The organism is Candidatus Nitronauta litoralis (assembly GCA_015698285.1).
Taxonomy (GTDB): Bacteria; Nitrospinota; Nitrospinia; order Nitrospinales; family Nitrospinaceae; genus Nitronauta; species Nitronauta litoralis.
This window is the reverse complement of sequence record CP048685.1, coordinates 1,268,774-1,326,444: the sequence shown is the minus strand read 5'-3', so window position 1 is coordinate 1,326,444 and position 57,671 is coordinate 1,268,774. Positions and strand designations below refer to the sequence as shown.

The window sequence follows — 57,671 nt, the reverse complement described above, 5'->3', positions numbered from 1 at the left end:
TTTGGCTGGTTTGTCTGATGGCCCTCCTGTTGAGTGCCTGTCAGGATTCCAAAGTAGAAAAACTTCTCAACCAGGCCAATGAAGAGTGGGTGGGGGGTCGCAACCACAGCGCAGTTGAGCAGTTTAAATCAGTTCTTGAGATTGCTCCCACCGGCGTATATGCAGAAGAAGCGTTGTTTCGCCTGGGGGAGATCAACCTGTACGGGTTGAACGACCACATCCAGGCTATCAACTATTTTAAAGAGGTGGTGCAGGAGAATCCGCGCGGCCCTTTCCGCTATGATGCGCAGAAATACATCGCGGAAATTGTGGAAACCAATTTCAAGGATTACGATCAGGCCATCATCGAATACCAGAACCTGATCGATCGCAACCAGGTCCCTGAAGATAATCCTGAACATCAGTTCAAAATTGCCACGCTGTTCATCAAGAAGCAAAGTTACGATCAGGCAGTAGTGGAGTTTGAATTGCTGCTCGAAAAATATCCTGAATCCGACTGGTCGGCTCAGGCCCAATATAAAATTGTTGAGTTGTATTACACCCTGGGTAAATGCGAGGTTGCCCGGGAGCGCTACCAGCAGTTTGTAAAAAAGAAGCCCAAAAACCCCTTCAAAGGCGAGATGGATTTTGTGATGGCCTCCTGCCTTGAAGATGAGGGCAAGCTGCAGGTTGCCTATAAAAGTTTTAAAGCCCTGGAGGGTAAATATAAATACCCGGCCATGGTGAAAATGAAACTGGAAGGACTTGAAGGGCGCATCAAAAAAAGCAAGCAGCCCAAGTCGAGAAAATCACGGAAGAAAAGAAAGTCACGGAGACAACGTTAATGCTGGATATAAAAAAAATCAGGGAAAACCCGGAAGAGTTCCGCGATCTGCTCAAAAAACGCGGGACTGGGGTTGCTGAAGAAATTGAACTGCTTCTCGAAAAAGACCGGAAGCGTCGTGAAGGGATCCAGCATGCGGAGCAGTTAAAAAACAAGAAAAAGACACTTTCACAAGAGGTAGGAAAGCTCAAACAAAAAGGCGAAGACGCGACTTCTCTTATGGAAGAGGTCAAGCAGATCAACGAAGAGATCAAACGCTACGATGATACCGCCGAGGAGAATGAGCAGGCACTGCAGGAGCATCTACTGGCGATCCCCAACACGCCACATGATTCTGTTCCCAAGGGGGAAAACGAAGACGCAAATGAACTGGTGCGGGAATGGGGAACCCCGGGGAAATTTGATTTTGAAGTACGCAACCATGTCGAGCTGGGTGAAGCCCTCGACATTCTGGATCAAAAACGTGCGGTAAAAATTTCTGCTTCGAGGTTTGCAGTTTTCAAAAAGGAAGGTGCCAGACTGCTTCGTGCATTGATCCAGTTCATGCTGGATGTGCAGACGGAGGAGAACGGTTATGGTGAAATATCTCCTCCCTTTCTGGTCAATCGGGAATCCATGATAGGGACCGGTCAGTTTCCAAAGTTCGAGGAGGATCAGTTCAGGCTGGCCGACGACCCGCTGTTTCTTATTCCAACAGCAGAAGTCCCGTTGACCAACCTGCACCGCGATGAAATTCTGGAAGAAGACAGCCTGCCCCTTTGTTACGCGGCTTATACAGCCTGCTTCCGGCGTGAGGCCGGTTCATATGGAAAGGACACACAGGGGATCATCCGGCAACACCAGTTCGATAAGGTCGAACTCGTAAAATTTTGCAAACCGGAAAACTCTTTTGAAGAACTTGAAAAACTGGTTAAGGATGCTGAGTCAATTTTACAAAAACTGGACCTGCCCTACCGCGTGATGAACCTGTGCACGGGCGACCTGGGGTTTTCATCCACCAAGACCTATGATCTCGAAGTCTGGCTGCCGAGCCAGAAGATGTATCGGGAAATATCGTCCTGCAGCAATTTTGTGGATTACCAGGCGAGACGTGCGAAAATCCGGTTCCGGCGTGGTGGCGCCAAAGGCAAGCCAGAGCTGGTTCACACTCTTAATGGATCGGGTCTTGCGGCAGGCCGATTATGGGTCGCTGTGCTGGAAAATTACCAGCAGGAAGATGGATCGATCCAGATCCCTGCCCCTTTGCAGAGCTATATGGGCGGTCGCGAAAAGATTGGACCAGCCTGATAACTTTATGAGGCAAAACAGGGTGAAATCCTGCACACAGCATCTTGACAATCGGTTAGTTACAGGACACTATTAGGAAATCGAATACAGGCAGGTATATTAAGGTTTCGGCTTAGAAAACAAACAGAGATTCAAAAATTTAGAAGTTCAATTTAAATCGGAGGGATGGCCGAGTGGTTGAAGGCGACGGTCTTGAAAACCGTTGAGCGTGAGAGCGTTCCGTGGGTTCGAATCCCACTCCCTCCTCCACTTCTCGCCGGAGGGGCAACTAAACGTTGGCGGGAAAAGCTTCCAGTCGGGGTTTAGAAAGTTTTCTCCAGACCTTCGCACTATAGGGATGCGATTGATAGAGGCTGGTCACAGTTTCCCGGTAGGGTTCCCACTTTTTTGAACCCCCGCTGAAAATTTAAAGGAAAACAATAAGGAGAGGTGGCCGAGTTGGCTGAAGGCGCACGCCTGCTAAGTGTGTGTAGGTCAAAAGCCTACCGAGGGTTCGAATCCCTCCCTCTCCGCCATTTTATACCGGAGCCCTGAAGGAGATATCAGGAGCCGTTTTGTTGATCTTTTTCCATCAGGAAATCATCCTTTCAGAAACGCCTCCTTAAGTATTCTTATTGAATAAAGTTTAGTCCTGGAGGAGTTGAACCCTCCAGGAGGGCACCAAAATGAGGGTGGAATTGGCAGAAAAGCCGGCGAGTAGGAATTGACTTTACCCACGGCTTGAGGCAATGTATCCTTGATAGCTCGGATAGAGAACAGGAAGACTGACTGGCAGGGTGCCATTGGCAAAAGCTCTGTAAGTCCTTAAAAAATAAAACGTTCCGATGGCCCATTGTCATCGTTAAAAATTTGGGCAGTTTTGTTGGGCCTCACGCAACGTGGCCTTGTGAACCCCGCCAGGTCCGGAAGGAAGCAACGGTAGCAAGTTTCTACGGGTGCTGTGAGATCCCCAACAATTCTGCCTTTTTAATTCCCCCCGTTTCCAACACACCATGAAATTTCAAGCCTCTGCACGGAAATGGCGACCGCAGAAATTTTCCCAGCTCATCGGGCAGGAACATATTGTCCGCACGCTGAAGAATGCGATCGAACTCGACCGCATTGCACAGGCCTATCTTTTTTCGGGAACGCGTGGAGTGGGCAAAACAACGTCCGCCCGCCTCCTCGCCAAAGCCCTCAACTGTGAACAGGGTCCAACACCGGAACCCTGCGATATCTGCACCCATTGCGTGGAAATCCGGGACGGCCACAGTGTCGATGTTCTTGAAATCGACGGCGCTTCCAACAATGGTGTAGCCGAAGCGCGTGAATTGATCGATAACGTTCAATACAGCACATCGTCCTGCCGCTACAAGGTTTACATCATCGATGAAGTGCACATGCTGTCGAAGAGTGCGTTCAATGCCCTGCTCAAAACTCTGGAGGAACCGCCGCCGGGTGTGGTGTTTATTTTCGCGACCACCGAGATGAACAAGATTCCGGAAACGATTTTGAGCCGCTGCCAGCATTTCGAATTTAAGCCACTGTCGCATCAGCAGATCATGGACCAGTTGCAATTGATCTGTGACCAGGAAGAAATAAAAATCGATCCCGGCAGCCTGGAAGAGGTTGCCAAAAACGGGGCCGGCAGTATGCGCGATGCGCAAAGCCTGCTCGATCAGGTGATCGCCTTCAGTGGTAAGTCCATCGATGCGGGTTCCGTGCAACAGGTGCTCGGGATTGTCGGACAGGACGCGCTGATTCAATTTTTCGATATGATTTTGTCCAAGGATGGCCCGGCGCTGATGCAAACGGTGCATAACACCACGCTGGAGGGGAAAGATCTCGGTCTGCTCTGTCGAGATCTTCTGGAGTACCTGCGAAATCTAATGATCGTCAAGGTGGCGAAAGAGTCGAGTGCATTACTGGATCAGAAAAGTTGCGACATCGAAGCGTTGACCCGGCAGGCGGAAGCGATTCATCTGGATGAGTTGCAGCAGATGTTCCAGGCGCTGTCGCGTGCGGAAATGGACATGAAACGCAGCTCTCTACCCCGTACGGTTTTTGAAATGGCACTGATTAGAATGCTGGACGTAAGGCCTTTTCAAAATATCGACGCCATGATTGATCAGATCAATACGATGCAGCCGACAGCGCCAGCAAGTAACCACCCGGTACCTGCTGCCAGCCCGGGACCCACGGCCGCTCCGGCATCGGCACCTGCCGCATCATCTAATACAGCATCCAATACCGCATCGAGCCCAGCGCCTGCAAGCCCCGCATCAGCACCAGTAGCAGGTGGTGGCCAAAATAAGTGGGAGCAGATCAAGGCGCGCGCGGGTGAAGCCAAGCGCATCTTCGCCACCTATCTTGCGCAGGCTGAGGTCCTGGAGCTCAGTGACGAATGTCTGCATCTGGCGTTTCCGGATCCGTTCACGCAGGGACAGGCGGATAAAGATGAGAACAAGGCCTTGCTGAAAGAAATTGCGGAAGCGGTTATGGGCAGCCCTTCTGTTAAAATCAAACTGGACTGTAGACCCGCGTCTACTCCAACACCGGCTCAGTCAGATCCAGCCAGTGGAAAAGGCAGTGGATCAGATAAAAAAAAAGAAAGTCCGACTGAACAACAGATTTTACAGGACGCCGTTGAAATTCTGGGAGGCACCATCATCGGTTAAGGCTTTCGCGGACGGCGGACCGGTAGTGTAAAACGGTTTGGGTGGCAAAGTAGTCTTTCTTGTGAAGGAGTTCTTTGCAGAGGTCCTTAAAAATTTGGGAAATTACCATCGCCTTGTCCCCTTCCTTAAATAAGGAGGGGGTACGGGGGAGGTTGAATTAAAAACCCCACCCGCACCTTCCCCTTTCAAGGGGAGGGAAAATAAAAGAGCTTTCTGAAATATTTAATGCCAATAAAAAAGGGCAACTCCAATAGAGGTTAAATAAAACCATGTTCGATAAATTCGGTGGAATGTTACAGCAGTTTAAAGACATGCAGTCCAAGTTTGGAGAGGTCCAGGACAAACTGCGGGAAAAGCGGATAGAAGCCTCTACCGGCGGAGGAATGGTGAAAGTGACAGCCAATGGACTCAATGAAATTCTGTCGGTGCAGATCGACGAGGAACTGATCAACATGCAGGACCGTGCCATCCTGGAAGAACTGACCGCCGGCGCAATGAATGAAGTCACCAGACAGGCGAAAGCGCTCTTTGCCGAAGAGGTTTCGCAACTGACAGGCGGCATCAAAATCCCCGGTCTGTTCGGTTAACTCCTCGCCGGAGGGGCAAAGTAGAACCATCTTACGGTAGGGTGATGTACAACCTGTTGGCTATACAACGGGTGTTTGGAAACATCTTTTTAGCCTTCCACTTTCCGCTGAGGAAATAGTTTTGTGTGATTACAATATTCCCTCTTTATAAAGAGGGAAGCGAAGCAGGGTGATTTGCCTCTCCCCTTGCCGGACATCTTCCTATTTAAAATTAATGGACAACAATTGAAACGTCCTAGTGCACTAACCGATTTAATTCAGGAACTCAAGCGCCTGCCCGGCATAGGTCAGAAGACCGCCGAGCGGTTGTCGTTCTTCATCCTGCGCGGGGAAAAAATGCGCGCCGATAAATTGTCGACCGCCATCACCAATGTAAAAGAAAAAATTGTGCTGTGTACCGAGTGCCACGGCATCACCGAGCGCAATCCGTGTGACATATGCACCGATGACAAACGCGACCGCAGTCTCATTTGCGTCGTTGAAGAGCCGTACGATGTTTACGTTCTGGAAAACGTTGGCGAGTTCAAAGGGGTGTACCACGTGCTGATGGGAGTGATATCGCCACTGGATGGCATCGGACCAGGAGAGCTGACACTCGATGCCCTGAAAACACGGGTCGATACCGGTGCCGTGAAAGAAATTATTCTGGCGACCAATCCGGATCTGGAAGGCGAGGCCACCGCGATTTATATCGCCAAAATGTTCAAGGAAAACGCCGTAAAACTGAGCAGGATCGCGCGCGGTGTCCCGGTCGGAGGCGATATTGAATACGCTGACACCGTCACCCTGCAAAAAGCCCTGGAAGGTCGCACGGATATGGGGTAGTTTGAGCCCAAATGGTTAAAATTGGGTCGATTTATGCGCTTGACCCAGCCGCAAGACCTGATAAAATTACTTCTTTGCCGCAGCAGCCCACCAAACAAGACACCATTCCGGAGTGGCGCAATGGTAGCGCAGACGGCTGTTAACCGTAAGGTTACAGGTTCGAATCCTGTCTCCGGAGCCAAATATTAAAAGCCGCCCTTTTTAAGGGCGGCTTTTTTGTTTTTGGGATTTTCGAATTGTTTATTGGAAACCTTTTTATATGAATGCATCAATTATGAAGCGATATTTTGGAATTAATTGCAGAAATGACATTAGGGAATATCCTGAACCTTTTTTTTGGTGGCAGATTGAAGAAAAGGATTTTAATTTTCGAATAAGCCGCACTGCTGTATTACGATCTAATTTATGTAATTTATCAAAATAGTATTCGTCAAAATGCGACCATTCTGTCAAGGATCTAAACATTTTTTGAAATTGGTTACACCCCCCATCATCCCTTTTTGAAAGAGCAGAGAAAACCAAGTCGACCATTTTTCTTCTGGATATAGATTGATCCTTAAAACTTTTTATGAGTTTCAACTCTTTTGAGGTGCATGAATGGTCTTGAAAAAAATCATAAATTTCTTGACGATTCCAAAGTATTGCCAAGATACAATCTTTCATACAGGTTTTAATGTCAGTTCTAAATGTCATAAAATTTCTAATTTTTCCCAGCTTTATTCCATCAGACAGACCAAAAAGCTTCCTGCTCCTCGTCTTCATCCCGCGCTTGGTTTTTTTGATGCCTCAAGATATTTATCATCCTCTCAGCCCAAAAACGAACCTCTTTCCTTGGGTGGTCCTTTAGTTCTTTAAATGGAATTAAATAAAGCTGGAAATAGGTAGTCCTTGAACCACTCCAACCATAAGTGAAAATATTTCTTTCTATACCTTCCAATACTTCTTTCTGATCTCCAAATTCATCTAAGAGCTTTCTCATGACTGGATGAACTTCGATATCTGTTTCCTTAGGGTTTTGGGTTGTAAGGACTGGGACAATTGCGGCAACAAGGCTCGGTGCTGTTTTTTTGTTTGCTTGGCACCAGGAAAAAAGAGTTTCTTCTGGGAGACTTAAGATTGGAGGGTTCTTACTTTCTCGAAATGAATATTTATCCCCTAGCAGGTGTTCAAATTTCCACGCCACTCTTATATCTGAAGTTATGGCCGGGCCAATAATTTGCCACGAAATTTCAGGAAAATCTGAGAGCAGCAAAGGCACCAATGGTTTGATCAACCTTTCATTTCCATTATTTACCAAATTAACAAGCTGATTCGACAGAATGGACGCAATTGATCTAGCATCCACATTTCCCCTACCTTTTCGCAATATCCATTTCATAATATCCTGGAAATGGTGCTCGTCCATTTGAGACCTATGTCCATCTTTTGATTTTAATCCAGAATTTTCTGCGGCCAGTTTGATCTGCGGGATAAACTCTTCTAAAATTTCAGGCCTACCGTAGGCATACATTCCCAGGAGATCCATTGCGACACAAAATCCCTCTTCACTTATTGTGATTAACAGATCAAATAGGGGTGACACATCCGCAGGCGATAATTCTGCCAAAACGCCCCCGCAGCTCCATTGCATTAGATGCCAAGGGGTAATCAACTCAGCTTTCAAAGCGCCAGAAACCATAGGAATATCTTCCGCTTGAATTCCAATTCTCAAACAAATAGACGGCAAAGCGGGGGCAAAATCTGCGGAACCCGATGCATTCAGTTTAAATTCTTCAACGGCTTGAGGATTTTTCTGGTATAGCCCCCGTAAATAGCCTGCTAATAGATCAAAATCTCTGTCCTCAGCTTTAATATCGAGCAAACTTTTAGTGATCAAATTAAGCCACTTTTCAGGGTTTTCAGACTTTCTGGAAATTTGATAGCCAAAAACCCAAGCCATTCGTAATTGGCCTCGGCGTTTTTCTTTTGGCAGACAATTGATCTTTGCTAATGCTTTTTTCAAATCTTCGGGGGTCTTGAGATAATCGCCTACAAGATCTTCAACAGCCTCTTTTTGCTTTTTTTCCCTTTGTTCAAAGCTAAGCTTTTCATCGCAAGGGTAATCCCATGGCATTTCTATTACTAGGATACGAAGGCGGTCTTCTAAAGATTTGGGGGTGAAAGTTTTTAGGATAGCTTGTATTTCCTTAATATATTCGGCTGAATGCCCTTCGATATCGTGAACAAGAACATCTCCCAAGCTCTCATATGCTTCAGGCCAGTATGCCCCATGAACCGAAACAACTTCCTCTACAGCCCTTTTCACTACTTTAAGGAACTGCTTATTTGCTAAATATCGAAATTTATTTCCCAATCCTTGTTTTGCAGCGGCTCCAACTTCATCTTTTCTTTTAGATAAATCAATGAGCCGGTTACAACAGCCTTCAATATAATTTACAAATTCTTCCCCTGTATTTGGACGCCAAGGCTCTTTCACAGGACGGGTCCCATGTGTTTCCGCTCCAACTCCCCTAGAAAAAAAATCCGTTTCAGAACCTGAAATAAGTGCTTCCACAACCATGAGAAGCTGGCTTTCATTATCTGTGTTAAGCGCATCATCAATGACGCGAAAACGCATTTCAGCATTTCCCTCCGTATTTCCTAAATGAACAGGGAAAAAGGACTTAAAATTTCCTGTAGCATAATTGTCCCAACTTTCACTTTCATTTATTGCCAAGTCCAACATAATCTTGGCACCTCTTTCAAAAACTTCTGTGCAGAAACTAATTTTTTGGAGAGCCCACACAATATGTCTTCGGGCATCCCCATCTAAAATTTTGATTTTTTGAGGAGACACTCTTCCTAAAGATCTTTCAAGGAGTGAAACTGCAGCTTCAGCATCTACCTCTGCCAAACATGAAAAGATTTCCGCTGCTCCAGTTTTAGATAGATTTTCTATGGAATCTAAGGGCCCACCCGCCCTTAACAAATACTTTCCAATCTGTATACCCAGATCCGTTGTGTTCAGAAGAGCCAATTGGCTAAATGCCCTTTTTTTTAATTCTTCAGATAATGGCCCAGCTATCATGTCTTCCCATTCGTCTCTCCCCCACTCAGACCACTTCAATTCAGCAAGACACAATGCAACAGGGCGGGGTTGAATCAATAAAGCTTTGCCTTTTTTTTGAACAATACCACGCGCCTCTAATTTATAAATTGCAGAACGAAGACCTTCGGCATCCAAACGTGAACTTAAATCAGCCACAACCTCAATTTCACTTTCATATAACACACCAAAAATACTCAGAAGTTGAGCGCCATACAAAAGGAGATCGGGCTCAAATTTTTCCCGGCCTATAATAATTATTTTCGCAATTTCACTAAATGCATCTAAAATTGGCTTCTCATTTGTCCAAGACTCCCCCAGTAAAGTTGCGACTCTGGGGAAACCCTGAGAAAACTTTACAAACCTTCTTTGGTCTTCGTCCCGTAAATTTGGAGCTACCGTTTTTAGAATTTTATCAATTACTAACTTATCTGCCGGGCCCACAAGGACCGTATCATCCTTCTCTATAAAAGGAGGTTCATCATCAATGGTGATGAGGGATAGTTTGCTTTCTTCTCTTTGAATCAGGTTTAACAAATGACGATGGGTCTGCACATCGCAACTATCTACAACAACTATGGCTCGTGTAGATGAATCAGCAAGGTTCTGTATTGCGTGTTTAATTGAATGTGTACCTGCTGATTGCTCATCTACATAAAGGGCTAAATCTTTTATTGAAGTTGAGCTAGTGCCGTCAATTATTACTTCGCCTCTTAAAGCCTCCAATATAAGTCGCGATTTTCCAGTTCCCGAAGGGCCATGAACCCTCATTCCATTTTTTGGTTTTATTATTGATGGAAGGAGCTTACTTTGTACCTCTTTCAGCCTTGAGTCCTCGAAAAATTCAATACTATGTTCTGGACTATTACTCCAATACTCCAAGGACCGAAAATTTCCAATAGAACTGATTTCCGTTTTCTCCAGTAGCCATATGGCTACAGAAGGATGTGTATTTACCCAATCAGCAATCATGCTGGAATCAAAAAATCGAACTTGGTGATCTTTAAATGACAAACCAGCCTCAGTTAGAGTCTTTCTAATTGCAGTTTCTTTTTTTTGAGTTTCCTGGTGGACATACCCATGCGCGCAAAGCAGAGTGTAGGTTCCGCCCGCCTCCAAAACAGAACGAACCATCTCTTTGATTTGGCCTTTTTTATTTATTACCTCTTTGCCTGCCTTTTTGTTTTCTATTTTCCCTGACTTCATTTGAAATTGATTTAAACGGCAGGAGAGGTATAGAGTTTTTTCTGGGCTTCCTTCCCATTTAATCCGTGCGTCTTCCCCTCCATCTGGGGCGTTTATATTTTCCGGTACATGAATAGTTGGTGAAGGAAGAGAATAGGAAAAGGCCTCCGCCGCCAATAATCGTCTTGTCAAATTTACCAATTGGTCAGCAGATAACTCTTCAACATGCTTACCCTTAACTTCGAAGGGAGATCGTCCACTTATTTTCTTTGGTTTGGTTTCATTGCCAGTTAAGGTTTCCAAGGCTTTTGGATTGACCTCTAGAATCTTCAAAAGATTAATAACGGCAGCAGCGGGCTTAATAGAACCTGCCTCATACTTTGTGAAAGCTCTGGGGCCTCCACCAAGAATTTCTCCAGCTACATCTTGAGAAAGACCGAGGGATTCACGAATTGCCCGGATTCGCTCTGGAGATAATTCGTCGTTCGATTTTTGAGCCCCACCCCTTTTAATCATATGACCTTAATGGGTAAAATTATAATGATATGACCATTATGGTCACAAGTGATATTTGTGTCAACTTTAAATGTGAAAAAAAGGATATTTCTATCTAAAGACAAAAGGCGGGGTTATTTTCTCACTCGCAAATACCTCACCATATAAAAACATCCCACGGCGGCGGGGAGGTTTTTGTCTGTGGCCGCTGACTAGGTTTCAGGTCTCGGGTACCGGCTTGTTCGGTGAAATACCAGAAAAAAAGCATCCCCTTTCCGCAAAGCGCCCACACCGGTAGCAGTTTTAAACCCCATGTGTCCTTCATACGCCCTATTCAGGATTCGTTAATGCCTGGGAAACTTGTCTTTGTTTGAATACGATAATTATAAAGTTTTATATCAGGAATGATTGTTTATGAGTCAAAATATGGGAAATGTTACCGTTCGCCTTTCCAGGGAAACCCAGAAAAAACTGGATCATATTGCTTCCAGTTTTGACCGTTCCCGCAACTGGCTTATTACGGAAGCTGTTGATAACTATCTTGAAGTGTTTGAATGGCAGGAACAACGCATCAAAGAACGCCTGAAGAAAGCGGATAAGGGCGGTAAGTTTCTGGATAGCGGCAATGAGGTTATTTCCTCATTCTGGATGGGCTGCGGGTGGGCTAATTAGACCAGGCACCGGCGGTGGCGTCTTTTTTTCTTTAGAAGTTTTCTGATTTTTTTGATCAGTTTCCGGTCCAACTTCTTGGCTTTTGGATTGGTCGATTGAACACTCCCCGGTTTATTTGTTCCCGTGGAACTCACAGGAAAATAAGCGAGGTCTAATGCGCTGCTCCGTTCAATTTTCTCCGATTGATTCTCAGGAGTGTTATCTGGTATCGGGTGTGTGCTTTTCGAAAGGGCGGGACTGGCCAGGAAGAAAACCAGGAAGGTGATGACAATTGATATCGCGGTTCTGTTCATTTTCAAGAGAAGTTTTCCTCAAGTAGTAATTGTGTAGTATCACCGGTAAATTTTTGCCGGAGAATTATTCAAACGACACAATAAATACTAGCAAACTTCTCTTTTGGATCAGGTTTGTTTTCTGTTAGTAAATTCGGACAGATTTTCGCGAGGAAAAGAAAATACCAAGGGGGGGATGGCAGTTGGATTATGGATTTTTACCTCCCCTGGCCCTTTCCAATTAAAATTGAAAAAGCCAGGGGAAGTCTAAAAAGATGGGTTCCTTTTTAATCCCAGTAATCAATGCTGTCTTCTTCAGCATCGTGAGCAAGGTAAGTGATCGGCGCTTCCACTTTTCCCTGGTTTTTTGAAACCTTCATATGATGCGAGGCGGTGCTGCAGCCGGTTATAAAAAGGCCAATCACAAGGATTCCCAATAACTGCTTCAGGGTTTTTCTATACATAATCCACCTCCGAAATATTTTGCGGGAAATTCACTACATTCAGTATATGAAAATGCGCCTGGATTTCAAACCAAATTCTAACAATTCGGATATTCAAGATTTGGCTTAAAAAAACTTATAACGGAATTGGGCGGTTTTTGGCGAGCAAACCGTTGAATTTGAGGGTTCAGCTCTTTAAGGAAGGTAAAAGGAATAACATCCGGGTATCGTTCAAGTCACCCGGCCGGAGCCGAGGATCTGGCGGACGAGGAAGTCGATGCTGTTGTCGGCCAGGAATTTGTGTCCGGTGGCGTTGAAGTGGTTGTCGTGTTCAAAAGTATTCGCTGCCAGTGCTTTGCGATCGAGTGCGTTAAACGCCGGGTACATGTTCAAATGGGGAATTCCTTCCTGCATCAGGAAGGTATCGAACTCTCGTAACGATAGTGGCGGGTAGTTGTAGTATTGTTCAACATCCATAAAATGGATCACGATCAACTGGCTTCCGGATTTCAGCACTTCGTCGTTTAATTTCCGAATCAACCTGCGGGTCAGGTGCCAGCCTTCCGAGTCGAAGAAAAATTTATCGTCTACGGTGGACTCAAGATCCTCGCCCAGAGGTGGAGGTTTGAACGCCATGCCCTGCCGGGCAAATTCAAAAGCCTGGGGCTGGGCTTCATATTCTTTTTGAATGCGCACTGTCCGCTGACCATTATCTGAAAAAAGGTTTTTTACATGCGTTTCAACCTCGTTGTATCCCTTGCGGGTCAGGTGGTACACGGCACTGTGATTCCATAACCACTTATTAAAATCTTTACGCGCAAGATTTATCTTCCGTATCAAAGGAATTTCATACTGACCGCGCAATGGATTGGGTTGCGCTTCCAACTGTGCCTGCAAATTGTTTTCGATATCGTTGCCCCAGTAAAAACCGAGCACAGTGTAATCGGGCTGAAATTGTTTTGCTTTGAGATGATACATCTGCAGCGATTCCCAGGTGCCAAACCCGCGCACGCCGAAATTGAGTACTTCAACATCCCGGCCCAGCCGTTTGGGCAACGCCCGCTCCCAGATTTCGTGATAGCGCTGAGTGTTTTTTACTTCTTCCCCTGCAGTCATGGAATCGCCCAGCACCGCAATTCGCAAAGCGCCTGGAGTTTTGGGTTTTGGATAGTTCTGGTCCAGCATCCCGTGACGGTTTACTTTGATGACATTTTCATATTTAAGACTGCCCTCCGTATTGGCACAATATTCTCTTTCATATATAGGGTGGAAACAGACCACACGTACGGGCAAAAGCTGATCACTGAGTCGGAGTCCTATCTCTGCTAAAAATAAAAAAACCAAAAACGGCAGACAGGAAAACAATATCTTTTTACTGAGGGGAGTTTTCATCGTCCTATTCTCTTTGTCGTATGTCTTTGAGCTTAACATTATTCAAAATATTGTTAGAACTGGATGCGGCGGAAATATGAAAACCATTTGCTCCACTAAACCGGGCAAGGGTCGCATCAGGGAGCTCCGCCATAACGACTATTTGTAGCCGCTTACGGGTCCCTCTATAGTAGTCGGGGGGATCAGCATTCAGCTTACACAACAATCGCTTCTTTTCCAAATAGTTATTGCCATCATGTCACCCCCCGGCTAAAATAGCGATTAGTATGACGGAACGCGGCAAGGGCAGACTTTTTGTAGTCAGTACTCCTATTGGCAATCTCAAGGATTTTACTTTTCGGGGTGTCGAAACCCTGGGGGAAGTCGATTGTATCGCGGCCGAAGACACCCGCCGGACCCGGATTCTGCTGAGTCATTACAACCTCAAAACCCCCCTGTCGAGTTACAACTCATACAACAAAATTCCGAAAGGACGTGAATTTGTCCGCCGAATGGAAAACGGGGAAAATATTGCCCTGGTTTCGGATGCTGGCACCCCGGGAGTATCCGATCCCCTATACCACCTGGTAAAAGCAGCCCTCGAAGAGGGAATCGAGGTGGAATCCATTCCGGGAGCCTCGGCCTTGTTGTCGGGACTTGTGGTCTCGGGGTTGCCAACCGACCGGTTTCTTTTCGAAGGGTTTCTTCCGCGGAAAAAGGGTCGGTCAACACGGCTGACCTGGCTGGCAACACAACCCTGCACCGTTGTGTTTTTTGAATCGCCCCACCGGATTGGAAAAACACTGGCAGATATTCTGGGAGTGTTCGGTAACAGGGAAGCGGCTATTGCGCGCGAAATGACCAAGCTGCATGAAGAAATAAACCGCGGGACTCTCGAGGAACTGATCGAGACGCATGCGGAGCGTAAGTGGAAAGGCGAAATCACCCTGATTGTTGCCGGGGCAAATTCGAAAAAGGGAGAGTAAAGAAGTATGGGGATTGTCTCGGTTATCGGGCCCAAGGGGGGAATCGGCAAAACCACCTTGTCGATCAACACCACTGCGGCTTTGACAAAGGCCTTGAAGAAAAGTGGGAACGGTCGCGGGGTGTGCCTGATCGATCTGGATCTTCGTCTTCCAACCATCTCCAGTCTGCTCGACAGCCATCCGCCGAAAACATTTTTTGATCTGTTCAGTACTTTGGCCAATCAAACTTACCAAGTGGATTTTCTGCGGTCGCTGTATCAGGTGTTAACCCGTTTCCAGGCGCATATTGCAGGAGAATGTGAACTGGACGATGAACGCCTTGCACGTAGTTTTGCTCTTTATAAAAGCTTGAATGCCGATCTGTTCCGCTTCAGCGAATTTGAATTTGGCGATCTTCTTCATGAACTGTTCCTGATGCGGGGAGAAATTCATTCGCTCGCAGACATTTCCAAACTGGATTTAATTTTGAACAAGCTGGACAGCGGAAAATTCCGTTCGGTCTTGCACGAGTTGGAGCAGGACTCCCAACCCCTACCAGACGAATACATTAATTTCATTGAAGAATACGGGTTCAGTATTATCGGCGGGGAAGTGCCGATCCTCGGCAAGCGGGTGCACAGAAAACGGATCAATGAACCGGCCTTCCTGTTGATGTTTCTTGAGTTTTTGAATCAGGTGTTTGATAAATTCGATCATGTCATTCTGGATACCCCGGCAGGTGGCGTGAACCACCTGACTTCACTGATGAATGTGATCGATCAGGTCATGTTTGTATTTGACCTCAGTAATTCCATAGCCATCAACGGCAGCATTGATGCGTTGCATTCATTTATTGATTACTATGAAGACTTTTGCAATGACTACCAGAGCGGAGCTCTTACCGGACTCGATAAGGAATTCGCCAACCGAATGACAATGAGTGCAGGCGAAGTTGAGTTTCTTTCCTCTATTAAGCAGAAGCGTTTCGGAATACTGTTCAATCGTTCGACGGAATCGAAAGAAGTGGTGGAGGCCTTACGCCGTTTACGGGAATACCTGGATACGCTGGACAAATACGAAACGTATAAGGACCGGATTCATATCGTGGGTCTGTTGCCGCATCATAAAGTCATCAACATCACTAACAACCGTGGTGCTCTGTTTTACGACAAAGACATGAGCCTGACCGCCCGCATGAACGGTGTTGCAGAAAGCATCCTCACCGAAAATTCTCAATCTCCCACCTTGGCAAACAGTGACAAGGAAATTTTGAAGTACCTCACCCGGCTTGGCAGCGGAGGGCTATCCAAACCACTGGTCCGCATTGCAAGCGTATTCGGTTAATTTCTGATGGACATTCCAAAATTGATGGTCCTCACAGCGGATCAGTTTCACCTCCTGCTTGACGCAGACCCCGATGGTTTTTATGACCGTGATACGCGGGATCAGTTGTTGCGACTTGTTCAGAAACTTGAAAACTTCAGTAAAGATTGCTCTCGTCCGGAAGCAGATTTATTAAGGAAACACAAACGCCATACTCTTGGGCTTCGTTTTCCCAAGGGTACGGTCAGCCAGCATACTGTGGATATTTCCGGAGGAATGCTCGTTGAAGGTCGTCATGAAGCCGACGCGATTCTGGGGGGCGGCCTGGTTGTTGCCGATACCGGGACCGTGGTTGGAAAGGTAACCGCCGCTTCTATTGTTTGCCGGGGAGTTATCAAAGGGGATATTGTCGCGCGAGGAACGGTGCATCTTTGTGCGAATGGCCGGATTGAAGGGAACGTCGAAGCCGCAACCCTGCAAATTGAAGACGGAGCCCGTTTCATGGGGCATTGCCGACTGGAGCCGGAACTAAAACCCAAACCCACCACCGCCTGGAACAGTTTCAAAAGCCTGCTAGGGATGGGTTCTTCCCAGGCAAGCGATTAGAAAGCCATTTTCCTCTTACACTCCTTTTTCTTCATATGACCTATATATTGTGTGGAACTTCCAAAATGAGCAACACTTTCCTTAAGATTAATTTTAGGGATTCATAAAAAGCTTTTTAAGAACCCAAGAGGATATCGTCAGCAACAAAAATTTTATCAGGAATACGAAAACCGGAAACATAATTTATAATCCGCCTTCGGTTCCGGATATTGCCAGCCTGATACAAAACTGGGGGAAAATTGTTAACACCCCGGATGAGAACCGGAACTATTCTTTTATTAAATGTGCCATGGATCATTACCAGTTTGAGGCCATTCATCCTTTCTTAGACGGAAAATGAACTGGAAACAAGGCATCATTAAATGAATGTACAAGATGTGGCAATTCCAATCTTTACATGGCCTTTGACAACTCCCACAATTTATGGGAAAGCACAAAAAGTTCATATACAGACTGCAATTTCACATCTAAAAGAACTTTCCGCTTCAGGAATTCTTGAGGATTATTGGGAGGGGAAACATCATGTATTTGGCTATCCACCTTTAATCAATTTATAATCAGAACAATGGACGCGAACAAGCTCAACATTTTATCGCTGACAGAATACAACCTGATCGCCAATAAGAATCCACAGGGGAGTTACGATCGGGCTACGCGAGAAAACCTGAACGCGATCATCCGGAAACTGCATACTCACTTAAGCTCCCTTTCCTCTCTCGAAAGCCGTTTGTACGGGAAATTTCAAGGTGCGCAGTTTCAGGCGCTGGAAGAAAAAGATAAAAAGGTTGCACGCGAAGTGGTCCGGTACCGCCTTTCCAACAGGGTAAAACAATGGGTTCAAGGGTTGGCGCTTGCAGGTCTATCCCTGGCACTTGTTGGAATTTTGATCTACCAGATCGTGTTGGGAGAATCGGGTCGCCAGAAAGTTGATTTAGCATGGTACGCCCAGCTCAATGAAATGGGCCTTGTTTCCAAGGAGGAGTTAGCGCGGATCGAAAAGGATTTGAATGTCACCACCACCCAGCTCCAAAAGACTCGAGAGGAAAACCAGGAACTGGCGAGCACAGTGGATCATATGATTTTGAACAACAAGGTGACAGAAAATTTGAAATACATTTTAAAGCAGATATACGGAGACTCGCGCACAAGTTATAAAAAAGTTTCCGGTGGCGTTTCGTTGAAATTTTCCGGAAAGGAACTGGCACGTTATGATACGGATCCGGAAAAATGGTACCTCCTTGGCATCATTGAAACCGGTGTGATCCGTATTTATTATAACAACGACCAGATTCTTGAAATCGAAGCGATCTTCGGGCGTCAAGGTGAAGAAACACCTCTTGGTGAATACCAGGTAAAGAACAAAGTGTACGAACCCACCTGGTACAAAAAGGAAGAGGTGAATGGGAAAACCCGGGTTCGCAAAATTCCCTTTGGGCACCCCGATCACGAAATCGGCCACTGGTGGCTGGGTTTGAAGCGGTTGGGGCCTCCGGTACCCGGCAGTTATGGAATTCACGGTGTCAATGTGACCCGCTTCAACGAATTTTTTAAAAAGAATTTTGACTGGCGAAATGGAAGCGCGGGGTGTCCCAATATTCAGGAGTGGTTCCTGGAGTTTCTTGGTCGTGTCATTCCAATAGGGGCAAAGATGAACATTGTGCTTCAAGATAAATGGGCGGGAAACGCCTCTCAGGCAGGTCAATTGGTGGGTGCATTGTGATAAGCTGAGCCCTTTGTTTTAATGCGATCTCGTGATGGGCGCAAATAAGAAACCTTTTGGAAATTTTGAAAAATGAAGCAACTTTGGAGTGGTCGGTTTAAGGAAAGTCTGGATGATTTAATGTTGCGGTTTTCCGCATCCATTTCGTATGACCAGCGATTGTACGCCTATGATATCGAAGGGAGTATCGCCCATTGCAAGACCCTGAAAAAGGCAAAGGTATTGAATGCGGTTGAGGCCCAGAAAATAATCGCCGGGTTGAAAAAAATTGAACAGGAATTTGAAAAAGGTAAGTTTCAGATAGACGAAACTCTTGAAGACATTCACATGAATATCGAGCGGCGGTTGACAGAAAGGATTGGTTCACTTGGCGGCAAACTGCACACTGGCCGAAGTCGAAACGACCAGATTGCTCTGGATGTCCGGTTATATCTGCGAGATGAGATTGGAAATATAGATCGCTCCCTGCAACAACTTGGCAAGGTAATGCTCGGACTTGCCGAGAAATATGAGCGGCAGATCATCCCAGGGTACACGCATTTGCAACGGGCGCAGCCCATCCTGCTGGCGCATCACCTGCTTGCTTATGTAGAAATGTTCAGTCGGGATCGCGACCGGTTGGAGGATGTTTTAAAACGGGTCAATGTGATGCCACTGGGTTCCGCCGCTCTTGCCGGAACGAACTTTCCTCTCGATCGGCACTACACAGCCAGGTTACTCAAATTTCCAAAAATCACCAATAACAGTTTGGATGCCGTGGCGGACCGGGATTTCATCGCTGAGTTTCTTTCATTTTCATCATTATTGATGATGCACATGAGTCGCCTGGCGGAGGAAGTTGTTTTATGGGCTTCCAGTGAATTCGGATTTCTCGAGTTGTCTGACAGGTTCACAACGGGAAGCAGCATCATGCCGCAGAAAAAAAATCCGGATGCGGCTGAGCTGGTGCGTGGAAAAACGGGGCGCGTATTCGGGCACCTTATGGGATTGCTCACTGTCATGAAAGGCCTGCCGCTTGCTTACAACAAGGACATGCAAGAGGATAAAGAACCATTGTTTGATACGGTCGATACCGTAAAAACCTGTCTTGATGTTTTTTCTGGAATGATGGATTCGGCAAAGTTCCGCCCGCTAACTCCGGAAGCGCTGGCACAAAGCGGTTTCCTGACTGCCACCGATATCGCAGATTATCTGGTAATGAAAAACATGCCGTTCCGGAAGGCGCATGAGGTGACCGGGCAGACGGTGGCCCACTGCCTGGAAAATGGAATCACGCTGGAACAATTGACTCTGCCTCAACTCAAGAAAATTTCGAAAGTGTTTGAGAAGGACGTGTTCGAATTTATCTCAATTGAAAATTCTGTTGCCCGCAAAAATGTTCATGGCGGAACGGCCGGGCCACAGGTGAAAGCGCAGATCCGGCGTCTGAAACGCGAATGGGTTGCGCGCGGACGACGGAAGTGACGCAATTTGACGTGCGGTTATAAATTTCTGGAAGCTACCGCCGCTCTCAAAAAGAAGCGAAAGGTGGTTGATTTTGGAGGAAAAAATGAGGAAAATACCGTTCTTTATTCTGCTGGTGGTGGTGTTGCTGATCATCGCAGGTTGTGGAAACAAGAAGCCTCCTGTACCCCCGAATGAAATTTTTGGAGTGACTTTAGTGGGGTGACGGGTTTTTATTAGACGATTAGAATGATTGGACGATTTTTTAAATCACTGAATTACCTTTTCGCAGGTATTTTATTGTTTACCCTGATGGGTTGTGAACCGGATCGCCCGCTTGCGCCGCCGGATTATATCCGGGGCCACAAGGTCTATTATGGTTATTGTTCCGGGTGCCATGAATCCGGGAATAAGAAGGTTCCAAACCTGCGTGAAAAGCGGTTCTTTCCAGACAAAACCTCCGATAGCCGGATGCTGAAATCGATACGGGATGGCCGTGGGAAGATGCCACCCCAGGGCGGAATGCTGCAGGCGGAGGACTTGAAAGAAGTGATCCGATATATTCGTTATCTGCAACGCAACGACCAGAAGACGGAAAAGGGAAAATAGTGTTACTTATTTAGTTTGCCTCAGAAGTAAATTTCCTGCCGTAAAATATTTATTGATCCAATAAAGGTGATTCAAAGAAAAGGGCCAAGTCCTGTATTTCGGTTTTTGTCTTTAGAGCTTTTATTTCTTCAGGACCTTGATAACCCAATCCGAGACTTCCTGATTTGACTTCATCTTGCCTTCTGCGACCATACGCCCCAACAAACAGCCCTTGTGGCTCAAAACCAGGTCTTTCATGCTGTTTCCTTCGCCCTTACCTGTTTTTATTTTGTGAAGGTCGCCTATTTGCCTTTTATTTTATTGTAAGAACATTCCGGCATCATCGTCAATTGTGTACAAGTTCCCGTATTTCAAGCAGCCCTATGGGTCAGTCCTTGCTGTTATTTCCGATGCGCACCCTTGAGGTATCAAACTCATAATTGTTTGGGGTTAATCCCATTTCAAATAGGCACGTGGAGTTTCCACAATTTTTCCTGAAGTGCCGATCAGCATATCAATAATGCCGACCAGGTCTGTATCCGTCGATTCAAATTGTTCTTTCCGATAATGCCATTTGTCTATTAATGCTTGATGCATGTAAAGCTCACCCTTGACTCCAAGTACAGTATCCCAGGCGCGGCGGTTATAACGGGTGACCAGAAAATTATGTAGCAATGGAAAGAGTCTGCGATTCTCGGGTTTCATAATAAAATAATTTAGATTATGAGGAGATTGGAATGAATCTGTATTAGGCGTGGAATTCGCCTCCGGAAAATCTCCCGGAACCGAGTCCACGAGTTGGTCCCACATGGTTCGCATCACCATGGACTCGGGCAAAAAATCTGCATATTCTCCCATCTCCGCTTTCCAGTGTTTAGTGACATGTTTCCCCAAAATTTTGAAGACATCAATCGGCGCGTTCTTTAACCTATAGGTTCCTCCATTATAATGTTCCTGGCAAATGATCCACCATTGGATACGATGTGTATATTCACCGTGGCTCATGGAAGCACCCGGGTCCTTGAAATGCCTTCCCTGCGCCAGCAGGTCCTGGATGAAATTATCTGGGTGGAGAAAACCGGACAAAGTTGGAATCGGCCTTGCCCCTCCTTCGCCAATGTTGAATCCCCACATCACTTCCGCTTCAAACAACACCTTGGAGAGGATTCCGCGAAAGTCCAGTGCCCCGGTGGCGTGTCTCCATTCAGCTAAGGTTCCGAGGGGTGACAACATCTCGCGTACTGAAGTTGATGTGTAGTCTGACATGGTCGGGCGGACATTCACCAGACGGCTCAGGTTGCTGAGCTGCTCAAAGGTTCTGTTGACTTCGCGTTCATAACCTTTCGCGTGGAAAATTCGTCGCAATTTACTGGATAATTTGGATATTTCATTTTTAACCTGGGCTATCATTCCAGCGTTCAATGTTTTCAGGTGACGAATGCAACAGGCCTCGTCAGTCAACAACGCGCCAATTTGACAGAAGTCGTGAAAAAATTTCGATTTATTCGGTGAATATTGAGATATGGCCGAGGTCCCAAATGCGCTGGCCAGGAGTCCGCTTGGAAAGTTAAATCCGCGAAACTCCGGGTAACGTTCGCGAATTTTGGTAGCCATTTGGGCAGGAGTTAACTGATCCAAAAGAAATCTCTTAAAAAATATTGGAAAACCTTATAAAACTATAACAAATTTTATATAATTTTAATATAACTAATGAATGAGGGCTTTTGGAAACGAGACCTTTGTATAAGTGAAATATTTCGGAACAAAGTGTTCGTCATTGCGAGGAGCTAATGCGACGAAGCCAACGCCCGGAGAAAACTGGAGAAAACCTCCGGATCTACCCCTTCGGGGCACGAAAGTTTAGGAAAAATACCTTGGCTACGTTCCCTCTGGTCGTTCGCGATGACGGCAATTTTGTCCCTACTTCAATCCCGGCCCTTGAATAAAAATCCTTCGCATTGCAGGAAATTTTTGGAAAAAAGTATGACAGCCCCAATAACTATCTAATGGGGAAATAGTTCTTTTTGGCAATAAAACGGGAAATCTTAATTATTTTCTATGCTGATGCCAGAATTTTGTCCGCATACCCTGCATCTTCAGCCGGGTGAACAGGCTGATGCCAAACGCGAATAACAGGGCCACCCAAAGAAAATTATTGAAAAAACTCATGGCGAGGTCCCAGGTACTGAACTCCTCCCAGGCAACCTTCAAATACTCCAGACAATCCGGGTTGCTTTCTCCGGACAGCTTGATTTTTGCTATGGCAAACAGATTATTAATGTATATACCAATAGCCGTCAAAGTGGTTAACAGGAAAAGATAATAGCCTTGCCGACGAAGCTGGATAAAAGGCTGCAAACTTGTCCATAGGGGAGATTCTTTTTCCGGGTCGGTATCCCTGAACGCCTTGTTACTGAAGAAAAATTTATCGTGCGTACCCGGTTCATCTCCCATCAGGTAAAACCGGGGCGGAAGGTTGCCCGGGGCGTAGCCTTCTGAACCAAGGGAAATTCTATCTCTCAGGCTTTCATGGATATGGCAATCCACATTATAGGTTTTACAGATTTTAAAAATGTTGCGCGGCAGGTAACGGTAATAAACCGCCGGTCCGGACCGGGATTTATACAACTTGTCTGTTATGTTGCCGTGGTCACGGATGTAGTCCCAGTCTTTGTCAAAAAATTTAAGACCCGCATGATAGGCACGCTTCATCATCCAGTGAAGGCTGACCAGTGACATGCCCTGTTTAGGATAGCCCCCTCCAACATTGGAATGTGCACCAGGAAACCACACCTGTTCTATCCAGTCATTTTCCCAGTCCTTTTCAGTTTTCTGGTAGAGAGTCTTTCCATTTTCAACCTGGTTGGAATAAGCCGTCCGGTCTTCGTTCCACAACATGGGATGAAACGATTGTCTTTCATCGTCGATCGCAAGGGCGTGGCAGGCTTTTTCCACTCCTGTATAAAGATTATTATTCCTGAAAGAAAAACGATAAATATATTTATTCCACATATCTGTGGCCCATTTAAAAGGCAGCCCGACTGCGGAAACGGTGTCCCAGACTCCAACAAATTTTATGGGAGGAGTTTGATAATAAAAATTGAGGTCATAGTTGTCACTGAAGGGGAGCCGGTTGCCAATAAAACCGGGGAGACGTTTTAAAAGACCCTTCGGTAAAAAATTCCCCAGCCAATCCGGAAAGAAAATCCTGCTTAACAGGGATCGATAGTTTCTTTGGTAATGCTTGTAGGCATTATCAACTAGCTGATTGAGCTCCGCCCTGTTTTTAAATACCGATTTTTTTGGGATTCCACATTCTGCGATAAACCCGATGAGCGTTCTGATGGTAAAAGCTCCGCGGCTGAATCCGAAAAAATAGAGATTGTCTCCATTTTTGTAAACTCGTGCGAGTTCTGTGTAGAGCTGTTTTACATTTCGCTTCAAACCCCAGCCGAAGGCACCGCCGAGGACTTTAAAAACGATGAAACTTTGGGAACCTACCCCATCATCGTAAAGGGTTATCTGCTTTTCAATGACTTTTGATTTATCCTGGGGAGGCCGGAATTTTCTGGCTCGAAGATCAACCGCTTCAAATATTTTAAAAACGTTGGTGCCCCGGTTTTTATTCGCGGTATTTCCAGTTCCGTCGGAGCAAATTACTATATTCTTTGGCATGGCCCCCCTATGCTATTAGAAGTTTAATAAACTCGAGAAACGTAGACAAAAAGATTCAAGCAACTATTATTTTATTCATGCAGACTTTATAAAAACAAGGGCTATGGAAAAAAAAACTGGCCCTTCAATTGAAGTCGACATAAACCGGTTCACCTTTAAAAGCATTAAACAAAATTTTTCATAAAAAAAAATTTTAAGGGTATTAAATTTTGGGAATTTTAGAGAGTAGTGCTTTATCTACTCCCTTTCATATCATTCAAGAAATATTTGTAGTGGAAATTGTGAAAAACTTATGGGGCAATCTTTTAAAAAATATTGGCACTCTGGGCATTTTTAACGCATGTAAATTTGTAACGCGAAACTTATCAGGAGAAAAATAATTTTCTGCATGCGGCATTAAAATAATTTTTATATAAGTCTTAAGGTGATTTTTTTAATTTCAGTTTTTGTTAACTGGGTTAGGGAGGAGCACCAGATCTTCCCAATATTCCAGGACTGTTACTGTACATTTTGTTAAACGCCAAACTTAAAAGCCCTGCTGATTAATTGCAGGAAAAAGAGACCTGGCGGCCTTTATTGTCTCCCGGGATGGTTTCTTGTATGAAATATCAAAAATGCCTTTTTTAGTTTGGTATGCCGAAAAATGATTATTTATAGTGTTCATTCCAACCCAAAAGGCTTTTTTTGGGTATTTTCACTTCATACAAACATTTCTGGAATTAAAATCTTTAGATGACCTGTTTTCCGGGAGAACCGCTACCACCCCAAAATGGGTTGACAAAGTGGCTGTAATTCCTTAATTTAGCCCTTCAAACTCAGGTTTTAATCTGAAACGAGAATACTTTGGCAACGGGTTGAAATTAGTCTTCTGCCCCTTTATCTTCGGTTGTCAAAGGTTAGAGTACGGGTTTGGGTTATGTTCCCGGGCATGAATTTTCAGGCAGTTTGTCCCAGGGGTTCATTCTATAAATCGAGCAGCTTTTAGGCAGGTTAATTGGGATGTCAAAACCCGGAAATAAAACTATCTTCTTTACTACCGGAGAGCCTGCGAAGCTGGGGGACAATTTTATGATCTCCCTGTTTTTTTCCAGGATCTCCTTTAAGGTAGGAACCAGGGACCGATACTCAATTAACTGAAAGCAAAACGCGGCGCGAAACTTTTTTAAAAAGATTCGCGCCCTTTTTTTTGGTGGCTTATGGTAACGGAAACGATGCGTAACAAAATTACAGTTGTTGGAGCCGGGCAGGTTGGCACTACTGTCGCTCAATTGTGTGCCTATAAAAATCTGGGCAATGTGGTTATCACGGACATTGTCGAGGGTCTTCCGCAGGGAAAAGCATTGGATCTACAGCAGTCTGGTTGTTTGCAGGTGTTCGACAGTATTATTCAGGGCACCAATGATTATAAGGACACCGCGGATTCCGATATCGTGGTTATCACGGCCGGCCTGCCGCGTAAACCGGGTCAGGATCGCTCCGATCTTTTGAAAATAAACGCAGCGATTGTAAAAGACGTCACCGAAAACATTATGAAGTATTCGAAGAACCCGATTCTCATTCTTGTATCCAATCCTCTGGATGCGATGGTGTATCTCGCCAAGCAGGTTTCCGGCCTGCCGCGTGAACGGGTGATCGGGATGGCAGGCGTGCTCGACTCGGCCCGCTTCCGCACGTTTGTTTCAAATGAACTCGATTGCTCGCTTGTGGATGTCGATGCCATGGTGCTCGGGGGACACGGCGATTCCATGGTGCCCATGCCGCGCTACACCACCGTATCGGGTATTGCCATCACTGACCTGATGCAACCGGACCGTATCGAAGCATTGGTGGATCGCACCCGTAAAGGTGGTGCCGAGATTGTCAGCCTGCTTAAAAAGGGCAGTGCGTTTCTCGCCCCCGGTGCATCAGCGGTCAAGATGGTCGAAGCTATTTTGCAGGACAAGCGCAGGATTCTACCCTGCACCGCTTATCTGGATGGCGAGTACGGCTGGAGCGGGATTTACTTCGGGGTGCCCATTGAGCTGGGCAGGGACGGCATGAACAAGATCATCGAGTTGAATCTGACCGATGATGAAAAGAAGATGCTGGATATCTCGGCCCAGGATGTCAAAAACACCATCGACGAAGTCGATTCGTTTTTGGCCAGTTAGTTCCCCTAAACCCCCAATTCTAAAAGGTTTTACAGGTCTCCAAATTTCCCCCTTCTTTGTCAGAAGGGGGAACCAAAGCAGGGGTTTGAATTCTTTAGGTAGTTTTTTTACGAAAAGTCCTTTCGTAAAATCACAATATCCTTTTCAATTCATCCAACTTCATTTCCCCTTAAAACCCCTCGCCAGGTAATGATATGGGCAAACAACTATCGGAGCTTGATGAAACACTCATTCAATTTATAAAAAATCAAAAAATGTTTTTCGTGGGGACCGCCGGAGTTGACGGAAGAGTCAATGTGTCTCCAAAGGGGTTGGATTCCCTGCGTATTCTGGATTCCAGAAAACTGGTGTGGGTGAATTACACCGGAAGCGGCAATGAAACCGCAGCGCATATTCTGGAATCCAATCGCATGACGCTTATGTTTTGTGCCTTTGAAGGCGCACCCAATATTGTGCGCCTGTACGGAAAGGCCCAGATGATTTATCCAAGAGACAGTGAATGGAGTGGTTTAATCGAATTGTTCCCTCCTGTTCCGGGCAGTCGACAAATTTTCAGCATGGATATAGATTCAGTCGCCACGTCCTGTGGTTATTCAGTCCCTAAAATGGATTTTGTTGAAGAGCGGGATACGCTTGAGAAATGGGCGGAGAAAAAAGGTCCTGATGGCGTCGAGCAATACTGGCACGAACATAATGTTAAGAGCATAGATGGCAGGCCGACTAATATTTTTAGCGAAAAAGAGCCTTCCTGATCTTATTTCCTAAAATTAAGTATTAACGAGGAATCTTGTATTCTTCTGGATGGGACAGTGCCTGAAATGTTGAAAATGTGGGGAATCAAGCTGTTATAATACAGGCACACCCGTTCAGGTCGTGCCATGATCCATTTAAATGTACACAGTTACTTTTCCCTCCTTCGAGGCGTGCCCGGCGTTGAGCCGCTGGTCGAGGCCGCCCACCGGCTCAAGTTCGATACCCTGGCTTTGACGGACACCAACGCAACCTATGGTGCCGTCGCTTTTCAAAAAGCCGCGCAGGCTGCGGGCATTCGTCCCATCTTCGGTGCAGAGGTGGATGATCCCGCTACCGGTGAACATGCGGTACTCCTTGCCAGAACACTTGAAGGGTTCGGTGAAGTGTGTCGGGTGGTGACCGAACGGAACCTGAAAGCAAATTTCTCTCTCCCCCAACGACTTCAAAACTGCAATGACCAGGTGATCATCATGACCCCGCACCTTGGCATTGTTGAAAGTGTTGCGTGCACCCGGGGAGCAGCCAACCTCGGTATTGAACATCCACTTTTCGGATCGGTGACAGATGAAATAGCGCGCTGGGAATTTTCCCGCAAGCATGGCATCCCCCTCCTCGCATCCAATCGTGTCCATTTTTTAGAGCCACAGGATTTCCAGACGCATCGTCTTCTGACCGCCATACGATTGAACCGGCATATCGACGCGGTTCCCCACGAGCAGATGGTGCATCCGCAGTCCTGGTTGATGTCGAACCGGGAAATGCGAAAGAGGTACTGGGGCTGCCCGCAGGCGATTCGAAACACGCTGAACATTGCGGAGCAATGCGACGTTACCTTACCCATCGGTCAACTTCAGCACCCACCGTTTTCATTGTCTGGGGATGAAACTCATATAGGACGTTTACGGTCGTTGGCGGAGACAGGTGTAAAACGTTTTTACGAACCCGTCACTCAAAGGGTCCGGGAGCGTTTGGACTATGAACTGTCTATCATCGGCAAGATGGGATTCGCCTCCTACTTTCTGCTGGTAGAGGACATCGTTCGCGAGGCTCACGCACGAGGAATTCCGACGGTTGGGCGCGGTTCTGCCGCCAACAGCCTGGTCTGTAGAGTGCTGTCCATCACCGAAGTGGACCCCATCGAAAACAATCTCTATTTCGAACGGTTCCTGCATGAGCAGCGCGAAGATTTCCCTGACATTGATATCGATTTCCCGTGGAATCGCCGGGATGAAATGATCCAGTATGTGTTCGACAAGTATGGGGAGGACCATGTTGCCCTGATCTCAACCCACACGCACCTGCGTGGGCGCTCCACACTCCGTGAAGTTGCCAAGGCCATGGGGGCCGGTCCGAAAATCGAGGATCTGACCTCAAAACTCCCCTATTCAGCCAGTGTTTCGAATCTCGAAGCGATTCGGGATGAAGTCCCGGAATGCAGCAACCTGCCTCTTGGAGACGAGCCCTACAAATCCGTTATCGAAGCTTCGCAAAAAATCGAGGGCATCCCGCGTCATATCTCCATTCATTGTGGCGGATTGATTGTGAGTCCTGAACCGATCACCAACCTGATTCCGTTGCAGAAGACACCGAAAGGTTTTGCTGTGACCCAGTACGACATGTACCCGGTGGAAGATATGGGACTACTCAAGATCGATCTTTTGGCACAACGGGGTCTTGCGGTGGAAGTCGATGCGGTGCAGGCGATCAAGGATCACTACGGTATCGAACTCGATTTTGCCGTCACCGACCCGATAGCCGATGAACAAACCCGCACGCTGGTACGTGAGGGAAGAACGATGGGTTGTTTCTATATAGAAAGCCCGGGGATGCAGAACCTGCTGAAGAAGCTCAAGGTGGATACTTTTGAAAAACTGACCGCTGCCAGTTCCATCATACGTCCCGGAGTTGCTGAAAGCGGCATGATGCAGGCTTATGTAAAACGAAACAACGGGAAAGAACCGGTCATTCACCTGCACCCGAAACTGGAAGAGGTATTGGCAGAGACTTACGGGATCATGATTTATCAGGAGGATGTGATCAAAGTGGCGCATGCCATCGCCGGTATGTCACTTGGCGAAGCTGAGGGATTGAGAAAGTGCATGAGCAAAAAGAGGGACTGGGAGCGGATGGAAACCTACCGAAACCGGTTTCTTGAAGGCGCTCGGGAAAATGGAATTGAAGAAGACGTGCGAAACGAAATCTGGAGACAGATTGAAAGCTTTGCGGGTTACTCATTTTGTAAAGCACACTCCGCCTCTTTCGCACTGGTCTCCTACCGCGCGGCTTACCTGAAAACGCATTATCCTGCCGAGTTCATGGCAGCGGTTCTCACTAATGAAGGCGGATTCTATGATGCCTGCGCTTACACCGAAGAAGCCCGTAGACTCGATATTGAAATTTTACCACCTCATATCAACCACAGTCGGTATGAGTTTTTTGCAGAGCGCCGCGATGCCATCCGCGTGGGTTTAATGCAGGTCCGAAGCCTCAGTGGTAATGGAATTGACCGGATACTCGAGGAACGGTTATGCGGTGAGTTTAAATCGCTACACGACTTTCTTGAACGTATTAAACCGGATCAACCCGAAATCGAGTCTCTCATCCATTGCGGAGCACTGGAAGGACTGGGGCATTCCCGGCCAGCCATGTTCAGCGACATCCTGTCCTGGTATCGCAAAGGCAGAAACACAGGAGGTGGAGACCAGGCTGCACTGGACTTGGAAGAAACCTGTTCGACCTGTTTAACTCCGGAACGTAGTGAATCGGACAATATAGTGGCCGATATTGAGACCTTGTCTCTTTCCCCCTCTTCCCACCCTCTGGCCCTTTTTGGATTGGGAGAAAATGAATGGCCGAAAGGGGTCACTCAGGCAAAGAACCTTGGTCGACACCGCCGCAAGCATATCACCATGCTCGGTATGCTGATCACTTATAAGCGGACCCGCACGGGCAAAGGCGAATTAATGAAGTTCATTACACTTGAAGACCCGACGGGCACTTTTGAAGTGACTTTATTCCCAAAGACCTACCAGCGTTTTGGTCATCTGCTGAATAGTAAAGGCCCCTTTTTGGTCAAGGGACAAATTGAGGAAGACAATGGAGCGCGAACGGTTACCGCTATGTGGCTGGGGCAATACAACCGGGAGATGACCTTTCAGAAAACCGGACTAACCCATCACTGAAAAATAATTTAAATCGAAATTTAGTTGTAGTGAGATTCCAAAACTGAATGTAAATAATCTATTCTGATTATTACGATATTGTTCCCGGGTTACCTTTATCAGCTCAATCCGATTTTTGTTACCAGGAAAAATTTTTTTCAAAATATTAATTGAATAAAATAATGTGGGCAGGGGTTCAGGCGAGTTCTTCCTGGATTTGCGCTGCTTCCCAGGCGACCAGGGCTTTTTTCCGGTCGGGTCCTGCCTGGTAACCGCCAAACGCGCCCATGCCCTGGATCACCCTGTGGCAGGGCACCAGGTATTGGATGGGGTTGTTGGCCACGGCGTTGGCAACGGCACGCGAGGATTTGGGCCTGCCCAGATAACGTGCTACATCCTGATAGGAAACCAGTGCTCCCTGAGGAATCCGGACCAGCGCTTCCCACACTTTGATCTGGAAATTGGTGCCTTTTACGTAAAGATATAAAGGGGTTTTCCTGTCCGGATTTTTGCTGAAGATTTGATCCATAAACTTTCCCGTACTGCGGGGTTCCTTTTTCAAGCTGGCCTGTTTCCATCGACGGGAAAGAAACTCCATGACGTTGTCGCGGTCACCGTTCTGGATAAAAGTAAGACCACAGATACCATTCTCGGTTGTAGCCAGCAGGCATTCCCCAAAAGGACTGGGATGAAACCCGTAAGAGATAGTCAGTCCCTCCCCTCTACTCTTATATTCACCCGGTGTGACCGATTCACATTGCAGGAACAGGTCGTGGAGTCTGCTGACACTGGACAGGCCGGAATCGAGCGTAGCATCGAGCAGGTTTCTGGATTTATCCAAAACGGATTTGGCGTGTTCGAGGGTGAGGAACTGGAGGAAGCGTTTCGGGCTGACACCGGCCCAACGACTGAACAACCGTTGAAAGTGGTATTCACTGAGGTTCAATTGGGTGGAAAGTTTTTTAAGGTCCGGTTGAAGGAAGGCGGTCTCTTCCAGAATGTGAATGGCCTTCTCGATACGCTGGTAGTCTTTGGATTGTTTTGAAAGGTCGGAAGGAGGCATCCCCGAATTCCCCGAGTGTTGTTATTTTAAAACTTTATACCCGGTGACGTGGTTCCCGCAATCTGATTCTTGCGATCAGGGAATGTTGGCTAATTTGCTTCCAGTTTTTCAGTAAAGCGCGCGGTTTGTTCAACAATTTTTATAAACTCGTTGAATAGTTCGTGGGTGACCTCTGCATTCTGGATTCCCGATGGACTTTTTAACTTCATCAGTTCTTCCAGTTTTTTCTGATCAAAGCCTACCGTTTTGGCCGCCTGGGCAACGAGGTCTTTGCGCGGCGGAACCTCACCCTGAGCAAGTTGCACCACCCGTCGCAGGGCCTCCATAAAACCGTTAAGGGTTTCGCGCAGCATGGGGGTGAGTCCGTGCCCCTGCCGGTTCAGGAAATGGCGGCGCAATCGCATCATTAAATTCTGCATCTCCTGCTGGCAACGCAGGCGCAGATGGGCATTGTCCACTTCCAGAGAAGCGATGGCATCTTCACCGTGCAGAACCCTGTAAGATTCTTTCATGGAAAGAAACTTGATCGGGAACACAGAGGTGAACGATTGAAGATCGCCCGGAGTCATGAACAGGGGTGCCAGGTTGTGCCGTCGCGCGGTCAAAGTAGAATCGAAAATAGAACTCAGTGCTTCGGTGTCGATGGAATCGACCACGATCAACAAATTGACATCACTTTTTCCTTCGCGAAAATGTCCGCGGGCTCCACTGCCATACAGGATAATCCCGGTCAGTTTTGATTCGAGCTGTTCGCTATAATTTGAAGCAAGGGTTTCTACTGCGCTTTGTACCTCGTCGGGGAGCGTGATGTCAGTCCAGTTGAGCGTCTGCGTTGTCATGATGTTGCTTCCTGGGTGGATATGGTTTAAGTATGTTTTCATCCTATCTCCCCCATTTAAGGGGACGATAAAAATTTGTTCGAATAATTTCTTTATTTGCTCCCTCTTAAAGCCCCCTGGCTTCGCCTTCCCCCTTCTCCTAAAAGACCTTTGCATAACCCCGATTTCAAAGCAGTGTCTGACCTAGAGCATTTTTGACAAAAATCCCGTCATCGCGAGCGACCAGAGGGAGAGTGGCGATCCAGAGGTCTGGATTGCTTCGTCGCAAAAGCTCCTCGCAATGACGAACACTTTGTTCCAAAATATTCCACTTATGGAAAGCTCTCTTAGGAGAAGGAGAATATTTATTACTTCAAAATCAAAAACTAAGCAAAGTGGAGCATCCTAGTTTACTCTTTTTAAAAAGCACTTATTCGTTCCGTTCTATCATGACCTTCCTGCTCATTATAGCAACCGGGGTCGCGCACAAACGGATCGCCATGCACGGCGTAGGACATGCATTTGAGTCCACCTTTGCACATGCCTGAATAGAAACAGTCTTCGCACCCTTCACTTACTTTATCCGGATCGCGCAGTTGTTTGAGTAAATCGTTGCCGTAATAAATCGACTCGAGTGATTGTTCCATTATGTTGCCGACGTGGACTGGCATCCGGCGGCAGGGATAGATGTCGCCGTTGGGCATGAGGGTGATGAGACTGTCGCCTGCCTTGCAGAAGTAGGGGCGGCCATCGCCTTCAAGAAACTGCAGGGCACGGTCCATCACCACTTGAGTTTTTTTCCCAAACCACCTGCGTCTGGTGTTGGTGCGAATTTCAGCCATCGATTGAAAATATTCCTGCGTTTCATCAGACGTGAGCGCTTCACCCGCCATGTGGTCCATCCCCGCACCGTTGGGGAGAAACCGGTCGGACCAGACTTTATCGACTCCAAGTTTCTCCGAGATGGCCACCACCTCGCAAAACTCTTTGTAGTTTTCCCGATGGGCGGTGAATGAAACCAGGGTTGGTATTTTGTGCGCCACCAGATGCTCGATTGCAGTGACGGTTTTTTTGAAGTTGCCGTCCCCGCGCAGTCGGTCGTGGGTATCAGGTTTGCCTTCCATGCTGACCTGCACAAACGCAGGTTTTAGTATTTTTAGTTCCCGGGCAACGCTTTGATCAATCATTGAACCGTTGCTTAAAATCCCGAAACTGTATTTATAGCGGTCCTCCGCAAAGCGGCGCATTAATTTCATGAAATCAGGATGCACAAAAGGTTCTCCACCCGTGACGGTGATGTGTCCGCGTAGTCTTTTCTGGCTGGTTTCTTTCCGCCACCGGAAAAGGAGTGTCTGGAATTGTTTGAGGACCTCCATCCACTGGTCCCATTTTAATTCGTCGCTGCTGTAGGCATCCTGATAGCAATGCAGGCAACGCAGGTTGCAGCGTTCGGTGATGTGCCATTGCAGAAGCAGATTGCTTGGGATATACGGACCCGTCCCGCATTGTGTTTCAATTCTGGATTGTCGGGACATGTACTGGAACAGTTTATTCATCCGCCGCACCCTCCGCATCCGCCTCCGCAACCGCCCCCTCCGTCACCATCACCGGAGGAAACAGAGCACCCTCCGCAACCGGTCCCGGTGGAATTTGAAGAGCGACCAAACCTGTCGCTGAAGGATTGAAATGCAGGAATGTTGGTGAACATACCGGTTCCAAATACAGCAAGAGGCAGGGCCGGGTCCAGTCCGTTTGGGACCTTCCCATTTTCGATAGCATCCTTGACCCATTGGAAATGTTTTTTCAATTGTTTTAAATAGCGGTCTCCAAGGCGCGTCACCTTTTTCCAGGGACGCAGCACGACCAGTAAAAGGATCAACGCCACGATCATTTCGAGAATGAGAAATCCGACAGGTTTGTTACGTGAAACGCCGAAGATAAGTTTGAGAATTCCAGCGGAGAACAACACCAGCACAACCATCCAGGCAATTTTTACTTTTCTCTTTTTGGTATCGGGATCCAGTCTAAGATGGGCGCGCGTCAACTTGTCTTCAATGGGAGCGAGTTCCTTGTCCAGGTCCTGTTTGAGTTGGGGGTTCGCAAACAAAACGGTTGGGTGGTGCGGATGTCTTAAAAACTGGAGAAGAATCTTTTCTATAGGGGTTTCGCCCCGCTCGGGTCCGACTGCAGATTTCAACTGTGGATTATCGTCGGATCCCTCGAAATGGATCAGGTCACGGTTCCATAAACTGAACACGACCGTCCGGATTACGTGGTGTCGGCCAAGCAATGTAGCGATGGTGATCGAATCGAATTTGGAAGGCGAGGGTTCCTTGTAACGCAGGGAATCTTCGAGACTCATGTACCAGGCGGCGGCAAGGATTACTATGGTGCCTATCGCATAAATTGTCAGATAGGTTGGGCCAGGAATGTGAACCAGGAATTCGAACATAGGCCTGCCTGAGTCCTGCAGTAGAAATTTGAAACATTATTGGATGGATTATCCCCGCAGAAATAAGGATAAGAAGGCCCGGGCTGTTATGTCAATTTGTTTTTCTGACCATAGATAATTCAACTGTGATGCAGGTTCCTTTTCCTTTTACGCTTGAGGCACTTATGGTGCCTCCGTGATGTTCGATGATTTTTCTACACAAGGCAAGCCCCATACCACTGCCTTTGAAAGCGTGGGTCGGGTTTAAACGTTCGAAGGGTCTGAAAATGCGGCTACTGAGGCTGTCATCGAAACCAATCCCATTGTCTTGCACATGGATCCGGACGTGGTGTTTATTTGGAATCGAGGTGGTGATTTTAATATGTGGAGGAACACCCTTGCGAATAAATTTAAGTGCATTGCCGATCAGGTTCGCGAACACCTGGCGCAACCGAACCGGGTCCCCATCGACTGTTGGCAACGACTCTATTTGAATGTTCGCTCCAACTTCTTCAATGCGAAACTCGAAGTCGATTAAAATATCTTTCAGCAACTGGTTCAAGTCGATTGGGGTGAGGGGGCCCGCTTTGGCGCCAGTCCTGGAATATTCCAGAAGGTCGGTTATAAAATTTTGCATCCGGACAGTCCCCCTCAACATTCTTTCAAGATAATCTTTGCCGCGTTCATCCAGATATTCACCGGAATGTTTTTTGAGCCGTTCTCCAAAAGCCGTAACTTTGCGCAAAGGTTCCTGCAGGTCATGGGAGGCAATGCTGGCAAACTCTTCAAGGTCCTGATTACTTCGGGCCAGTTCCCGTGAATAATTATGAAGATCTTCCTCGTACTGCTTACGAGTGATGGCCATCCCGGCAAGGAATGCCGAGGAATTCAGGTGCTTGAGTTCTTCCACGGATGGACTGCGATTGTGTTGGCAAAGAACGCCTACAACACCAATGGGGTTTCCGGAAGGATCGGGTATGGGAACCGACCAGCAGGCTTTGTATTCCTTGATGACACTGTTATCCAAAATTCTGGCCCAGTGTGGATCTTCAGCAAAATTTTCCACTATAACGATTTCATTAGAGTGAGCACTTACTCCAAAAGTGATCCCGTCAGGAGAAACATCCCATTTTCTTAAACCCAGTTGGCTGGAGTCACAAAGTTGCGGGGCGGAAATCAAGGTCAACTCAGAGTTTTCTTCGTCCAGAATATAAATAGCGCAAACCGTGTCTGGAAGCATTTGCCTTTTGAGATTGAGGTTAACCAGGTCCAGAACCTCTTCCAGCGAGTTTCCGACGGCCAGATGTTTGAGAATGCGATGATGGGTCTTAAGAATGTCTTCACCCTGCTTCCGAATCAGGACTTCGAGCTTCAGCCGTTCCTCAATTTCGAGGACTTTGATGTAATCCCGATCAATTTTTGAACCTGATGAAGACGCTTTTCCAGAAATTTCTCTCAGTTTTCCGATGGAACTTTTTGATACGGAGGATTCGGGTTTCCCGGCTTGTTGTTTCAAAAAAGATAACAGGCCGATTGATCCCACACCAAAACCAATAAGCAGTGCCAACATTAAAAAACCCAACACTTTCCATTGAAGGGAGTCGTCTTCAAATGCCAGGTTCAGATAAAGGGTGCTGGATGGACCGGTCTGGTTTGTGGTCAGGGAATGAAAAAATTCTATTCCCGAATCCCCGACTTTGATTCCAATCGGGCCAGGTTTTTCGGGCAAGGACCCGGAGTATTCCTCGGAAAAGTATTGGGCCAGGAGAGCACCATCGTCGGTATATAATGCAGCAGAATTAACATGGGGGATACTGGCAAGGGACATTAACAATTGTTCCGCAGGTTGCGCATTGTCTTTGATCCACGAGGAGCTTAGCGAAACAGAAAGTGACTGGACCAGGGTTTGTCCCTCTGAAATTCGGAATTGCTGTGTCAGGTATTGATTGGCAAACCAGATCCCGGTTCCCAGAGTCAGGATAATAACCAAGAGGGAACCCGGAAATTTTTGATTCAACCTGTGATCATCTAAAACTTGACCGGAAAAGGCCATGGTTATTTTCCGCGCGGCAGGTCCGCAATAAGATTTAATAAAATAACTTACAGGCCTTTTCCCCTGGGAGTTTCGACAGGCCGGTCTATTAATCAATTTAACGGTAAAATTAAACTTATTCTACGTAATATTCTGTGGAAGAATGAAGTTTTACGCTTAATTGCGCATTCTTAAATCATTTTCATTCACAGATCATTTTTCGCCCATGGGATGAAAAGGATTCCTAGATGAATTCTGTTTACAAAAGTCTACTCATTGATGGTGATCGGCTGGCAAGTTTGTATTCGGCACGGGGAGAGGGTGAGGTGCGCACTTCAGCTGTTCACAATGTTCACGCCCTGGAAGAAAAAACTATCATGGAGTTGTCCCAGATTATCAGTGAGTGGTCAGCACGATTTCAAACGGAGTCTGTTGAAATTGCGCTATCGGACACAGCCCATTTTCGGCTTAGATTATTCAGCGATTACCAGCTCTACGGCCAAATTGCCACACGGGATTCGCGTTTGTATCCGGCCTTGATTCAATATCTCAAGCACAACCACTCCTGTTTACGCTATCCAGGTCTGGAATCCATTGATGTGCTGGGTGTGTGGGCAACGTCACCTTATCCAATGAACGAACCGCGGTTGATGATCAGCACGAACCCGAACCTCAAGATGATTCCTGGAAATGGATGGAACCCGAAGCTTAAAATCCCATTGACCATCAGTCGTTATCTTGCTGACCTCGAATTTTTTAAACAGGCATTATGCGGGAGGCCGGCTGATAATTTTGAAGGTTGCCCTGGAGTGGATGCTGAAGGGGCAGAGGAATTGCTGGCCCCATTCCGGGATGCCGTGGATGATTACCGGGAACAATACGATTTCTGGAAAGCAGAGATTTGGAAAATGATCGTTGAGACATATATCAAATCCGGAAAAACAAAAGAGGATGCCCTTTTCTGTGCACAGTTGGCGAGAATATGCCGCTACACCGATTATGACTGGAACAAAAAAGAACCCATCCCCTGGATGCTGGGCCAACGTAAAATCGAGTAGACGAACAACTAGAGAAATTTTACGGTTGCCAGGTGGTGCAGGAGGATGAAGGTGCTTTGCGGAACAAGTTGCACGTTGGCCCTCCGCAAGGAGCGCCGAGCACTCCTCAGTCGGAGTTGCGGCCGGAAAAAGATACTGATGGTTAAAAGTTGTGGAGGTCAGTTAAAAAAGTTTTTAAAATTTAGCCCCACCGCAAGGTGGCTAGGAGGCAAAGGGATCCGGGGGTTCTATGGGGAAGGTTCCTTTGGTTTCGGGGGATTCCGCGTTGTAATCGATCTGGATGTCGTAATCCGTATCGCTGGTCCATTTGATAATGATGTAACTCGGGAAGCGAGTGGCTTTATCAATGGTGGCGGATTTAATCTGTTCGACTGTGAGGTTTTCAGAAAGTGAGAGATCGGCACCGGTCAAGTTGGCACCCGTCAGAGTGGTGCCAGGAAACTTTCCGGCACGCAGGTTGGCATTTTTTAAATTGGCGTCGGTGAGATCGGCGTAACTGAAATCCGAGCCATGCCCGATGTCTGCATTTTCAAAATTCGCTCCCTGGAGCGTGGCTTCGGTTAAATCGGTTTTTGCAAGATTCGCCTCCAGGAGATTGGCATCTGTCAGATCCGCACTGTAAAAATTGGACCCACCTAAATTGGTTTTTTTAAAGTTCGTACGAACAAGATCTGCCTCGGTGAGGTTGACACCGATCATCAGGGCTTCGCTTAAATCGGAATCTGTAAAATCCACATAGGTCAGATCGAGTGCGCAAAGGTCGGATTTGGACAAGGTGATTCCGCTCATATCAGGCAGTTTTGCCCGCCATCTGACCAGTCCTCGAATGGATTCGGCTTTGAGATGGATCATCTCCTCTTCTGTTTTATTGAGGATAGATTTTAACTGCATCAACAGTTCATCAGCGCTCATTGAAGGATACGGGTCTTTATCAAACATGATGGATCCTCTCCAGATCTACTATTGCTGAAAAAAATTTCAAACGGAACTGGCTACACATGCATCCGAATACATTTTAAGATGCGTTGGATAGACTTTTTGATTCAAATTTATTGAGCCCGCTGCATTTCTGCCAATCAACCGCAGTGGGTCATTCCCCGTTTTTCGAGATAGCGTTGGTGATAATCTTCTGCCGGATAAAAAACAGCAGCAGGTTTGATTTCAGTGGCAATTGGAAATGAATAGCGGCCCGAATTTTCCAGGGCATCGCGTGATTGAATTGCCTGTTGATGTTGCTCTTCATCGTGAAAATAGATTCCGGAGCGATACTGGGTGCCTATATCCGGTCCCTGGCGGTTCACCTGCGTTGGATCGTGCTTGCTCCAGAACACATCGAGCAGTTCGTTGTATGAAATGATGGATGGATCAAACTCTACCCAAACAGCTTCCGCGTGCCCGGTCTGTCCCGTGCAAACCATTTCGTAGGTTGGGTTTTCAGTCTGTCCATGGGTGTAACCGACTTTGGTATCTGTAACGCCTTTTAATTTCTGGAAAGCAAGCTCGACTCCCCAGAAACAACCGGCTGCGAATGTGGCCTGTGCCATAATATGATCTCCTTTAAAAAATGAAGGATCTTTATTCATTATTGTTAAACAGGATAGCTATTATGAAATGGATTTCAACTTTGGCAACCAGGGTTGGGCTTTTTCCAGCCACTTCCATTTAATCCATTTCGTCTGGTGCTCGATAAATGCATCACTTATGGAGCATAAGCGTTCCTGGTCTGCAGCCAATCGCTCAACCTCCACCCAGTAATTCCACTCGCGGGCAAGGCTCCAGTTGGGATCGTTCAGCCGACAGTCCGGAAGCCGATAATGGTAGGTGGGACGGGCGGATGATAACTCATCGTCCAGCTTTTTACGCACGCGATTTTCATCCAGATGTAGAAACAGGGGAACCAGATCCAGTTCGCGGTTGCGGGTTGGATTGAATTCCAGATAGTCGTCGATCAACTCTGACAAGTCAGGCTTGTAGTGACGCGACAATATTTTCACCGCGTAGTCGGAAGGAAACGTATTTATATAAGGAGACAGTTTTCGAGCCATATCGATATCCATGACTTCATGCAGCCAGTCCGACAAGACGATAAAGGCACGCAAATGATTCAATATGGATTCTGCTGAAAATTCCGGAGCTTCAGGATTCAAATGCAGACCAAAAGCATAAAGCGGATGCTCATCGGTTCCTTCCGCACCCAGGTTGGCTAATGTCTGGATTAAAGGGTTTATTTCCCTAAGGCGATTTATTGGAATCGGAGGGGTCACTATTTCGTAGGGCACCAGAGTTTTGCTCACATGACCAACCACCGAATGGATGAACTTGTCGACTTCCCATTCCAGCCAGGTTTCCAGTGGATTCTCAGATTTTGATGCAGGTTGGGTAGGATGCGCATACTGGGTGTCGAGCTCTACAGTGAAAGTCCCAAAGGGTGTACCGGTAATCCTGTAACGGTGGTCGTTCTCTTTTTCCAGCGACCCACCAAATAAATTCAATACAGTGTCAGCGATCAAACGAACTTCACTTACGGCGAACTCGATCTCAATTCCAACGCGGCGATTCCCTCCCGAAGAGCTTTCCTGAATGGGTGGTATCGAATAACTATGGAGTGAGGAGGATTCGGGCATTAGAGATTTTATCCAGGGTTTATTTTAAAAACCAGTATACCTAAAAGAAAACGGGTGGACCAATAGGTAAGGAGTGGTATATATAAAGGCAATACTCACATTCTTTCAAGGTTATTCAAGGCTTGGACCCCCTTCATCTCATTGCCTGGTTACTGTTTTTCACTGCAGGATTCAGTTACCTCAATCATCGCCTGTTGAAACTTCCGCCCAGCATCGGAGTGATGGCTATTGCCCTGGTTTTTTCTCTTGGTCTTATTACTGGTGGAAAAACCGGGCTTCTGCCTGAATTGGAAGCCACTGCAACCCAACTGTTAGACAGTCTTGACTTTGAACGACTGGTGATGCACGGCATGTTGGGAGCTCTTTTGTTTGCTGGTGCCCTGCACATCAACCTCAATGACCTCGCAAAACAAAAATGGATCATCACCCTGTTGGCTACCTTTGGAGTCATGTTGTCCACCGCCTTAATTGGTGGTCTGACTTATGCTCTGGTGGGCGCGTTGGGAATTCATCTGCCTTTTATCTATTGTCTTTTGTTCGGCGCATTGATTTCACCGACCGACCCTATCGCAGTCCTTTCTATAATGAAAACAGCTGGAGCACCCAAAGAACTGGAAACCAAAATTGCCGGAGAATCGCTTTTTAATGATGGAATTGCTGTAGTCGTGTTTCTGGTAATCCTCGGTATCGCTACCGGTGAGCGTGAAGCTACATTGAGCGCCATCTCTCTCCTGTTTGTTGAAGAGGCAGTGGGGGGTGCGTTGTTTGGACTCGGCATGGGGTACCTGGCCTATCGCATGCTCAAAAGCCTCGACGAGTACCGGGTGGAAGTGTTGATTACACTCGCTCTGGTTTTCTGTGGTTACGCACTTGCAGAAACCCTTCATGTTTCTGCACCAATCGCTGCTGTTACAGCAGGTCTGCTTATCGGCAACCATGGCCGCAGTTTTGCCATGTCTGAGACAACGGTGGAACACGTCGATACCTTCTGGGAACTGGTCGACGAAATTCTAAACGCCGTGCTGTTTGTTTTGTTGGGGCTCGAAGTTCTGGTGCTCACTTTTGAAGGTAATCACCTGCTGGCAGGTGTGCTGGCGATTCCGGTGGTACTTGCCGCCAGACTGGCCGGTGTATCGATTCCTGTGTTCCTGCTTAAATGGAAACGGGAGTTTCCTCCGCACACCATCCGGATTCTGACATGGGGTGGCCTGCGTGGTGGAATATCGGTTGCGCTGGCCCTCTCCCTACCCTCCTCCCCCGAACGTGATGTCATTCTGACCATGACCTATGTTGTGGTTATCTTTTCTGTTCTGGTACAAGGCCTGACCATCGGTCGGCTGGTTGAGAAAGCTCCTAAAACCTGACTGTACCGAAGAATATTTGCCACCTTGACTTTAACCAAAACCGCGTGAGAAACTTTTATAAAGAGTGACTTTTTATCCGGTAGCATTTTGAGAGTCTGGCAGAAGTTTTCGAATCCCCTTTGTGTTGACAAGTTGTTGGTCCAGCTTTTGCCTGACCAGGCCAGGTAATACCCCCATCCCCATTCCTGCTTCAACGAGGTTTTCAAATGAATCAAACTTTTCTTAAACTAATTTTCACATTGGCGGCATTCATTGCGTTAACTGCCTGCAATACTGTAAGCACACCAATCCTCGATGATGCAACCAACGCAGGTGATGTCAATGAGGTCAAGCGCCTTCTGGCAAAGGGATACGAGCCTAATGTGCTGACTCCTTCAGACGGCACTCCCTTACATTCTGCAGCCAAACACGCAAATGTGGAAATTGTTGAATTGCTTTTGGAAGCCGGAGCCCAGACTAACATGACGGATAAGGATGGAAACATTCCCCTTCATTATGCGGCGGAGGGTGGGCAAATGTTGATCGCCCATGAACTGATCAACAAGGGTGCCAGTGTCAATACTTTTAACAACAAGCATCTCACACCACTGCACCTCGCTGCCTTGAACGGTAAAACCGCGACGGCAGAATTTCTGGTAGAGTCCGGCGCGCGCATCAAGGATGTGGATGACCACGGCTACACAGCGCTCCATTTTGCGGCCCGTGAAGGCTGGCCGGCCACCGTCCGGTTTCTGGTTGAACGGGGTACGCCTGTAGATATCAAGGATAGCCTGGGTGCACCCCCGATCAACCACGCTGCGGTGAATGGAAAGTCGGATGCCGTTGAAGCACTGGTAACGCTGGGAGCCAATATTAATCCGAAGTCGGGTTCGCCGCTGGCCGCGGCAGCAAAGGGCGGCCAGGACAAAACAGCAAAACTTTTAATTCAACTTGGAGCGAACCCCAACGGTTCATCGGGAGATTCAATCAAGCCGTTGTATCATGCTGCCCGGGAAGGTCATGAAGATGTGGTGGATATTCTACTGGACGGTGGAGCGGATATCCGCGCCCCCGACCCACTGGGTCGCTCTGCTTTGTTCACCGCTGTGATGAACGACCATACGGATGTGGTCGAAATGCTGATCGAACGCGGTGCAAAAGTTACCGAGAAAGATTCAAATGGGAACACCCTCCTTCATGAAGCTGCGGCTAATGGCAACATCAAACTGACTGAATTGTTCATCCGGTATAAGATTGATCAGAAAGCAAAAAACAAAGATGGCTTAACCCCGCTCGACCGCGCGGTTGAAAACGGCCACATGCACGCTGCCCGCCTCATGGACCCGGAAATCATTGAACGAAAAAAAGAACTTCAGAATAATTGATTTGGAGTGAACGGCAAACGTTGACGGTGAACCCTTTTTCGGGTGTTATGATGGAAATATGAATTTCCACCTGAATTGGGAGCCGCCATCATGACCTCACCTCTGGACGACCGACTCGAAGCTCTGCTCGATAAAATCCGCTCTCTGGAATTTGAACTTCTGCAAGAGATGATGAACAAGCAGAAGGAGTTTTTATATGATATCGATAAGAAAATAGTCCGCTTTCAGGATGTAGCAGTCAAGCGACATCGTAAACTGATAAAGAAATTGCGCCACTACCTTAAGGACGCGGCGTTGCTCAATATCCTCACGGCACCGGTGATCTGGTCCTGCCTCATCCCAGCCGTAATTCTGGATGCAGTAATCAGTTTTTATCAGTTCGTTTGTTTTCCTGTCTATGGTATCCCAAAGGTGCAACGAGGCGATTACATCCTGCTGGATCGCGGTTTCCTTTCCTATTTAAATATTATGGAACGTTTAAACTGTTTCTATTGTGCGTACTTTAATGGAGTGATCGGTTACGCACGGGAAATTGCGGCGCGGACAGAACAATACTGGTGCCCGATCAAGCACGCCCGCAGAGTGCGGGGAATCCACAGTCGCTATAAAAAATTTTTGAATTACGGCGATGGAGAGGGGTACAGGGAGCGGATCGAAACCGTACGGCGTGACTTTTCTGATATTGATAAAGACTGACCACTTTGCGGTAGGGCAACTCAAACACCTCCTTTGTAAATGGTTTTTCCTTCCTGAATAAAGTAAGGGATAAGGGGAGATTGCGTTGATAACCCCTATTCCGCCTTTTTCGTTGGCATTTGGAGCATTGAAATTGCTACTATTATCCCATGCCAAGAAAAGTCGCCCTCATCAACATGCCGTTTGGCTTCCATATCTACCCGTCGATCCAGCTGGGGACGGTTTCCACCCTGCTGAAGGAAAGCGGGCATGAAGCGAAGAGCTATTACCTCAACCTGCACTTCGCACACCAGATCGGTATGGATGTCTACAAGCAGCTCTGCGAAGAGCGCTTTCTCATCGGCGAGTGGTTATTCTCACACCTGTTGTTCGGGGACTCGCCCAAGAACCGGGAATACGCTGACCAGTATCGTTTCCACCTGAGCAACATCGCGCGTGCCTTGGGGCGACCCGAAAAATTTCTGCTCGAGGTCAAAGAGCAGATGGTGCCGGAGTTCCTCAACTGGGCAGTGGGTGCAATCGACTGGAGCCAATACGATATCGTGGGCTTCACTTCCACGTTCAATCAGAATCTCGCCAGCGTTACCCTCGCTAAACTGATAAAGGAACGACACCCGCAGGTCAAAATCATGTTTGGAGGATCCAATTTCGATTCTGAAATGGGGCTCGAATATTTCCGTGCCTTTACCTGGATCGACTATGTGGTTTCTGGCGAAGCGGAACACGTGTTGCCACCATTGATGAAGGCTCTGGAAACAGGGGGCGCTATTCCTCCGGGTGTGGTGCACCGCGTCGATGGCGACATCCGACATGAAGAGAACCACGAAAATTTTACAGGGTTCAAAGACTATGGTCCGCCAGACTACGACGATTATTTTGAGCAGGTGAAAGAGATTGATCCGCATTCACCACTGCTGGACAATCCCATTGTGTTGTATGAAACCGCACGGGGTTGCTGGTGGGGGGAGAAGCATCACTGCACTTTTTGTGGGTTGAACGCATCCACCATGGAATTCCGCTCGCGTTCGATGGATCAGGTGCATCACGACATTGCGCACCTTTCCAAGCGATACGATACTTACCGGTTTCGGCTGGTCGACAATATTCTGGAGATCGGTTACATCGAAGGGGTGTTTGGAGAGTTTGCAAAACAGAATTATGATCTCGAGTTTTTTATAGAGGTTAAAAGCAACCTGACTAAAAAACAGATCGAACTCCTGGCCAAGGGTGGGGTGAACGTCGTACAGCCGGGTATCGAAAGTTTCAGCTATAACCAGCTGCGTGAAATGGACAAGGGGGTTAAACCCATCCAGAATATTTTCTGTCTGAAGTGGGCCCTTTATTACGGAATGGATGTGACGTGGAGCATCCTCACCGGCTTTCCGCTGGAAACCAACGACGACTTCCGACAGCAGATCGATCTTCTAAAATCTATTTTCCATTTGCAGCCACCGATCTCGGTGGGCAATATCTGGCTGGAACGGTTCAGTCCCTATTTTTCCCGACCGGAAGAATATGGCGTAACGATTACCGGTCCCGGAGAGGCTTACCCCTATGTGTATGATGGAGAAAAACTTGACTTGATGAAGGTCGCATACGATTTTGAATTTGAAACCGAGCGAAAGATCAGCCCTGCGCTGGTTGAAGAACTCCAGCAGACGGTGGACTACTGGAAGGCGCGACATCAGTCCGAAAATATGCCGTTTCTTTTTTACTCGAAGTCGCTCGACTTTGTGACCGTTTACGATAACCGGACCGAGGAAGGCATTAAACAGCGCTTTGAAGGAGCTGCCGCGCGGGTGATCGATTTTTGTAACGAAGGATCGCGGACGCTTGAACAAATACGGTCCAATGTCCAGGAAAGCGGGGAGTCCGCCGCCGATCTGGAAGCTGTGGTGGAAGACCTGATTGCGAAACGTCTGATCTATAGAGAAGGCAACCGCCACATCACCCTCGCCCTGCCCCAGAACAGCCGGTTGTAGCGTTTTCTTATCTTAAACTTCGATTAATAAATCAATTTTTACTCACCTTTTTTAAAAAATCTTCCGCACCCCTGCGCTCAATTTCAGTGAGGGCTGGATAGTCGATCATTTTTGATATGGTCTCTCGTTTGCGTTTGAGGAACGCTTCAAAATCTTTTTGATCGGTAATGGTCAGTTTTACTTTTCCATCCTCTCCAATAAACTTCTGCTTGAGATAGTGAAAATATAAGGTGCGCCTGGTGTTCGGATCCTTGATCGGGCTGGTGTACTTCAAAGTCATCATGCTTTCCTGCTTGCGGTCGATCACATACCCCAGTCGTGTGTTGTCATCACGCGTCATCTGTTGTTCAAACACGGCAAACGCTTTTTCAATCTGTTCCTGAGGCAGATCGAGTTGTGGCAGCGACAACAGGCTGACGGCGGCAAGGTCGAACAGTAACGAGCGCACTCCTGTTTGTGCTGTCAGATAGGCAGTTTTGTATGGGTGTTCTCGGTATAAACGACTGGCTTCATGCAACAGTGGTTTCCATTTCTGGCTCGAACTCTTCAGGCGATTGAGCCGGTCTTCATCAAAGGGCATTAAATACCACTGGACCTCGCGCGGAACTTCCAGTCGATCATTGATGTCGCGACCGAGCCAGTCGGCGAGAAGAGTGTCCAGCTCCGGTTCGAAAAAAACGCTGATCACATCAGCAAAGTAAGGGTATTCCAGAAAAAGGAAATGATGATCATCTAGAATGTTGACACTGTAGGCTTCGAGTTCGTTAACGTGTCCGACAAACGGCTGGTTCAGATGCAGAGCTTCATGTCGATGCGTGTTGAGCTGATAAACCTTTTCATCGATGAGGATGGTACTTGGAAATACACGAATGGTGTCATAAGTAGCGTGAGCCAGCTGACCTTTTTGCAGAAGCTTGTCGGTGTAAGGCTGGATGATGTATTGCTTGAGCGGGACCGGTTTCGCCTGCGGCCAATCGGTTTCCAGTTGGGTGATGACTTTTCGCAAGCGCCCGACGGATTTTGTGACCAACTCTTCTGCCGCGTGGCACTTTCCGCATTCGAAGGTTTCAAAGCCAGGAATTTGGAACAAAACCGGATCGCGATCGGGAAACAGTTTCACTTCCTTTTCAAAAGATGGAAGGGAGGAGATTTTTTCCTGGGGGATTGTCTGTGCAGGGTGTTTGGTTAATAGATTGTTTAATGTTTCCAGTCCAACCGATTCTGAAAAGGCGGTGGAGACTGATACCAGTGATATCAGGCAGACTGTTCCGGTTATGCACCTTGTCGATTGAAAACCAGAATAAAAACGGGAAAAACCTTTCACCAAAAGTGAGAGCGAAAAGACTTTCCCGGTTAAAATTTTTAAGTAAATTTTCACTCCATCAGGGTACCACGTTCACGACTCTTGTTGCAGTGGGGGCATTGCCGGAGGAGTTGGTGGGTGAATTGATCAATTCAAACGTGCTCTGAATTTTGTTTGTCCTGCTCGTTTTTAATCAGATACCAGATGGGGAAATCTGCCCTCCTGATAAATTTTTAAATATACTCTTCGATGGTTTTGAAAAGCCGGGGAAGGTCCAGAGGTTTGGTCAAGTAACTTTCAAAACCCATTTGCTTCGCCCTCTCAATTTCGGAGTGCATAGCATTTGCGGTTAAGGCGACAACCGGGATGGATTTTGTTAAAGGATCTTTTTGCAATTGTTTAAAGGCTTCAAAGCCATTGATTCCCGGTAAATTGATATCCAGCAGGATCAAATTCGGAAGTTCTTTTTTTGCCAAAAGCACTCCCTTTTCTCCAGTCCCAGCCATAATTAATTTAATGCCGGGCTGGTCTTCTAAAATCCTTTTTAAAAGTTTTATATTTTGGTTGTTATCTTCAACATACAGGATTTTTCCTTGATTGAATTCCCTGAGGTAGCCTAATTTCTTTTTAGATTCAGGATCATCAGTTACCTCTTTGTGAATGGTTCCTTTAGGAAAAGTCACGGAAAAACAGCTTCCTTCCAAAATTTTGGTGGTCACCGAAATTGTTCCATTCATTTGTTCTACCAGCCTTTTTGTAATGGTGAGGCCAATACCTGTGCCTTCCGTTTCTTCCTCGCCCAACCTATCGAAAGGCTCGAAAATAGAACCGATCTTATCTTCATTAATTCCTTTTCCAGTATCAGCAACATTAATCCTGATTGAATTATCAGGGCAGAGATCACCCGTGATATAAACTTTACCGTTCTTTTTATTATATTTAATAGCATTTGAAATAAGGTTAATGAGAACCTGCTTCACTTTAAATTTATCAGCATAAATAACCAGGTCAGATTCTATAATCTGCTTTGTTTCCAGGTTCACATCAAATGCAGCACGAAGGGGTTCGAGTTGTTTGACCAGGTCATCAACCAGAGGCCCAACTTGAATGTCTTCATATGTAAATTCCAGCTTTCCGGATTCAATCCTAGCCAGGTCCAGAATTTCATTGATTAGTTCCAGGAGATGTCTCCCCCCCAATAAAATTTGCTGAACACCTTCCTTGCTCAGTTGGTCCATGGAATCCTGATTACGGATTTCCAGGAGCTGTCCGTAACCCAAAATAGCGTTCAAGGGGGTTCTCAGTTCATGGCTCATACTGGATATAAAGTCAGATTTTGCCTGATTGGCTTTTTCAGCCTCGCGTTTAGCGTGTAGAAGAATTTCATTGTTCTTCTTAAGTTCTTTTTCGGCTGTTTTCCGGAGTTTTATTTCCCGGGCCATTTTCCAGATGAAAAAATATAAAATGGCTGTAACGAAAATAAAAACGGCAAAGGTTTTAAATAAAATCGAATAATCCGGCTGTTTTTCAAACTCAGTTTTAATCCACCGGTCAAATATTATTCTGCGTTCTTCCTCATTTATGGTCTCAAGTGCCTGCGTTAGTAACACCGTCAATTCCGCCCAGTCGCTCCGAATTGCAAAACGTTGCCCGTTGGATTCAAAGTTATAGCTGGAGGCAATTTTCAGGTTTGTGATTCCGTTTTTTCTATTGAGGAAGACGTTTACACCCAGCACGCCTACATAGGCATCTGCTTTTCCAATAGCCACGGCCTGCAATCCCTCTGTGGGGTTTTCAACTGGATATCCTGTTATATCGGGATGCTCCTTATTGATGGTATCGCTCACGGAATACCCTTTAACGAGAGCAACCCGTTTACCGGCCAGGTCCTTGGGTGATTTTATTTTGTTAAAATCATTTCGGGTCATGATGACGAGCGGGGTTGGAATATAAACTGGAGTGAAGTTCAGGAACTGGCGACGTTCCGGAGTGGTCACGGTTGTCGCAAGCACATCCAGTTTCCGGGATTTTGCTCTTCCCAGAATTTCAGGCCAGCCTAAACCTGGAATGGGTTCAAATTTCAGGCCAAGCCTTTGGGATAGCAGTTTCATAAAGTCCAGAGCTATTCCAACGTATTGCCCGTTTTCATTTAAAAAGCTGTAGGGTGCATAATCCTTGTCAACGCCAACGCGAATCACTGGATGTTCATCCACCCATTTTTGTTGCTCCGGGGTGAGTTTAATGTCCTTGATGGTGGGGAGGTTGAACCATCGTTCCCGCAACTGGCGCTTTTTTTCCCGGGAGATGGTTGAGAGGGTTTTATTTAAAATACTAAAAAGTATGGTGTTGTGTTTAGCGACACCCATATGCAGGTCCGGGTTGGCGATCGGTTCAAAGTCGACATTGATCACCGTTTTTACGTTTGGAATAAAATGAGTTTCAAGTAATTGCGAAACGACCCCAATGCTTTCCACCAGCGCATCAGCTTTTCCAAGAGAAACAGCTTTGATACCGTCCAGCGTATTGTTTACGGGGACAATGGTTATCGAAGGATCGTAAACCTTCAAGGCATCGGTGATTAAGTAATCGGTAATACCGGCAACGCGTTTTCCAGACAGGCTGTTTATATCGACGATATCCTTGTTGTCTTTCTGGACAACAAGGACTGAAGGTTGGGAAAAATACTTTTGGGTGAACAGAATATAGTCTTGTCTTTCCTCGTTAACATAAACCGCCGGCAAAACATCAATTTCGCCTTTTTTAAAACGGTTGATTATTTCATCCCAGGTCATTCCATTTACATAAGTGATATTTAAACCGGTTTTTTCAGCAATCAAATTCATCAGGTCAATGGAATAACCTTTTGGCTTTCCCCCATCCACAAAATCAAAGGGAGGCCAATCCATTTCATTGGCAACCTTGACATTCGGGTGGGACTTTATCCACGCAATTTCGTCTTTATCGAGAAATAAATCCGGGTGGGGTCCTGCGATTGAAGGGGGAGGGAAACAGACTACTATCGTTAAAAAAAAAACCGCGAGAATGTGAACCGGGTATCTCATAACATCGGATATCCCAAAGTTTCCAGCCCGAAGGTAATTTTAAAAATTAAATACCATTTCCATGGCCCAAAAAGCTGATCCTGGAATTAGAAAAAACAGTTTTCTTCTGACCATAATGCGGGTGGACAGGCTGAATTTAAAATCTCCTGGCTCTGATTCCCCCCTGGAATTGAGCAAGGAACAATTTAGCAAATGTTTCCAAAGCTCCTAATAATTTGATCAACAGATTGACACAAGTCAAATAATTCGGCAAGCCAATAGTTTATAGGGAAAAATACCAATTTCAAGGCCCATCAAAACCCGGGTAAATCCTATCTTATTCCATACTTGCATTTGCACTACTATTAAGAGGACGGTTCTTGCCTATAGGGGACCCGGTAAAGCGGCTGGGATACAGCTTTATCTATTCCATTTCCCAACCCATATCCATCCACTTCTGCATTCCTCCGTCACTGACGCAGACAATATTATCGAGGCCTTCTATATCCAATGCTTCTGCAGCCTTTTGCGCCCGCCCACCCATTTTGCAATGGACGTAAACCGTTTTGTAGTTCTTCAGTTCATCTGCAATCTGGGAAACATTTTCGTGGGTCTGGTTACGGGCTCCCTTGATATGCCCTTCAGAAAATTCGTCCGCTGTGCGGACATCCAGAATCAATTCATCATCACCCAGGTTCGGCAAAATTTCGTCGTGCAATTTGTCGATACTGATCCGTTCCATAATGCTCTCTCCAACTAATTTAAGGGGTTAAAGGTCAGCGGGACTCACTATTCCGGATGCTGGTTCCGCCTGATTAAAACAATTTTTTTCAAAGAGTTACTAGGAATAAACTGCCGCCTCCCAGGGTTATTTCTGATCAGACTTGGGAGGGGAGCTGTTGCGGTTAAATTAGCTAACTCGTTATTTTATCATGGCTTATCCGCCTGATTCTAATTAATAATTCTTTTTGGTACGCAATTTGCTGAATAGGGCCAAGAGCACCTCATTAAATTCGATGCGCCCCTGATTTTCCGGGTTTAAAACAGATAAACCGGGGCAACGCAATAAACAGTTCGAAGTCGGTGAGGTCCAAGAAATATTACCAGGAGCCCGAAATGCAGGAAAGCCTCTATATTGCCGCGTCTGGCGGGATGATTCAACAGAGAAAAATGGAAACACTGGCTAACAATCTGGCCAATGTGAGCACCTCAGGTTTTAAGAAAGACAGTCTCGTGTTCAAAGAAATCCTTCCCGGGCTCAATCCCAATCTCGATTTCGAATCCAGCAAGCAGGCTTTACAGGAACCTCGCTACAGCAATCGGTCCGTTTCCTATGCAGGGTTGACCGATTTTGCTACCCACTATTCTCAAGGGGGTCTTACTGCTACGCAGAACCCCCTGGACCTTGCACTGGAAGGCGACGGCTTTTTTAAAGTGGGAACCGAAGAAGGGCCGCGCTACACGCGTAAAGGAAACTTTCATCTCGATGAAAACAACCGGATTGTGTCCGCCTCCGGTCTTCCGCTTTTGTCTCCGAAAGATCAGGAAATTGTTGTTCCTTCCAACGGAGGCACGATCACCATTGATCCACAAGGAACCGTCACGGTGGGTGATGCTGTTCAAGCCATCACTGTTGGCAAATTGGATGTGGTCCACTTTGGAGACAAGAGTCAGCTTAAGAAAGACGGCGAAAGCCTGTTCCGTCAGGTCGCAGGTGATCCTCCGGAAAAAGCTCCGGCTTCAACCACGATTCGTCAGGGATTTGTAGAAAGTTCAAACGTAAATCTGGTCCAGGAAATGACCACAATGATTCAAACCATTCGCACATTTGAAGCGATGCAGAAACTGATTCAGACCATAGACGATCTCAACGGTCAATCCATCAATAGTATTGCGCGAGTGGCATAAAGAACCTAAAGGTTCGTTTGTTTTAATTTCAGTCTTTGGGAGGAAGATACTGAACCATGATACGCTCCTTATTCACTGCCTCAACGGGCATGCATGCCCAGGATCTCAATGTCAGCGTCATAGCCAATAACCTGTCAAACGTCAATACGGCAGGTTTCAAGCGAAGTCGCCCGGATTTTCAGGATCTCGTTTACCAGAACCTGAGACTTGTCGGGACCCTGAACGTCAGCGGTAACCAGGTTCCAACCGGTGCACAACTCGGACTTGGTGTTAAGCCCGCAGCCATCCAGAAAATTTTCATTCAAGGCGATTTCGCCCAGACCCAGAATCCGTTCGATATGGCTATCGAAGGTAAGGGATTCTTTCAGATTACCCTACCCAATGGAACGATTGGTTATAGCCGTGCCGGGACATTCAAACTCGACCAGGCCGGGCAAATGGTTACCTCCGACGGGCTGCTCATGCAACCCGCCATCACCATTCCTCAAAACGCTTTGAATGTTTCGATTGATCCAACAGGACAAGTTTCGGTGACTCAACCCGGGGCAACCACCCCTGCCGTTGTGGGAACCATCCAGACCACAACCTTTCAGAATCCGGCGGGTTTACAGGCGATCGGGTCCAACCTTTTCATTCAGACGGCCGCTTCGGGTGCGCCCAATGTCGGTAACCCGGGCATTGATGACCGCGGAACCGTGCGGCAGGGTTTTCTGGAGCTTTCAAATGTCAGCGTGGTTGAAGAGATGGTTAATCTCATCACAGCCCAGCGGGCTTATGAAGTCAATTCACGAACCGTGCAGACCGCAGATGAAATGTTGCAGGTCGCCAGTAATCTCAAACGATAAGAGGCCAGGATGAAAATAAAATCCAGATTGTTTCAGGCAGCACCATGGCTCTCAGGTTTGATTATGGTTCTGCTGCTGTGTACTCCACCTGTTTTTGCCGGGGAATACCAGGAGTTGACTGGCGCGACTATCACCGAATCGGCCCGCAATTATCTCCTTAATGAGATGGATTGGGATCCGAATGATGTCGAAGTCAAGGTTGACTACACGGGCAAAGCCCTCTCCTTGCCCGAAGGAGAACTGAAAATGGATTTCCAGCTTGCTGGTAATCATCGACCGATTGGACGCATACCCCTGAGCCTGGTGCTTACCGTTGACGGTGAAATGATTCGGAAAATCTGGCTCAACGCCAGGGTGAATGTGTTCTTTGACGTGGTGCAGACGACTCGCCCGGTCCCCAGGAACCGGGTACTGACATCCGGTGATGTTGAAATTGTCCGGGTGATGTCTTCGCGACCCTTACGGAACATTATTTATGATCCGAATGAAGTCATAGGGCAGCAAACGGTTCGCGATATTGACCACGGTCAAAATATTTCGCCTTATATGGTCAAGCGGGTTCCTCTGGTCAAGCGGGGAGATCGTGTTTTGATTGTTGCGGAACGAAACCGTTTGCGGATCACCGCACCCGGTGTTGTGAAAGAACCGGGATTCAAAGACACCATTGTTCAAGTTGAGAACCAGCAGACCAAAAAAATAATTCACGGCACCGTCATTGATGCCAAAACCATAAAAGTGGAATTCTGATTATGAAAATTTTTCGATTGTTCCTTATTGCTGTCCTTGGTTTCAGTCTGGGTGCTTGTTCCACGATCAAAGAGATCAAGCCCCAGCCCGGACCCAGAGCTGCAATCGTCACCCATGACATTTATCCCAAACCTGAGATTAAGCCGAATGAAGGCTCTATCTGGCCGGGGGATACTTCGCAGAACCTTTTATTTGGAGACACCAAGGCACGCAATGTCGGTGATGTGGTGAATGTTGTTTTGGATGAAAGTTTTACCTCGACGGCAACGGCCACCACTTCTACATCCAAGACTTCAAATATTAACCTCAGTACCGGACAGTTACTTGGACTCCCTACCAACCTGGGGGTAACCAATTTTCTGGGCTCCGGCAATCAGTTTGATCCAAACCTGAATGCCACCACCAGCAGGGCAACTGATGGATCAGGAACTACAACGCGAAATGGATCCATGACCGGTACTATTTCTGCGGTGATTAAGAAAATTTTGCCGAACGATCATTTCCTGATCGAAGGTAGGAGGACCATCCAGTACAACAATGAAGAACAGCAAATGGTGTTGACGGGGATCATCCGTCGCGTTGACATTTCCTTCAGCAATAGCGTCAATTCGAGCAGTATTGCAGATGCCCGCATCGCCCTGTCCGGGGAAGGTGTGGTTTCCGATGAACAACATGTCGGCTGGTTGACAAGGATACTGACAAAGGTATGGCCATTCTAAAAAAGATAAAGGCGATTCAAATACTCCGTTCCTCGCTAAGGTGGGGTGGATTGTGCCTGCTGCTTATTTTACTGGCTTGCTCTGAGCAGGTTACAGATATTGTCGGTCCCAGCAATTCTGGTTTTAGTATCGGTATCAAGGCATTTTACGGGACTGCCGGATTGCCTGCTGATGGAAACTCCAAAGCAACCATCCGGGTTGAGGTGTTTGATGAAAATGGTCGGGGGGTCAATACCACGGTAACGCTCACCACCACCCGGGGGACCTTGGGAACCGAATCGCTCACGGTCACCAATGGAGTGGGAATCACCACACTCACTTCAGTGTCGACACCTGGAACTGCTTCCATTGTGGCGACAGTGGAAAATGCATCGGCAACCACTATTGTGCCTATCGTCAACATCAGCACCGCAGTATCTTCAAATTAACAGGGTTCGTTTATATGTTTCGGAATGATTGGAAAATTAAAAGATACGCTGTGGCGCTCGCCCTTGTGATCTGGGTGACAGCCGCCTGCGATAATCTTATTGATGATAAAAATCCATTCTCCACAACACCTCAGGCCCTTTTCATCACTCCGGAAAACACAGCAGTGGCGCCTGGAGGAACAATCACCTTCACCGCAACCAATGGCAAAACACCGGTTTCCTGGACGGTAAGTGACACGACCCTGGCCAATATCAATGTGAGTACCGGCGCTTTCACCGCAGGCACCCTCCCTGGAACCGTCACCATTACGGTTACTGATGCCAGTGGAGAAACAGCAACGGCAAGAGTCACTATTACTACCGCTACCATTCTGGTGACGCCTTCTGCGTTGACATTGAATGCTATTCCGGGAACAGCCCCTGATTTTAACGTCGTGGGTAATGTTGGAACCACCGTGTTCACTCTTGGTGGATTCACAGGAGGTTATGCCGGAGCGACGATTAACAGCAACACAGGAGTTGTGACAGTGACGGCGTTGCCGACACTCGCACAAGGTAACCAGACTTTAACTGTAACTGCAGCCGATGGCATTGCCACTTCGGGTACAGCAACTTTGACTTTGATCGCACAGTAAGGAAATTTTTATGTCGAACCATCGAATCTTACTCAAGCTAATAACATCCCTTTTGATCATTGCCATGCTGGCATCGTCTGCCCACGCCATCAGGGTGAAGGAACTGGTCAATATCTCAGGCGTACGTAACAATCAGCTCATTGGATTTGGTCTTGTTATCGGGCTTGCTAATACCGGTGACCGGGCCACCAATGTGTTCTTCTCCATCCAGACGATCGTGAATATGCTGCAAAAACTGGGTGTCACGGTTCCAGCAAACCGGATTGCTCAGTTGCAGTTTAAAAACATTGCCGTAGTCATGGTTACGGCCAACCTGCCTCCCTTTGCCCGCCAGGGGGATGCAATCGATGTCACGGTATCCTCCATTGGTGACTCGGTCAGTCTGCAGGGGGGAACGTTGCTCATGACGCCATTGAAAGGACCGGATTCCCTGACCTACGCTGTGGCTCAGGGTTCGGTTTCCATTGGTGGGTTTGTCGTGCAGGGCGGGGCACAGGGCGCGCAGAAGAACCATCCTACCGTTGGAAAAATTGTCAACGGAGCCATGGTTGAAAAAGAAATCCCGGTTGCTTTTAACATCAAAAAAGAAATCTACCTTTCACTGAAACGCACCGACTTCACGACTGCATCCCGAATCGCCAAGGCGGTCAATGCAGATATGAAGGAAGTCCTGGCTACCACTCTGGATGGGCGCACCCTTCATTTAAAGGTGCCTGCGTTCTACCGCGATAACACCTCCGCGTTTGTTACACGCATTGAACGTTTACAGGTCAATCCCGACACGGTTGCGAAGGTCATTATCGATGAACGGACCGGAACGGTGGTGATGGGTGAAAATGTTCGAATATCAACTGTCGCTGTTGCCCATGGCAGTTTGTTTGTCCAGATCAAGGAAGAGCCCGTCGTATCACAACCGCCACCTTTATCCGAAACCGGTGAAACGGTGATCGTTCCCAGAACCCGGGTTACCGCAGAAGAAGGTGAAGACCGCCTGATTATCGTGCCCTCTGGAATCGGAATCGGTGAGGTGGTCAACGCTTTAAACGCAATCGGTGTGAACCCGCGGGATTTGATCGCAATACTCCAGGCCATCAAAGCCTCTGGCTCCCTTCACGCTGAACTGCAGATTATCTAAAAGAGATTGAGACAGAAACCTTCTGCCGACAGGGTAAAAATTGCCGGGTTTTCACGACCCCAGGAATCCTGTTGGTTGGAGTGTTTCGCCGGTTGAAATCTTTAAACGCCTGAAATTTAAAGGGTCTTGAGGCAAAAGATTTCCTGGGAAATTTACTCCGGGTTTGGCATTGGGCTTGCATTTCCAGGGGTAAGAAAAAGTTGCATTCCAAAACCGCCCGTAAAGGAACTCAATTAATGGTATCGCTCAATTCAGTAGTGCCTGGTCCTTCTACCCAGCTTCCATTTGATTCAGGAGCCCTGGATCATGCGGGTGAACTTGCCCGGGGAATAAATAATGGGAAGGATGATGCGAAAAGCCTGAGGAAGGTTTCGCGTGAATTTGAGTCGATATTCCTCAACATGATGTTGAAGGAAATGCGCAGTGCGGTTCCCAAGTTTGATCCACTGCACAGCTATGCTCAGGATACTTATCAGGAATTAATGGACAGGGAATGGACCAAGGACATGGTCCAGAATAAGAGCATGGGTCTTGCGGACATGGTTTACCGCCAGTTGTCAAAACTGGAGTCCGGCCCGACCAGCTAACAGGGAGGTTGCAATGAGTGACTCTTTTGAACAGTTAGATCATCTTGTCGAACAGAAGACAGTATTTTACGGACAATTAATTGATATTTTGAACGAGGAGTGGCGGCATATCGGGGACAACTCCCTTGAAAAGCTGGAAACCCTGTTGGCCCGCAAGGAATCTCTCCTCATCACTATCCAGGAACTCAACATCAAGCGGGAGCAGGTGGTACGCGATATTGCCGTTACCTATGGTTTGGATCCTGAAAACATTACGCTTAAGGATATCATTGCTATCCCGGGAAACCGGTTCAAATCCAGGTTGCAACATTTCCGCCGGGTATTGCGCTCGCAGATCGACACAATTAACCGGATGAACCTGGCCAACCGGAAACTGGTGCGCCAGTCTGCACGAACAGTAAAGGATTCGATTGAATATCTGGTGGAAACCGGACCTCAACACACACCTTACAACACCCGGGGCGATGTGGCTGACGCTCCGCTCGAAGGCCGCATGGTGCGCACCAGCGCATAGGCGGGATTAGATAATGACAACAAGTATTTTCAGCATAATGACTGAAGGCAAGCGAAGCCTGCTTGCACAACAGTTGGCGATTGAAGTCACCGGTAACAATATCGCCAATGTCCAGACACCGGGATTCACCCGGCAAACGGTCAACCTGGAAAACAGCACTCCCCGGCAGATCGGTCTCGGCCAGCTTGGTACCGGGGTGAACGTTAAAAGTATCACCCGAAATTTCGATCGGTTTGTGTTTGCGCAGACGCTTACAGAATCGACGCCTATGGGCAATTTCAAGATCCGCAA

At 47.1% G+C, this 57,671-nt stretch carries 50 protein-coding genes, 3 tRNA genes and 1 other RNA gene (2 of these 54 running past the window's edge); 37 read left to right on the top strand and 17 right to left on the bottom strand.

Going from position 1 to position 57,671, the window contains the following annotated elements:
• The 9 genes from G3M70_05955 to G3M70_05915 all read left to right on the top strand — a co-directional run.
• Positions 1–824 carry the 3' portion of a tetratricopeptide repeat protein gene (locus tag G3M70_05955; GenBank protein QPJ61453.1) on the top strand. 31 nt of this gene lie to the left of the window's left edge, so only the last 824 of its 855 coding nucleotides appear in the window; its start codon lies off the left edge, out of view; it ends in the stop codon at positions 822–824.
• The gene (gene serS / locus G3M70_05950; protein ID QPJ61452.1) at positions 824–2,110 is read left to right on the top strand and encodes a serine--tRNA ligase; all 1,287 of its coding nucleotides are present in this window, start codon (positions 824–826) and stop codon (positions 2,108–2,110) included. The genes G3M70_05955 and serS overlap by 1 nt, the downstream gene beginning before the upstream one ends.
• 159 nt (positions 2,111–2,269) lie before the next feature.
• Positions 2,270–2,359, top strand: a tRNA-Ser gene (locus G3M70_05945).
• A 174-nt stretch (positions 2,360–2,533) separates the two neighbouring features.
• Positions 2,534–2,625: transfer RNA gene (locus G3M70_05940), tRNA-Ser, on the top strand.
• A gap of 345 nt (positions 2,626–2,970) precedes the next feature.
• An RNA gene (gene ffs / locus G3M70_05935) (signal recognition particle sRNA small type) lies at positions 2,971–3,068 on the top strand.
• 34 nt (positions 3,069–3,102) lie between these two features.
• Positions 3,103–4,767: a DNA polymerase III subunit gamma/tau gene (gene dnaX, locus G3M70_05930; protein ID QPJ61451.1), complete on the top strand. Its 1,665-nt coding sequence runs from the start codon at positions 3,103–3,105 to the stop codon at positions 4,765–4,767.
• A gap of 269 nt (positions 4,768–5,036) precedes the next feature.
• Positions 5,037–5,354 (top strand): YbaB/EbfC family nucleoid-associated protein, encoded by a 318-nt coding sequence (locus G3M70_05925; GenBank protein QPJ61450.1) that lies wholly within the window; start codon positions 5,037–5,039, stop codon positions 5,352–5,354.
• A 225-nt stretch (positions 5,355–5,579) separates the two neighbouring features.
• Entirely contained in the window at positions 5,580–6,179 is a 600-nt protein-coding gene (recR, locus tag G3M70_05920) for a recombination protein RecR (GenBank protein QPJ61449.1), read from the top strand.
• Positions 6,180–6,285: 106 nt separating this feature from the next.
• Positions 6,286–6,360: transfer RNA gene (locus G3M70_05915), tRNA-Asn, on the top strand.
• 543 nt (positions 6,361–6,903) lie between these two features.
• On the opposite strand, the gene G3M70_05910 is transcribed toward G3M70_05915, so the two are convergent.
• On the bottom strand, positions 6,904–10,965 hold the full coding sequence (locus G3M70_05910) for a type II toxin-antitoxin system MqsA family antitoxin (protein QPJ61448.1): 4,062 nt from the start codon (positions 10,963–10,965) through the stop codon (positions 6,904–6,906).
• 393 nt (positions 10,966–11,358) lie between these two features.
• On the opposite strand from G3M70_05910, the gene G3M70_05905 reads away from it, so the two are divergent.
• Positions 11,359–11,616, top strand: coding sequence for a ribbon-helix-helix protein, CopG family (locus G3M70_05905; protein QPJ61447.1), 258 nt, complete (start codon positions 11,359–11,361; stop codon positions 11,614–11,616).
• Here the strand turns inward: G3M70_05905 and G3M70_05900 are convergent.
• The 3 genes from G3M70_05900 to G3M70_05890 all read right to left on the bottom strand — a co-directional run bounded on the left by G3M70_05900 (position 11,613) and on the right by G3M70_05890 (position 13,723).
• Positions 11,613–11,909: a hypothetical protein gene (locus G3M70_05900; protein ID QPJ61446.1), complete on the bottom strand. Its 297-nt coding sequence runs from the start codon at positions 11,907–11,909 to the stop codon at positions 11,613–11,615. The genes G3M70_05905 and G3M70_05900 overlap by 4 nt on opposite strands.
• A 266-nt stretch (positions 11,910–12,175) precedes the next feature.
• Positions 12,176–12,352, bottom strand: a complete 177-nt coding sequence (locus G3M70_05895) for a hypothetical protein (protein ID QPJ61445.1) — start codon at positions 12,350–12,352, stop codon at positions 12,176–12,178.
• A 210-nt stretch (positions 12,353–12,562) separates the two neighbouring features.
• Positions 12,563–13,723, bottom strand: a complete 1,161-nt coding sequence (locus tag G3M70_05890) for an SGNH/GDSL hydrolase family protein (protein ID QPJ61444.1) — start codon at positions 13,721–13,723, stop codon at positions 12,563–12,565.
• 266 nt (positions 13,724–13,989) lie between these two features.
• Between G3M70_05890 and rsmI the strand changes: the two genes are divergently transcribed.
• The 8 genes from rsmI (at position 13,990) to G3M70_05850 (ending at position 20,368) form a co-directional block, all read left to right on the top strand.
• Positions 13,990–14,688, top strand: coding sequence for a 16S rRNA (cytidine(1402)-2'-O)-methyltransferase (rsmI, locus tag G3M70_05885; protein QPJ61443.1), 699 nt, complete (start codon positions 13,990–13,992; stop codon positions 14,686–14,688).
• A 6-nt stretch (positions 14,689–14,694) separates the two neighbouring features.
• Positions 14,695–16,011: a ParA family protein gene (locus tag G3M70_05880; protein ID QPJ61442.1), complete on the top strand. Its 1,317-nt coding sequence runs from the start codon at positions 14,695–14,697 to the stop codon at positions 16,009–16,011.
• A gap of 6 nt (positions 16,012–16,017) precedes the next feature.
• Entirely contained in the window at positions 16,018–16,596 is a 579-nt protein-coding gene (locus G3M70_05875; GenBank protein ID QPJ61441.1) for a polymer-forming cytoskeletal protein, read from the top strand.
• Positions 16,597–16,699: 103 nt separating this feature from the next.
• Complete coding sequence (locus tag G3M70_05870; protein ID QPJ63725.1) at positions 16,700–16,936, top strand: Fic family protein; 237 nt, start codon at positions 16,700–16,702, stop codon at positions 16,934–16,936.
• 22 nt (positions 16,937–16,958) lie between these two features.
• Positions 16,959–17,153 carry a hypothetical protein gene (locus tag G3M70_05865; protein ID QPJ61440.1) on the top strand — a complete coding sequence of 65 codons (195 nt, stop codon included), beginning with the start codon at positions 16,959–16,961 and terminating at the stop codon, positions 17,151–17,153.
• Between the two features lie 8 nt (positions 17,154–17,161).
• Positions 17,162–18,316 (top strand): L,D-transpeptidase, encoded by a 1,155-nt coding sequence (locus tag G3M70_05860; GenBank protein QPJ61439.1) that lies wholly within the window; start codon positions 17,162–17,164, stop codon positions 18,314–18,316.
• Positions 18,317–18,388: 72 nt separating this feature from the next.
• The gene (argH, locus tag G3M70_05855) at positions 18,389–19,780 is read left to right on the top strand and encodes an argininosuccinate lyase (GenBank protein QPJ61438.1); all 1,392 of its coding nucleotides are present in this window, start codon (positions 18,389–18,391) and stop codon (positions 19,778–19,780) included.
• 228 nt (positions 19,781–20,008) lie between these two features.
• Positions 20,009–20,368 carry a cytochrome c gene (locus G3M70_05850; GenBank protein QPJ61437.1) on the top strand — a complete coding sequence of 120 codons (360 nt, stop codon included), beginning with the start codon at positions 20,009–20,011 and terminating at the stop codon, positions 20,366–20,368.
• Positions 20,369–20,797: 429 nt separating this feature from the next.
• Here G3M70_05850 and G3M70_05845 read toward each other — a convergent pair whose 3' ends face one another.
• Complete coding sequence (locus G3M70_05845; protein QPJ61436.1) at positions 20,798–21,985, bottom strand: hypothetical protein; 1,188 nt, start codon at positions 21,983–21,985, stop codon at positions 20,798–20,800.
• A gap of 411 nt (positions 21,986–22,396) precedes the next feature.
• Positions 22,397–24,022, bottom strand: a complete 1,626-nt coding sequence (locus G3M70_05840; GenBank protein QPJ61435.1) for a DUF2235 domain-containing protein — start codon at positions 24,020–24,022, stop codon at positions 22,397–22,399.
• Positions 24,023–25,233: 1,211 nt separating this feature from the next.
• Between G3M70_05840 and mdh the strand changes: the two genes are divergently transcribed.
• The 3 genes from mdh to G3M70_05825 all read left to right on the top strand — a co-directional run bounded on the left by mdh (position 25,234) and on the right by G3M70_05825 (position 30,107).
• The gene (mdh, locus tag G3M70_05835) at positions 25,234–26,172 is read left to right on the top strand and encodes a malate dehydrogenase (protein ID QPJ61434.1); all 939 of its coding nucleotides are present in this window, start codon (positions 25,234–25,236) and stop codon (positions 26,170–26,172) included.
• A 194-nt stretch (positions 26,173–26,366) separates the two neighbouring features.
• Positions 26,367–26,924, top strand: a complete 558-nt coding sequence (locus G3M70_05830; GenBank protein QPJ61433.1) for a pyridoxamine 5'-phosphate oxidase family protein — start codon at positions 26,367–26,369, stop codon at positions 26,922–26,924.
• 126 nt (positions 26,925–27,050) lie between these two features.
• Positions 27,051–30,107, top strand: coding sequence for a DNA polymerase III subunit alpha (locus tag G3M70_05825; GenBank protein ID QPJ61432.1), 3,057 nt, complete (start codon positions 27,051–27,053; stop codon positions 30,105–30,107).
• A 175-nt stretch (positions 30,108–30,282) separates the two neighbouring features.
• Here G3M70_05825 and G3M70_05820 read toward each other — a convergent pair whose 3' ends face one another.
• The 5 genes from G3M70_05820 to G3M70_05800 form a co-directional block, all read right to left on the bottom strand.
• Positions 30,283–31,149 (bottom strand): methylated-DNA--[protein]-cysteine S-methyltransferase, encoded by an 867-nt coding sequence (locus G3M70_05820; protein ID QPJ61431.1) that lies wholly within the window; start codon positions 31,147–31,149, stop codon positions 30,283–30,285.
• An 89-nt stretch (positions 31,150–31,238) separates the two neighbouring features.
• Complete coding sequence (locus G3M70_05815) at positions 31,239–32,030, bottom strand: nucleotidyltransferase domain-containing protein (GenBank protein QPJ61430.1); 792 nt, start codon at positions 32,028–32,030, stop codon at positions 31,239–31,241.
• Between the two features lie 356 nt (positions 32,031–32,386).
• Entirely contained in the window at positions 32,387–33,523 is a 1,137-nt protein-coding gene (locus G3M70_05810) for a radical SAM protein (protein ID QPJ61429.1), read from the bottom strand.
• Positions 33,520–34,419, bottom strand: coding sequence for a TIGR04222 domain-containing membrane protein (locus G3M70_05805; GenBank protein QPJ61428.1), 900 nt, complete (start codon positions 34,417–34,419; stop codon positions 33,520–33,522). The genes G3M70_05810 and G3M70_05805 overlap by 4 nt, the downstream gene beginning before the upstream one ends.
• A gap of 91 nt (positions 34,420–34,510) precedes the next feature.
• Positions 34,511–36,451 carry a GAF domain-containing protein gene (locus G3M70_05800; protein QPJ61427.1) on the bottom strand — a complete coding sequence of 647 codons (1,941 nt, stop codon included), beginning with the start codon at positions 36,449–36,451 and terminating at the stop codon, positions 34,511–34,513.
• Between the two features lie 227 nt (positions 36,452–36,678).
• Between G3M70_05800 and G3M70_05795 the strand changes: the two genes are divergently transcribed.
• The gene (locus G3M70_05795) at positions 36,679–37,488 is read left to right on the top strand and encodes a hypothetical protein (GenBank protein ID QPJ61426.1); all 810 of its coding nucleotides are present in this window, start codon (positions 36,679–36,681) and stop codon (positions 37,486–37,488) included.
• 201 nt (positions 37,489–37,689) lie between these two features.
• On the opposite strand, the gene G3M70_05790 is transcribed toward G3M70_05795, so the two are convergent.
• The 3 genes from G3M70_05790 to G3M70_05780 all read right to left on the bottom strand — a co-directional run bounded on the left by G3M70_05790 (position 37,690) and on the right by G3M70_05780 (position 40,112).
• Positions 37,690–38,427: a pentapeptide repeat-containing protein gene (locus G3M70_05790; protein ID QPJ61425.1), complete on the bottom strand. Its 738-nt coding sequence runs from the start codon at positions 38,425–38,427 to the stop codon at positions 37,690–37,692.
• Positions 38,428–38,564: 137 nt separating this feature from the next.
• Positions 38,565–39,032, bottom strand: coding sequence for a peptide-methionine (S)-S-oxide reductase MsrA (gene msrA, locus G3M70_05785; GenBank protein ID QPJ61424.1), 468 nt, complete (start codon positions 39,030–39,032; stop codon positions 38,565–38,567).
• Positions 39,033–39,092: 60 nt separating this feature from the next.
• Entirely contained in the window at positions 39,093–40,112 is a 1,020-nt protein-coding gene (locus G3M70_05780; protein QPJ61423.1) for an amidoligase enzyme, read from the bottom strand.
• 122 nt (positions 40,113–40,234) lie between these two features.
• Between G3M70_05780 and G3M70_05775 the strand changes: the two genes are divergently transcribed.
• From G3M70_05775 to G3M70_05760, 4 genes are all read left to right on the top strand, one after another.
• A complete protein-coding gene (locus tag G3M70_05775) occupies positions 40,235–41,476 on the top strand; it encodes a sodium:proton antiporter (protein QPJ61422.1) in 1,242 nt (413 codons plus the stop codon).
• 206 nt (positions 41,477–41,682) lie between these two features.
• Complete coding sequence (locus G3M70_05770) at positions 41,683–42,840, top strand: hypothetical protein (protein ID QPJ61421.1); 1,158 nt, start codon at positions 41,683–41,685, stop codon at positions 42,838–42,840.
• A gap of 102 nt (positions 42,841–42,942) precedes the next feature.
• The gene (locus G3M70_05765) at positions 42,943–43,536 is read left to right on the top strand and encodes a hypothetical protein (GenBank protein QPJ63724.1); all 594 of its coding nucleotides are present in this window, start codon (positions 42,943–42,945) and stop codon (positions 43,534–43,536) included.
• A 149-nt stretch (positions 43,537–43,685) separates the two neighbouring features.
• On the top strand, positions 43,686–45,518 hold the full coding sequence (locus G3M70_05760) for a RiPP maturation radical SAM protein 1 (protein ID QPJ61420.1): 1,833 nt from the start codon (positions 43,686–43,688) through the stop codon (positions 45,516–45,518).
• Positions 45,519–45,549: 31 nt separating this feature from the next.
• On the opposite strand, the gene G3M70_05755 is transcribed toward G3M70_05760, so the two are convergent.
• Positions 45,550–46,638 carry a hypothetical protein gene (locus G3M70_05755; GenBank protein QPJ61419.1) on the bottom strand — a complete coding sequence of 363 codons (1,089 nt, stop codon included), beginning with the start codon at positions 46,636–46,638 and terminating at the stop codon, positions 45,550–45,552.
• A gap of 128 nt (positions 46,639–46,766) precedes the next feature.
• On the opposite strand from G3M70_05755, the gene G3M70_05750 reads away from it, so the two are divergent.
• Positions 46,767–46,988 carry a hypothetical protein gene (locus G3M70_05750; GenBank protein QPJ61418.1) on the top strand — a complete coding sequence of 74 codons (222 nt, stop codon included), beginning with the start codon at positions 46,767–46,769 and terminating at the stop codon, positions 46,986–46,988.
• 66 nt (positions 46,989–47,054) lie between these two features.
• Here G3M70_05750 and G3M70_05745 read toward each other — a convergent pair whose 3' ends face one another.
• Entirely contained in the window at positions 47,055–49,883 is a 2,829-nt protein-coding gene (locus tag G3M70_05745) for a transporter substrate-binding domain-containing protein (protein ID QPJ61417.1), read from the bottom strand.
• Between the two features lie 403 nt (positions 49,884–50,286).
• Positions 50,287–50,604 (bottom strand): rhodanese-like domain-containing protein, encoded by a 318-nt coding sequence (locus tag G3M70_05740; GenBank protein QPJ61416.1) that lies wholly within the window; start codon positions 50,602–50,604, stop codon positions 50,287–50,289.
• A gap of 374 nt (positions 50,605–50,978) precedes the next feature.
• On the opposite strand from G3M70_05740, the gene flgF reads away from it, so the two are divergent.
• The 10 genes from flgF to flgK all read left to right on the top strand — a co-directional run.
• The gene (gene flgF / locus G3M70_05735; GenBank protein QPJ61415.1) at positions 50,979–51,770 is read left to right on the top strand and encodes a flagellar basal-body rod protein FlgF; all 792 of its coding nucleotides are present in this window, start codon (positions 50,979–50,981) and stop codon (positions 51,768–51,770) included.
• A gap of 56 nt (positions 51,771–51,826) precedes the next feature.
• Positions 51,827–52,615 carry a flagellar basal-body rod protein FlgG gene (gene flgG / locus G3M70_05730; GenBank protein ID QPJ61414.1) on the top strand — a complete coding sequence of 263 codons (789 nt, stop codon included), beginning with the start codon at positions 51,827–51,829 and terminating at the stop codon, positions 52,613–52,615.
• 9 nt (positions 52,616–52,624) lie between these two features.
• Positions 52,625–53,362, top strand: a complete 738-nt coding sequence (gene flgA / locus G3M70_05725) for a flagellar basal body P-ring formation protein FlgA (protein QPJ61413.1) — start codon at positions 52,625–52,627, stop codon at positions 53,360–53,362.
• Positions 53,363–53,364: 2 nt separating this feature from the next.
• Complete coding sequence (locus G3M70_05720; protein ID QPJ61412.1) at positions 53,365–54,081, top strand: flagellar basal body L-ring protein FlgH; 717 nt, start codon at positions 53,365–53,367, stop codon at positions 54,079–54,081.
• A complete protein-coding gene (locus tag G3M70_05715; GenBank protein QPJ61411.1) occupies positions 54,069–54,509 on the top strand; it encodes a hypothetical protein in 441 nt (146 codons plus the stop codon). Before G3M70_05720 ends, G3M70_05715 begins: the two co-directional genes overlap by 13 nt.
• Before the next feature lie 14 nt (positions 54,510–54,523).
• Positions 54,524–55,144, top strand: a complete 621-nt coding sequence (locus G3M70_05710) for a hypothetical protein (GenBank protein QPJ61410.1) — start codon at positions 54,524–54,526, stop codon at positions 55,142–55,144.
• Positions 55,145–55,154: 10 nt separating this feature from the next.
• Positions 55,155–56,279, top strand: a complete 1,125-nt coding sequence (locus tag G3M70_05705) for a flagellar basal body P-ring protein FlgI (protein ID QPJ61409.1) — start codon at positions 55,155–55,157, stop codon at positions 56,277–56,279.
• A 236-nt stretch (positions 56,280–56,515) separates the two neighbouring features.
• On the top strand, positions 56,516–56,866 hold the full coding sequence (locus G3M70_05700) for a hypothetical protein (protein ID QPJ61408.1): 351 nt from the start codon (positions 56,516–56,518) through the stop codon (positions 56,864–56,866).
• Positions 56,867–56,879: 13 nt separating this feature from the next.
• Entirely contained in the window at positions 56,880–57,380 is a 501-nt protein-coding gene (locus tag G3M70_05695; GenBank protein ID QPJ61407.1) for a flagellar protein FlgN, read from the top strand.
• A gap of 13 nt (positions 57,381–57,393) precedes the next feature.
• Positions 57,394–57,671, top strand: the start of a protein-coding gene (flgK, locus tag G3M70_05690) for a flagellar hook-associated protein FlgK (protein QPJ61406.1). The gene runs 1,411 nt beyond the window's last position; 278 of the gene's 1,689 nt are visible here — the first part of the coding sequence; the start codon lies at positions 57,394–57,396; its stop codon lies beyond the right edge, outside the window.

Coding starts and splice junctions, on each gene's coding strand:
- G3M70_05790 (QPJ61425.1), bottom strand. CDS start 38,427: ATGTTTGATAAAGACCCGTATCCTTCAATGAGCGCTGATGAACTGTTG.
- G3M70_05715 (QPJ61411.1), top strand. CDS start 54,069: ATGGCCATTCTAAAAAAGATAAAGGCGATTCAAATACTCCGTTCCTCG.
- G3M70_05840 (QPJ61435.1), bottom strand. CDS start 24,022: ATGCCAAAGAATATAGTAATTTGCTCCGACGGAACTGGAAATACCGCG.
- G3M70_05860 (QPJ61439.1), top strand. CDS start 17,162: ATGGACGCGAACAAGCTCAACATTTTATCGCTGACAGAATACAACCTG.
- G3M70_05850 (QPJ61437.1), top strand. CDS start 20,009: ATGATTGGACGATTTTTTAAATCACTGAATTACCTTTTCGCAGGTATT.
- flgF (QPJ61415.1), top strand. CDS start 50,979: ATGCAGGAAAGCCTCTATATTGCCGCGTCTGGCGGGATGATTCAACAG.
- G3M70_05810 (QPJ61429.1), bottom strand. CDS start 33,523: ATGAATAAACTGTTCCAGTACATGTCCCGACAATCCAGAATTGAAACA.
- argH (QPJ61438.1), top strand. CDS start 18,389: ATGAAGCAACTTTGGAGTGGTCGGTTTAAGGAAAGTCTGGATGATTTA.
- G3M70_05805 (QPJ61428.1), bottom strand. CDS start 34,419: ATGTTCGAATTCCTGGTTCACATTCCTGGCCCAACCTATCTGACAATT.
- rsmI (QPJ61443.1), top strand. CDS start 13,990: ATGACGGAACGCGGCAAGGGCAGACTTTTTGTAGTCAGTACTCCTATT.
- G3M70_05720 (QPJ61412.1), top strand. CDS start 53,365: ATGAAAATTTTTCGATTGTTCCTTATTGCTGTCCTTGGTTTCAGTCTG.
- serS (QPJ61452.1), top strand. CDS start 824: ATGCTGGATATAAAAAAAATCAGGGAAAACCCGGAAGAGTTCCGCGAT.
- G3M70_05815 (QPJ61430.1), bottom strand. CDS start 32,030: ATGAAAACATACTTAAACCATATCCACCCAGGAAGCAACATCATGACA.
- G3M70_05795 (QPJ61426.1), top strand. CDS start 36,679: ATGAATTCTGTTTACAAAAGTCTACTCATTGATGGTGATCGGCTGGCA.
- G3M70_05865 (QPJ61440.1), top strand. CDS start 16,959: ATGAATGTACAAGATGTGGCAATTCCAATCTTTACATGGCCTTTGACA.
- G3M70_05905 (QPJ61447.1), top strand. CDS start 11,359: ATGAGTCAAAATATGGGAAATGTTACCGTTCGCCTTTCCAGGGAAACC.
- G3M70_05745 (QPJ61417.1), bottom strand. CDS start 49,883: ATGAGATACCCGGTTCACATTCTCGCGGTTTTTTTTTTAACGATAGTA.
- msrA (QPJ61424.1), bottom strand. CDS start 39,032: ATGGCACAGGCCACATTCGCAGCCGGTTGTTTCTGGGGAGTCGAGCTT.
- G3M70_05830 (QPJ61433.1), top strand. CDS start 26,367: ATGGGCAAACAACTATCGGAGCTTGATGAAACACTCATTCAATTTATA.
- G3M70_05740 (QPJ61416.1), bottom strand. CDS start 50,604: ATGGAACGGATCAGTATCGACAAATTGCACGACGAAATTTTGCCGAAC.
- G3M70_05700 (QPJ61408.1), top strand. CDS start 56,516: ATGGTATCGCTCAATTCAGTAGTGCCTGGTCCTTCTACCCAGCTTCCA.
- flgG (QPJ61414.1), top strand. CDS start 51,827: ATGATACGCTCCTTATTCACTGCCTCAACGGGCATGCATGCCCAGGAT.
- G3M70_05890 (QPJ61444.1), bottom strand. CDS start 13,723: ATGAAAACTCCCCTCAGTAAAAAGATATTGTTTTCCTGTCTGCCGTTT.
- G3M70_05800 (QPJ61427.1), bottom strand. CDS start 36,451: ATGGCCTTTTCCGGTCAAGTTTTAGATGATCACAGGTTGAATCAAAAA.
- G3M70_05710 (QPJ61410.1), top strand. CDS start 54,524: ATGTTTCGGAATGATTGGAAAATTAAAAGATACGCTGTGGCGCTCGCC.
- G3M70_05705 (QPJ61409.1), top strand. CDS start 55,155: ATGTCGAACCATCGAATCTTACTCAAGCTAATAACATCCCTTTTGATC.
- G3M70_05770 (QPJ61421.1), top strand. CDS start 41,683: ATGAATCAAACTTTTCTTAAACTAATTTTCACATTGGCGGCATTCATT.
- G3M70_05910 (QPJ61448.1), bottom strand. CDS start 10,965: ATGATTAAAAGGGGTGGGGCTCAAAAATCGAACGACGAATTATCTCCA.
- G3M70_05880 (QPJ61442.1), top strand. CDS start 14,695: ATGGGGATTGTCTCGGTTATCGGGCCCAAGGGGGGAATCGGCAAAACC.
- G3M70_05895 (QPJ61445.1), bottom strand. CDS start 12,352: ATGTATAGAAAAACCCTGAAGCAGTTATTGGGAATCCTTGTGATTGGC.
- G3M70_05900 (QPJ61446.1), bottom strand. CDS start 11,909: ATGAACAGAACCGCGATATCAATTGTCATCACCTTCCTGGTTTTCTTC.
- dnaX (QPJ61451.1), top strand. CDS start 3,103: ATGAAATTTCAAGCCTCTGCACGGAAATGGCGACCGCAGAAATTTTCC.
- G3M70_05695 (QPJ61407.1), top strand. CDS start 56,880: ATGAGTGACTCTTTTGAACAGTTAGATCATCTTGTCGAACAGAAGACA.
- G3M70_05925 (QPJ61450.1), top strand. CDS start 5,037: ATGTTCGATAAATTCGGTGGAATGTTACAGCAGTTTAAAGACATGCAG.
- mdh (QPJ61434.1), top strand. CDS start 25,234: ATGCGTAACAAAATTACAGTTGTTGGAGCCGGGCAGGTTGGCACTACT.
- G3M70_05875 (QPJ61441.1), top strand. CDS start 16,018: ATGGACATTCCAAAATTGATGGTCCTCACAGCGGATCAGTTTCACCTC.
- G3M70_05820 (QPJ61431.1), bottom strand. CDS start 31,149: ATGCCTCCTTCCGACCTTTCAAAACAATCCAAAGACTACCAGCGTATC.
- G3M70_05780 (QPJ61423.1), bottom strand. CDS start 40,112: ATGCCCGAATCCTCCTCACTCCATAGTTATTCGATACCACCCATTCAG.
- G3M70_05760 (QPJ61420.1), top strand. CDS start 43,686: ATGCCAAGAAAAGTCGCCCTCATCAACATGCCGTTTGGCTTCCATATC.
- flgA (QPJ61413.1), top strand. CDS start 52,625: ATGAAAATAAAATCCAGATTGTTTCAGGCAGCACCATGGCTCTCAGGT.
- G3M70_05825 (QPJ61432.1), top strand. CDS start 27,051: ATGATCCATTTAAATGTACACAGTTACTTTTCCCTCCTTCGAGGCGTG.